Source organism: Microbacterium sp. NPDC028030, from assembly GCF_040637855.1.
In the GTDB taxonomy this organism is placed as follows: domain Bacteria; phylum Actinomycetota; class Actinomycetes; order Actinomycetales; family Microbacteriaceae; genus Microbacterium.
Genome location: NZ_JBEZXF010000001.1, coordinates 782586 through 837277, shown reverse-complemented (window position 1 = coordinate 837277; position 54692 = coordinate 782586). Strand labels below are relative to the sequence as shown.

Here is a 54692-nt window from a genome sequence, read left to right as displayed (position 1 = left end):
TGGTAGCGGTTGCCGTACGGGCCGGAGCCGTAGGGGTTCTCGGCGGGCGAGGTCAGGCGGAAGAAGCAGAGCTGCCCGATCTTCATGCCCGGCCACAGCTTGATGGGCAGCGTCGCGACGTTCGCGAGCTCGAGCGTCACGTGCCCGGTGAACCCGGGGTCGATGAAACCCGCCGTGGAGTGCGTGATCAGGCCGAGGCGGCCGAGCGACGACTTGCCCTCGAGCCGGGCGGCGACATCGTCCGGCAGCGTGACCTGCTCGAAGGTCGCACCGAGAGCGAACTCGCCCGGATGCAGGATGAACGGCTCATCGGGGTCGACCTCGATCAGGCGCGTGAGCTCCGGCTGATCCACCGACGGGTCGATGAAGGGGTACTTGTGGTTGTCGAACAGCCGGAAATAGCGGTCGAGGCGCACATCGATGCTCGACGGCTGGATCATCTCCTGCTCGTGCGGTTCGAGGCCGATCCGGCCGGATGCGAGTTCTGCCCTGATGTCGCGATCGCTGAGAAGCACGGCACCAGCCTAGTCACCATGCACGCGCGCGATGCCCGGAAGGTGCATCTCCTCGCGCATGCGGAGCACCGTGCGCCGCAGCGGCTCGACCATCGAGTGCGGCCAGCGATCGTCGGTGCGGCTGGTCGGCATCGTCACGCTCAGCGCGGCAGCGACCCCGGTCTCCTCGGGCCACGTCACCGGCATCGCGACGCACCGGCATCCGTCGATGAACTCCTCGTCGTCGACGAAGAACCCCACATCCCGCCCCTTCGCGATCACGGCGAGGATGTCGTCGGGATCGGTGATCGTCCGACTCGTCAGCCGCGGGATCACGACCTGACGGAGCCGACGGGAGGCGTCGTCGTCGTCGAGCGTGCTCAGCAGCGCCTTCCCGATCCCCGTGGCGTGCGCATGCAGCCGCATCCCCACGTTCGAGGCCAGCCGCATCGGGTTCGGCGAGGGGCTGATCGCGATGTAGACGTTCTCCACACCGTCGAGCCGCGCCATCTGCACGGTCTCCCCGGTCTGGTCGGTGAGGGCGCGCATGAGGGCGGGGCCGGACTCGAGCAGAAGGCGGTGCCCGTCGTAGCGCTGTCCGATCTGCCATGCCTTGAGACCCAGGGAATAGCGCTTGCTCACCGGGTCGAGCTCGACCCAGCCCGCGGCGACCAGGGTTCGGAGCAGGCCGTGTGCACTCGACCGCGGAAGCCCCAGCGCACTCAGCAGCTCGGGGAAGGTCTGCGCCTCCGTGTCGGCGAGGTGCTCGATGATCTCGAGCGCCCGCCCGGCGGACTTCACGGCACTCGGCGCCTGATCGATGTCTGTCATGTCTCCCCCGCTGGTGAATTGTGCCGGACGCGATCCTGTGTCACACTATCGCGCGTTCAGGTCTGAGACAGTCGATTCACATACGTGAACGCATTGGATACCCCTCGTCAATGGAGATGCCCCGATGTCCACTCAGTCCTCCACGCGGCCCGAACTCGCCGCGATCGTCCGCAAGGTCACGCTCCGGCTGATCCCGATCCTGCTCCTCATGTACATCCTCGCGTTCCTGGACCGCGCCAACCTCGGCTTCGCGAAGGTCGCCTGGCAGGCCGACACCGGCATCTCGGATGCCGCCTACGCCCTCGGAGCCGGGATCTTCTTCCTCGGCTACGCACTCTTCGAGGTGCCGTCGAACCTCATCATGCGCAAGGTCGGCGCGAAGATCTGGCTCGCCCGCATCATGGTCTCGTGGGGCATCGTCTCCGCGCTCATGGTCTTCGCGACCAACGAATGGATCTTCTATGTCCTGCGCGTGCTGCTGGGCATCACCGAGGCCGGATTCTTCCCCGGCGTCATCCTGTTCCTCACCTACTGGATCCCCCTGAAGTTCCGCGCCCGCGTCAACGGCCTCTTCTACTTCGGCGCCCCGCTCGCCTTCATCTTCGGCGGCCCGCTCTCCGGCATGCTGCTCGACCTCGACGGCAAGGTCGGCATCCACGGCTGGCAGCTCATGTTCCTCGTGACCGGCATCCTCACGGTCCTCATCGGCATCGTCGCGTTCTTCTACCTCGACAACGGGCCGAAGGATGCGAAGTGGCTGAGCGACGGCGAGCGCTCGACCCTGCTCGGCGCGCTGGAGGCCGAGGACACGGCCAAGGAGAACCACTCGCCCCGCGGAGCCCTGCGCGCGCTCGGCAACCCGATCGTGCTCTACTTCGCCGCGATCTACCTCACGATCCAGATGAGCGTCTACGGCGTCACCTTCTATCTGCCCACCCAGATCGCCACGATCGTCGGCAAGCCCGTCGGGCTCGAGGTGGGTCTGCTCACCGCCGTGCCGTGGACGTTCGCCCTCATCGTCACATTCGTGCTCTCCCGCCTCGCCGACAGCACCGGTCAGCGGCGCCTGATCGCCACCTGCGCCCTCGCGGCGGCCGGCGTCGGCATCGTCCTGTCGGCCGTCATCCAGGATCCGATCATCGCGCTCGCCGCCCTCAGCATCGGCGCCGCCGGCTTCATCTCCGTGCAGCCCGTGTTCTGGACCCTGCCGACCTCGTTCCTGCTCGGAGCGGCGGCAGCGAGCGGCATCGCCCTCATCAACTCGCTCGGCAGCCTGGGTGGGTTCCTCGCTCCGATCCTGAAGAACTGGGCCGACGCCACGTTCGGCGACAGCGCAGGACTCGTCGTCCTCGCCGCGATCGCCCTGCTCGGCGCCGTGCTCATCGCCCTCAGCCGGGTCGTCAGCCCCGCGGTCCGCGAGACCGACGGCGTCGGACTCGACACGACCATCCCCGCCCGCCAGCGCTGACCCGGTCAGCAGAACCAAGGAGACCGCCCATGCGCGAGCTCGTCCTCACCGAGATCGGACGCCTCGACGTCCGCGACGCACCGACACCGTCCCCCGGGCCCGACGAGGTGCTCATCCGGGTGGCCGCCACCGGGATCTGCGGATCCGACGTGCACGGCTACACGGGCGAGAACGGTCGACGTTTCCCCGGCCAGGTGATGGGGCACGAGTCGAGCGGCACGATCGCCGCCGTCGGCTCGGGTGTGGGCGGGCTCGCGGTCGGGACCCCCGTGACGTTCAACCCGGTCGTCGTGCCGGCGGAGGACGCCGCAGCCTATGCGGGGCGCGAACAGCACCACCCCGGCAAGCACGTGATCGGGGTGGCGGCCGACATCCCCGCCGCGTTCGCCGACTACGTCGTGGTGCCGGCGCGCAACGTCGTGCCGCTCCCCGACGGGTTGCCGATCGAGCTCGGCGCCCTGATCGAGCCGCTCGCCGTGGCCGTGCACGCCGTGCGGCGACTGCCGCAGGAGAGCCTGGGCCGCGTGCTGGTGATCGGCGGCGGACCCATCGGCCAGTCGATCGTGATCGCTCTCCGTGACGCGGGGGCCGGAACCGTGATCGTCAGCGAGATGGATGCCGCGCGCCGCGAGCTCGTGCAGCGCCTCGGCGCCGAGACCATCGACCCGGCGGCAGGTCCCGTGGCCGAGCAGCTCCGCGAACGCGGAGGCCTCGCCGACGCGGCGCTCGACGCGGTCGGGATCACCCCGACGCTCCGCGACGCCCTCACGAGCACCGTGCTCGGCGCACCGATCTGCCTGGTCGGCATGGGGGCGCCGCAGGTGGCGCTGGACGCGTTCCTGGTGAGCACGGAGGAGCGCTCGCTCATCGGCAGCTTCACGTACGGTTCCGAGGACTTCGCCGACGCCACCGAGATCATCGGCGCCGAACCCGACGTCTATCGCGCACTCATCAGCCGCGAGATCGACGTGATCGATGCAGACTCCGCCTTCTCCGCCCTCGCGGCGGGCGACGGCACACCGGGCAAGGTCCTTGTCCGGTTCGACCGAGAGGAACAGACCCGATGACCGGCACCCCGACCATCCGCGAAGTCCGCGCCTACACCGTGCGCGGCGGCGGCGCCGACTACCACGACCAGGGCGCGGAGCACTGGATCGACGACCACATCGCGACGCCGATGAGCGTCTACCCCGAGTACCGGCAGTCCCGGCAGAGCTTCGGCATCAACGTGCTCGGCACCCTCGTGGTCGAGATCGAGGCCAGCGACGGCACGGTCGGCTTCTCGGTCACGACCGCCGGCGAGATCGGCGCATTCATCGTCGAGAAGCACCTCGCCCGATTCCTCGAGGGTCGCGCCGTCACAGACATCGAGCGCATCTGGGATCAGATGTACAAGTCGACCCTCTACTACGGTCGGCGCGGCGTGGTGCTCAACGCCATCAGCGGTGTCGACCTCGCGCTGTACGACCTCCTCGGTCGCATCCGTCAGGTTCCGGTGTTCGAGCTGCTGGGCGGCCCCGTCCGCGACGAGCTGCAGTTCTACGCGACCGGTGCGCGCCCCGACCGTGCGAAGGAGCTGGGGTTCATCGGCGGCAAGATGCCCCTGCACCACGGACCGGCCGAAGGCGAGGAGGGCCTCCGCAAGAACATCGAGCTGCTCGCCGACATGCGTGAGAAGGTCGGCGACGACTTCTGGCTCATGTACGACTGCTGGATGTCGCTCGACGTCGACTACGCCACGAGGCTCGCGCACGCCGCCGCCGACTACGGGCTCAAGTGGCTCGAAGAGGCGCTCATCCCCGACGACTACTGGGGATACGCCGAACTGCGCAAGCGTGCCCCCTCGTCGATGCTCATCACGACGGGAGAGCACGAGGCGACGCGGTGGGGCTTCCGCCAGCTGCTCGAGACCGGAGTCGACCTGATCCAGCCCGATGTGGGCTGGTGCGGCGGCATCACCGAGCTGATCAAGATCTCGGCCCTGGCCGATGCACACGGCACCATGGTCGTCCCGCACGGCTCGTCGGTGTACTCGTATCACTTCGTGGTGACGCGGACCAACAGCCCGTTCGCGGAGTTCCTGATGATGCACCCCACCGCGGAAGAAGTCGTGCCGATGTTCTCGCCGATGCTCGTCGGCGAGCCGGTGCCCGTGAACGGACGCCTCACCGTCCCGGAGACGCCGGGCTTCGGCGTCGAGCTCTCCGACGAGATCGAGAAGCACCGCCCGTACACGCACTGATCGACGCGCGACGTCGATCGCGCTTTGGCTCACGCCCGTGCGGCAGGTAGGCTTGCCTTCACCTGCTCTCGGGCGGGTTCGGGGCTGTAGTTCAATGGTAGAACTTCTGCTTCCCAAGCAGACAGCGCGGGTTCGATTCCCGTCAGCCCCTCCACTTCGTCATCCCGACGGCGCAACCCCCCTCTTCGGGCGTCAGCCGTTCGTCCCACCCGCGTACAGCTCGCCCACCGGGACCGGCACGTCCAGCACGTTGCCGGGCTGAGCGAGCGGGCAGGCCCACGCGGGATCGTAGGCGCACGACGGGTTGTAGGCGAAGTTGAAGTCGAGCACGATCGTGCCCCGCACCGCATCAGAGCCCAGGTCGGCGCCCTTGATCGTGTCGACCAGATAGCGGCCGCCGCCGTAGGTGCCGCCAGGGTGCCCCGCCAGCCCGTCGCGCACCGGGATGAACAGCCCGCCGCCGTACGACATCAGGCGCCACACGTCGAGCGGCCCGGCATCCGGGACCTCGACGCGGCCGACCCGTTCGAACGGCACGACGCCGTCGGTGCCTGTCGCGAACTCGAAACCACCGGGTTCGGCCGTAAGGATCGGCAGCTCGAACCGCCACGCCGGGTCGTACGACGCGATCGGCAGCCCCTCGAACAGCGCCCGATCCGCCGGCAGGAGCGGCGTCGCCGGATGCCGCAGCATCAAGTCGTCGCGCTCGATCCGCCACAGCTCGTGCGCCTCCTCCGGGGACTCCGCCAGACGCACCGCGTCGTACAGGGCGAAGACGCGGCGGCGCCAGTCGACGACCTCGACGGCCGTGCGTGCGTTCGTGGTCGGCATGACGCCAGGCTACCCGTGGCCGTCAGGGCGTGGCCGCACCATCGATCATCTCCGCGTATCCCGCCTCATAGGTCGGATACTCGAGGCCGCCCAGCACCGACCGCAGCAGCGACCCGTCGTACACGTGCCCGGTCGGACCGTCGGAGTCGAGGTCGGGCGGCACGTCCACCCCCGTCCGCGCGGCGATGAACCGCACCACTTCACCCAGCGGCGCAGGACCCTCGTCGACCGCGTGCACCAGGCGAGGCGGGGTCTCCATCCGCAGCAGCACGTCGAGCGTGCGCACCAGGTCCGTCTCGTGGATCCGGTTCGTACGTCGCGCATGATCCACGGCCGCGCCCTCGCGCACCCGCCGGAGCAGGAACTCGCGGCCGGGACCGTAGATGCCCGCCGGTCGCACCACGACCGCGTCGAACAGCTCGATCGCCGCCCGCTCGCCGTCGCGGAGGCCTCGGGAGCGATCGGTCGAAGGCGCAGGGTCGTCACGCTCGGTCAGCGGCCGCGCAGACCCCGCACCATCGAAGACACCGGTCGACGACACGAACACCGTGCGTGCAGGGACCCTCGGCAGGGCTGCGGCGAGATGCGTCAGAGCGGTGCGGTACCCGGCGACCTCTCCGCTCGGCGGCAGGGTGATCACCATCGCATCCACCATCGGCAGGGGCGGGACCTGCGGGAGCGAGAGATCCGCCCTGATGCCGGAGACGCCGTCGGGCAGCGGCCCATCGCTCCGACGCAGCGCGAACACCTCGCCGCCGTCGTCGATCAGGCGCGGGGCGAGACGAGCGGCGAGCTTGCCGGAGCCGACGAGGAGCGTGCGGGGCGGCACGGGGGCGGAGGAGGCGTTCATCCGTCCCAATCTCGCACACGAGCAGCAGCACGCGCGGCCTGGCGCACAGAAGCGCCGCACCCTCCGAGGAGGATGCGGCGCTTCGAGCGATCCGCGCGGTTACTCCGCCGCGGCGATCTTCTTGGCGTCGTCGGTGTTCAGCACGCGGAACAGGATCGCGGCGATCACCGCACCCACGACGGGAGCGACGATGTAGAGCCACAGCGAGCTCCAGGCGAAGTGACCGCTGACCGAGAGGCCCAGCGCCACGGCCGGGTTGAAGCCGCCGCCCGAGATCGAGCCGACCGTCGCCGCGCCGACGAACACGGTCGCACCGATCGCGAGGCCGTAGAACGAGTTGCCCGCGGTGTCCTTCGACGTCGCGGTGTTGAGCACGACCCACACGAGGATCAGCGTGAACAGCGCCTCGACGAGGAAGGCCGGACCGACCTCGATGACCATGGCCTCGGCGCCGACCGGCCAGACCGTCATGCTCACGAGCGCAGCCACCGCTCCACCGACGAACTGCGCGATGAGGTACGCGATGAAGTCGGCGACGCTGAGACCGCCGCGCAGGAACACACCGACCGAGACGGCCGGGTTGAGGTGAGCACCCGAGATGTGCCCCGTGGAGAACACGAGCACCATCAGGGTGAAGCCGATCGCGAGCGGCGTCAGCGGGCTGTCGCTGTTCACCGCCGCGATGATGGCGAGGACGAAGAGGAAGGTGGCGATCGCCTCTGCGAGCGCCTTGCGTGCCGTACCAGTCATGAGAGCCCTTTTCTCTGGGATTCCGTGGTGAGGAGGTCACCCGTTCGCCCCGCGAACCCCGGTCGACGCACCCCCGTTGCGGCACCGAGGATATCGCCGCGCCTCCGACGCCGCCGGACGCCGCGCGGAAAGTCTGTGAATCCGCTGAACCCGTGCGATCGCCGGCCGGAGCAGGGCCGCACCGGTCGATGTCAACCCCGTGGCAGGGCCTCGGGCGCACTCGTAGCCTGCAACGATGACGACCGAGACCGCGCCCCGCGCCGAGACACCGACCCGGCTGCGCAGGGCCATCACCGGCCCCCTCCTCTTCGCCTTCATCCTCGGCGATGTGCTCGGCGCCGGGATCTACGCGCTCATGGGCGTGCTGTCGGCCAAGGTGGGCGGGATGCTGTGGGCCCCTCTGCTGCTGGCGCTGCTGCTCGCACTGCTCACTGCGGGCTCCTACGCCGAACTCGTGACGAAGTACCCGCGCGCCGGGGGCGCCGCCGTCTTCGCGGAGCGGGCCTTCCGCAGCCCCCTCGTGTCGTTCCTGGTGGGATTCAGCATGCTCGCCGCCGGCGTCACGAGCGCCGCGGGTCTCGCGATCGCGTTCTCGGGCGACTACCTGAGCACCTTCGTCGACCTTCCGACCATCCCGGTCGCGATCGTGTTCCTCGCGGTCGTCGCACTGCTGAACGTCCGCGGCATCCGCGAGTCGATGGGCGCGAACCTCGTGATGACGGCGATCGAGCTCAGCGGGCTCGTGATCGTCGTCGTCGTGGTCGCGATCTTCGTCGGCGGTGGCGGTGGCGACGTGTCGCGGGTGACGCAGGCGCCTGAGGGGACGAGCGTCGCCGTCGCAGTGCTCTCGGGTGCGGTCATCGCGTACTACTCCTTCGTCGGCTTCGAGACGTCGGCGAACATGATCGAAGAGGTCAAGGACCCTCGGCGCACCTATCCCCGCGCCCTCTTCGGAGCCCTCTTCACGGCGGGTGCCGTCTACGTGCTGGTCGGCCTGGCGAGTTCGATCACCCTGCCCTCGTCCGAGCTGCAGGAGTCGAGCGGGCCGCTGCTCGCCGTCGTCGAGGCCACGGGTGTCAGCATCCCATCCTGGCTCTTCAGCCTGATCGCCCTCATCGCCGTCGCGAACGGCGCCCTGCTCACGATGATCATGGTCAGCAGGCTCACCTACGGCATGGCCGAGCAGGGCCTGCTGCCGTCCACTCTCGGGCGCGTGCTGCCGAAGCGGAAGACGCCGTGGGTGGCGATCCTCACCACCACCCTCGTCGCGATGGGACTCACCCTCGTCGGCGACCTCGCGACACTCGCCGAGACGGTGGTGCTGCTGCTCCTGATCGTCTTCCTCAGCGTGAACGTGTCGGTGCTGGTGCTGCGGCGCGATCACGTCGAACAGGATCACTTCCGGGTGTGGACCTTCGTCCCCGTGCTCGGCGTCGCGTCCTGCATCCTGCTGCTCACGCAGCAGCGTCCGATCGTCTGGCTCTTCGGCGCGATCCTGCTCGCCGTGGGCGGCGTGCTCTACGTCGTCGCCCGCTGGGGCCGGAAGCATGCCGAGAAGCGGAACAGCCGACCCGACGGCGTCGCCGTCGACAACCAGGAGGGAACCTCATGAACCACACGCCTGCACACTCCCAGGACGACGAGGTCACGAGCGCGGAGAACCGCCACGACCAGCTGACCACGGCTCCGGACGCCACCGAGGCCGACGCGGCCCCCCGCATCGAGGTCAGCGAGCACGACGGCAACACGCGCATCGACATCGCCCCTGAGGCGGCGGTGCGTCCGGGCCCAGGCCCTGGAATGCCCGAGGCCGACCCTGAGGACGCCGACTCCGAGGACTGAGCGCCCTCCCGTCGCGCCGCAGTTCTCACACCGCTGCGGTGCCGACCCGTGCGCGCGTCCGCACGATCGTGGCGAAGCCGCGGGCCGAGAGGATGCTCTCGGTGCGCCGCATGATGTCGTCGCCCGAGACGGCCTCCAGGGTGCCGTCCGCCGGGATGGCCGATGTGGTGGTGGCATCCGTGACGAACTCCACCTCGTAGCCGAGATCGGCCGCGACGCGCGCGGTCGTCTCGCAGCACTGCTCGGTGCGGATGCCGCAGATCACGACGCGGCGGACACCCGCGCCCTGAAGCCGCTCGTGCAGATCGGTCGAGGCGAAGGCGTTGATCGTGGTCTTGGTGACCGCTGCCTCGGACTCACGCGGACCTAGCTCGGAGATCACCCGCACGAACCCCTGCGCGGGGTCGAAGACTCCACCGCTGCCCGGCTCGGAGTGCGTGATCCACACGACGGGGTCACCGACCTCGCGGGCGTGCGCGACGAGCAGGGCGATGTTGTCCAGCACCTCGGGGTTCGCCGTCGCCGCCCAGTCGTCGGCTCGCCGGCGGAAGGACTCCTGTGCGTCGATCACGAGCAGAGCGGTGTCGGTCGATGAGGTCATACGCTCATCGTCGCGGCTGTGCGCCCGCGCGGGCAAGACGCTCCCCTGCCAGGAAGCAGCGGCTTCCCGCCGATCAGGGCGTCCTCATCCCGCGGCCGGCTCGACGCAGACCACCGCGGCATCGGTGATGGCCTTGTGGTACTGCTCGGCCGTGAACGGCAGCCCGAACTCGGGCACCGTCTGCCCGGAGGCGGCCGGAGCCTTGGAGGCGATCGCCGCGAGCTCCCAGGAGAGCTGCTGCGCGAACTGCGCGCCCAGCGTCGAGTCGTTCAACACCACGGCCACCGTGAAGCCGGTCGCGGGGTCGGAGTACGCCGCAGTCGCGTATCCGGGCACCCACCCGTGCTGGCCGATCATCGACCCCACGAGGTAGGCACCTCCGGTGGCCTGATACCAGGACGGCGCTCCTTCGGCGACCGGGAGGGGCGCACCGAAGCGGTCCGGCTCGTCCTCGGTGCGCAGCGCCTGCTTCGCCTCCGCCTGGGCATAGCGGCCAAGGTCGGCGATGGTCGAGACGACACCGGAATCCGTGAAGCCCGTGCTGGACGACAGCGTGGTGATGTCGGTCGGCGCGGCGCAGGAGTACCCGCCCTCGACGCCCGGCATGTAGTACCCGTTCATCGGGTCGTCGCCCGGCGGGGCCGCGGTCGGGCCGGGCAGCGAGGTGCCGGTGAGCTCGAGGGGGTCCGTGACGTACTCCGCGATGAGCTCCGATGCGCTCAGGCCCGATGCGCGCTCGAGAGCGAGACCGAGCAGGAGGTACCCGGAATCCGAGTCGCGGAAGGTGGTGTGCGGAGCAACGCGATCGCGGGCGAGGCCGAAGCCCGCCAGTTCCAGCGGCGCCCACACCCGCTCAGGGGTGTTGAGCCACGCGGGACGCACGCTCGACTCGGAGGAGCCGGCGCCACTGGTCCCGTTGCACAGGTCGAGGAGGGTGATGCCTTCTTCTCGCATACCGCCGACGCCCGAGACGTAGTCAGCGACGTTCGCGTCGAGTTCAACGGTCCCCTCGTCCGCGAGGGCGTAGAGGACGTCGCACGTCATCAGACGGGTCACATCCGCGATCCGGAACGACATGTCGGTGGTCACCTCGCCGCCGTCGCGGCCCTGCGTGCCGAAGGCCGTGACCCAGCTGCCGCTCCACGGCACCCAGACGCCGACGATCGCGCCGGAGGCCCCGGACGCGACGAGCGCATTGTCGACGGCCCCCTGCATCGCGGCGACCGTGTCGTCGGGCAGTGCACCGTCGACCTGCGCGGGTGGTGTGTAGCTGAAGGAGTCGTCGGGGGTGCATCCGGTCAGGATGAGAGCGAACAGCGCCGCACCGGCCGCACTGGCCGCTACGGCGCGCCGACGGCGCGACGAGAGAAGCTGCATGAAGGAACCCCCGAGGATGTGTCTCCCGAGTCTAGAACGCCGATCCTGAAAGACGGCATCGTGTCGGACGCCTCCCCCGTCCGCGTAGGGTGTGAGACGTGCCCCACCTCTTCGATGCCGACGTGATCACCGCTGTCCTCCGCCACATGAACGGCGATCACACCGACGACAATCTCCTCATCGCACGGGCGTTCGGCCCTTCTGCCGCCGAGATCACGGATTCCACCATGACCGGCTTCGACGGCGAGGGCGGGGTGTGGGAGATCACCGCCGACGGCGCGGTCTCCGAGCTGCGCGTCCCGTGGCCCGGCGGCCCGATCGCCGACCGCCCCGCGGTCCGCCGCGAGGTCGTCGCGCTCTACGACGAGGCCTGTGCGCGCCTCGGAGTGGAACCGCGGCCGCACGCCTGACGACATCCGGACTTCCACCTGAGGTAAGGCAAGCCTTACACTGAGTGCATGTCCGAGATCCTCTCCTTCTCCGCCGCCCTGCGCGAGCGCTCGTCCGGATCGCACTCCCGCAGCGAGACCGCCGGCTTCATGTCCGACCTCCTGAAGGGCGAGGGTTCACGCGAGGACTACATCTCGCTCGTCGCCCAGCACTACTTCATCTACGAAGCACTCGAGAGCGCCGGCGACCGCATGCGCCACGACCCGGTCGCCGCGGTGTTCATCAGCGACAAGCTCACCCGCCTGCCCGCGCTCGAAGCCGACCTGGAGTTCCTCCTCGGAGCCGACTGGCGCGCGCAGATCGTGCCGCTGCCGACCACTCGGCGCTATGTCGAGCGCATCAACCAGGTCGGTGCCGCGTGGGCCGGCGGCTTCGTCGCCCACCACTACACCCGCTACCTCGGCGACCTCTCCGGAGGCATCTTCATCGGCCGGGTCATGGCCCGCCGCTTCGGCTTCGAGACCAACGGCATCGGGTTCTACCTGTTCGACGACATCGCCGACCCCGCCGCCTTCAAGGACGTCTACCGCGAGCAGCTCGACGCCGCACCGTGGGACGATGCCGAACGCGAGCGGGTGATCGACGAGGTGCTCCTCGCCTACCGCTTCAACACCGAGCTGTTCGAAGACCTCGACCGCGCACGCGTCGCCGCCTGAGCGGGCTCAGGCCCTGGGAAGTTCCGGGGTCGACGCCGCCAGCCAGGCATCGCGCATGAACCGGCGCACGTCTTCATCCACGCGGATGTCGCGGGGCCGCAGCGCCCGTGAAAGATAGAGCCCTTCCAGCGAGGTCAGCCTGCTCAGGGCCACATACGTCTGCCCCGGTGCGAACGCGCCGGAGCCGAGGTCGATGATCGCGCGCTCGTACGTCTTGCCCTGGGACTTGTGGATCGTGACCGCCCACGCGAGTCGCAGCGGGAACTGGGTGAACTCGGCGACGACGTCGCGGGTGAGCTTCTTGGTGTTCTGGTCGTAGGCGTACCGGAACCGTTCCCAGACGGCCGGCTCGACGTCGACCTCCTCGCCGTCGATGTCGACGCGCACCGCTCCGCCGAGGATGCGCGTCACAGTGCCGATGGTGCCGTTCACCCAGCGAGGCGGCTCGCCGGACATGGCCGTGTCGTTGCGGAGGAACATCACCTGCGCGCCGACCTTGAGCTTGAGCTCCGACTCCGCGGGCAGCGCGGCCTCCCCGCGCCCGAAGTCTCCGCTGACCTCTGCCCGCGCTGTCTGCTCCTTGCCGGGGAGAGCCGCGAGGTGCCGGCTGTTGATGCTGTTCACGATGTCGTTGCGCGTGGCGAGGGTGATCATCGGCACCTCGCCCGGCTCCGGCTCCGGCGGCGTGCGCGCACCCTGCGTGTTCAGGACACCGGCGATCTCGGCGGTCACCCGCCCGTAGCGCACGGCATTGAGCATCGACTTGAAGCCGTCGTCGGACTGGCGGTGGATCTGCACCAGCTCCCTGACGTGCAGCTCTGCGCGGGTGTCGACCTGGAACAGGCCCTCCTGGTCGGAGAGCCCGGAGCCGCCGGCCCACACCTTCGCGTCGAAGAACCAGAACGACCGGTAGTGGTCCTGCACGTACCGCGCCTCGTCGCCCCGCGGCGGCACCGGTGCGAGCTGGTAGGGGTCGCCGAACATGACGACCTGCACGCCGCCGAACGGCTCGCCGCGGCGCCCCCTGGCCTGTCGCAGCGAGCGGTCGATCGCGTCCATCAGATCGGCGTTGACCATCGAGATCTCGTCGATCACGAGCGTCTCGATGGCGTTCAGGATCCGACGGGTCGCATCGTTCTGGTCGATGTCGGCGTCTCCGATCAAACCGATCGGCAGGCGGAACAGCGAGTGGATCGTCTGACCTTCGACGTTCAGGGCGGCGACACCGGTCGGCGCGCAGATCGCGATCTGCTTCTTCGTGTTCCACGCGAAGTACTGCAGCAGCGTCGACTTGCCCGTGCCGGCACGCCCGGTGATGAAGACGTGCTCGCCGGTGTCCTCGATGAGCCGGAACAGTTCTTGCTGCTCCTCGGACAGGGCGGGAAGGGACACGGTACTCACAGGGGCAGCGGACGGATACGGGGCGCCTCCATGCTACGTCCAGGGCCCTGGTGCGGACCGCCGACGCTCGGCGTCCCCTCAGGACCCGCCTTCTAGACTGACGCCATGGAGCGGGCCAGGACGAGCGCGCCCCCGCGTACGCCTCGGCGTGCACGCCTGGGGGTCGATCTGGCGTTGCTCGTCGTCGTCGGCCTGATGCTCGTCGCCGCGATGGGCGCGGGTGGCGCGACGCTGTACCAGCAGTTCTACGGCCCGTCCGCGTTCGTGGTCCGATACCTCGACCTGCTCTCCTCGGGGATGGCCGCCGACGCGCTGCGTGTGCCCGGCGTCGCGATCGATCGCGAGACGCTCGAGAAGGCCGGCATCGCCCCTTCGGCCTCCGAAGCGCTGCTGCGCCGTTCCGCGCTCGCGCCGCTCACCCACGTGAAGGTCGAATCCGAGAAGCCTGCCGAGGGTGGCATCGCCGTGACCGTCAGCTACGAGGCCAGCGGCCATGCCGGGACCAGCACCTTCCTGATCGAGCAGGACGGGTGGGCGGGGGTCACACCGAACTGGCGCTTCACGACCAGTCCGCTCGCCGTCGTGGAGCTCACGGTGCGCGGTGCGGATCAGTTCGCCGTCAACGGGTTCGAGGTCGATCGCCGTCAGGTCTCGGTCGCCGGAGCCGAGGCCGAAGCCCTCGAGCCGCTGCCCCTGCTCGTCTTCACCCCCGGGCTGTACTCGGTGACGGTGGACACGCCCATCGCGACGGCCTCCGGCCACGGCGTGCTCGCCGACACGCCCCTCGCCGTCACTCCGCTCGACGTGCAGACCACGCCGACGGAGGAGTTCATCGAGGTCGTGCAGCAACGGGTCGAGGAGTTCCTCACGAAATGCACCACGCAGGAGGTGCTCCAGCCGACCGCATGTCCGTTCGGACTGCGGGTGACGAACCGCATCACGGCACCGCCCAAGTGGTCCATCGCGAGCCAACCGCAGGTCACGGTCGTCCCCGACGGCGGTCAGTGGCAGATCCCGACGACGGATGCCGTGGCGCATGTCGACGTGGAGATCAAGTCGCTGTTCGACGGATCCGTCTCACCGCTGTCGGAGGACGTCCCGTTCCAGCTCAACGGCAGCATCGTGATCCTTCCCGACGGCTCGGCGTCCATCAGGGTCGGCTCGCCGAGCGAACCCCCGGTCGACTGACCGGTCGAGGTCGGCGCCTCAGCGATCTCAGCGGCCTCCGCGCTCCTCGCGACGCTGATCCTCCGCCGCGAGCCGGGCGAGCTCGGCGTTGTACTCCTCGAGCTCGGCATCCCCGGTGCGATCCGCGTGCCGGTCGCGGCGCTTCTGCAGCTTGGTGTCGCTGCGGCTCCACTGGATCGCCACCGTGATCGCGAGGATGAGGGTCGGGATCTCACCGATCGACCAGGCGATGCCACCACCCACGTACTGGTCTTCGAGGGGACTGGCACCCCAGTCGCGGCCCATGGCCCCGAACCAGTCGGCGACCATGAGGCCCTCCTGCATCATGATGGCGATGCCGAAGAACGCATGCATGGCCATCACCGCGATGAGGGTGATCAGACGCCCGGGGTAGGGCAGTCGATACGGGACGGGGTCCACCCCGATCAGGCTCATCACGAACAGGTATCCCGAGAGCAGGAAGTGGATGACCATCCACTCGTGCCCGAGGTGCTCGAACATCGACCACCGCACGAGGTCGGTGAAGTAGAAGGCCCACAGCGACAGGATGAAGATCGCCGCCGCGACGAACGGATGCGTCACGACCCGCGCGAACGGCGAGTGCACGGCCCACATGATCCACTCGCGCCCGCCTCTGGTGCCGTCGTCGCGCTTGTGGATGGCCCGAAGGGCCAGCGTGATCGGCGCTCCGGAGACCAGCAGCAGCGGGATGGCCATCGACAGCATCATGTGCCCGAGCATGTGGATGCTGAACAGGTACTCCTGGTACGCGTTGATCGGACCGCCCGTGACCCAGACGAGCATCAGCATCCCGAGCACCCAGAACACCGTGCGATGGATCGGCCAGCGGTCGCCGCGCAGTCGGAGTCGTCGGACGCCCACGAGGTAGAAGAACAGTCCGAAGCCTGCAGCCACGAGCCAGAGCACGTCGATGTCCCATGCGGTGAACCAGCGCTCGAGTGTGAGCTCCGGCGGCAGCAGCGAGCCCGTGAGGATCTGCGCGGGGGTCTGCGAGAACGCCGCGGTCTCGCCGGTGGGCGGAGGGGTGCGGGCGAGGGCGGCGGCAGCACCCGAGGCGAGCCCCATCAGGGCGACCTCGCACAGCACGAGGAGCCAGAACCAGCCGGCCGCGCGCGCACCGTGGAGCTTCGGGATGAGGCGGGCGCGGTACCACGCGCCGAGAAGCCCCATCCCGCTCAGCAAGGCCACCTTCGCGAGCACGATCCAGCCGTACGGGGTCGTCCACAGCGCATCCCAGCTGCCGACGGCCACGATCGAGCGGGTGACGCCCGAGACGGCGACCACGGCGAACGCCGCGATGGCGAGGGACGAGTAACGGGCGACGAGCCGCGGGACGTCGACGTCGCCGCGCCCGCGCAGCAGCACGAGCAGCAGCAGACCGCCGAGCCACACCGCGGCTCCGACCGTGTGCAGCAGGATCGAATTGACCGCCATGTTGTGGCCGTCGAGGTCGCCGGCGTGCCCCTGTGTGGCGAGCGGGAGGAACGAGACCGCCGCGAGCACCGCCGTGATGAGCGTCGGGGTCCATGAGCGCCACGCGAACGCGAGTACGGTGATGATCGCGCCGAAGATGGTCGTGATGAGCCAGGACTGCCCCAGTGGCAGCTCGAGCAGGAAGCGGCCGAGCTGCGTGCCGAACTCGCGCTCGATGCTGAGCTTCGGGTTGAAGGCCGCCATGAAGGCGAGGAACCCGGCGAGGCCGGCGGAGACCGTGAAGACCGCGGCGCCGACCGAGGCGATGTTCAGCGCGGCGTCGAACGACCGTTCGCCCGCGCGCAGCCCGAACAGGGCGAGGACGAGCGAGCCGAGCATCACCGCACCCGAGATGTTCATCACGAGCTTGGCCACCGGCGTGCCCCACAGCACGAACGCGCCGGGGTCCTGCAGGAGCGGCGGCTCGGCACCGCCACCGACGAGGAGGGCCAGCACCAGGGCCGCCAGGGCTGCGGCGAGGAGGATGACGACGCCGGCGACTCGATACGCCGAATTCCGACTCGTCGACTCGCTGCGGGAACTCACCCCTCCAGCCTAGGCGCGCCCCGCAGTGAGAACGCACGAAGGCCGCCCCCGCAGCACGGGGGCGGCCTTCGGAAGGTGCAGCCTGATTACTTGACGGCAGCCTTGAGCTTGGAGCCAGCGGTCACCTTGACGCGCTTGCCGGCCGGGATCTTGATCTCGGCGCCGGTCTGCGGGTTGCGACCGGTGCGAGCAGCCGTGTCGACCTGCTCGAAGGAGATCCAACCAGGGATGGAGACCTTGCTGCCCTTGGCAACAGCGTCGGAGACCGTGGCGAACAGCGAGTCGAGGACACCGGAGACGGTGGCCTGGCTCTGGCCGGTGGCGGAAGCGATGCTCGCGACGAGCTCGGTCTTGGTGATGGACTTGTCAGCCATGTCATCCTCCAGCGACGAAGGACCGTCGCATCGTTGTGGGTATCGGAGCGGATGCTCCTGGTCTGTCGACCGCCTTGAATGTATCAACGACCACCCTGATTTCCGCGTCATTTCGCGGGTTTTGGGCAATTACCTGGCGTGTCGCGTCACTTTCGTCACTCCAGTCACAGATTTCGAGGGGGTTTCCTGGCCCGGCGCCGCCTTTCGGAGGATATCTGCACAGCGGAGGGCCCAGTCCCGGAATCCCTCCTCCCATATGCGGATCTCCTCCCGGGCGCGGTCAGTGCGGCCGGTGTACCTCGATCACCGACTGCGCCGTGCGCGCGAACGCCGGTCGCACCCGGTCGTCGCCGTCCAGGTATCCGCCGACCAGCGCGGCGTCTCTGAGCAGGACGAGGGAGGCGGCGACATCCGCCGGGTCCGCCAGTCCGGCACCCTCGGCCACGGACTGCAGTGTGCCGCGGAACCACTCCCGGTGCTCGTCGATGAGGCGACGCACCGGCCCCTCCGCGTCGGGATACTCGGCGGCCGCATTGATGAAGGGGCACCCACGCGTGTGCCGCTCGTGGATGTCGGTGGAGATGCCCTGCACCACGGCGTCGAGCAGGGCGTCGGGGTCGGTGGCGGTCTCCCCCGCCGCGGTGAACATCGCGCGCAGCATCTCGTCCTCGCCGGCGAGATACGCCAGCACGAGGTTCTCCTTGCCCCCGAACTGCTTGTACAGGGTGGCCCTGGTGACGCCCGCCTCCTCGATCACGCGGTCGACCCCGACCGCATGGATGCCCTCCTCGTAGAAGAGGCGGGTGGCGGCGTCGACCAGCCGGGCGCGGGCGGGGCTGGGGCGCTTCGTCGAGGCGTTCTTCGTCGTGGTGTTCATGATCGTCCTCCCTCATCGTGGCATCCGAACCGCGACATCCGATCGACGACTTCAGGAATTCTGGGAATACCTTGTGGTAGATAGAACGTTCGGTCTACTATCAGCTTAACGCACTCCCGGAGCGGGAGGCCGAACAGAGAGAAGAAGATCATGAACACGGCAGCCAAGACCCCCATCGTCCTCATCCACGGGCTCTGGATGACCCCCGCGAGCTGGAACACCTGGGCCGAGCGGTACCGGGCTCAGGGGCACGAGGTCATCGTCACCGGGTGGCCCGGCATCGATGACCGCTCGGTGGAGGACATCCGCCGCGACCCGTCCGCCCTGAAGGGCATCGGCCTGACGCAGATCGTCGACCACTACGAGCGCATCATCCGCGCCCTCCCGGTGAAGCCCATCATCATGGGCCACTCCTTCGGCGGGGTGATCACCCAGATGCTGGCCGACCGCGGCGTCGGGGCCGCCTACGTGGGCGTCGCTCCCGGACAGACGGCAGGGATCACGACCCTCCCCCTGTCGACACTGTGGACGGGCACCCCGATCCTCTCGAACCCGTTCGGGCGCAACGGCGCCAAGCCGCTGTCGAAGCGCCACTTCCACTTCACCTTCGGCAACGACCTCAGCCGCGCCGAGTCCGACCGCCTCTGGGAGGAGTTCGCGGTGAACTCCTACAACCGGGTGTTCTTCGAGGGCGTGACGTCGGCGTTCGACGAGAAGGGCGGCGTGACGCACGTCGACTACGCCCGCGCCGACCGTGCGCCGCTCTACGTCATCACGGGCGAGATCGACCACGTCGTGCCGCCGGCCATCGGACGCGCGGTCGTGGCGAAGTACCGCTCGACCGGGAGTCCCGCGACCGTCGACTACAAGGAGTACCCCGGCCGCACGCACCGGCTGGTGAGCCAGGACGGGTGGCAGGAGATCGCCGACGACGCCCTCGCCTGGGCCGTCGCACACACCCCGGCATCCGTCGCGTGACGCCAGAGCAGGAGCACGGCCCGGGTACGCGAAAAGGGCGAGGATCCGAGGATCCTCGCCCTTTCAGCTGCGACTTACCAGCTCGACTTGGTCACGCCGGGCAGCTCGCCACGGTGTGCCATGTCACGGAAGCGGACACGCGAGATGCCGAACTTCGTGAGGACACCACGGGGGCGGCCGTCGATGACGTCGCGCGAACGCACGCGAGCCGGCGACGCGTTGCGCGGCAGCTTCTGCAGGCCGACGCGTGCGGCCTCGCGGGCCTCGTCGGTGGCGTTCGGGTCGATCAGGGTCTTCTTCAGCTCGGCACGACGCTCGGCGTAGCGCTCGACGATGACCTTGCGCTGCTCGTTGCGCGCGATCTTGCTCTTCTTAGCCATGGATCAACGCTCCTCTCGGAATTCGACGTGCTGACGGATGACCGGGTCGTACTTCTTGAGCACGAGGCGGTCGGGGGTGTTGCGGCGGTTCTTCTTGGTCACGTACGTGTAACCCGTACCTGCCGTCGAACGCAGCTTGATGATCGGACGGACGTCCTGAGCCTTCTTGGCCATTAGAGCTTCACACCCTTCGCCTGGAGGTCCTTGACGACGTTCTCGATGCCGCGGGCATCGATCACCTTGATGCCCTTGGCGGACACGTTGAGGGTGATCTTACGACCGAGCGACGGAACGAAATAGGTCTTCTTCTGCACGTTCGGGTCGAAGCGGCGCTTCGTCCGGCGGTGCGAGTGCGAGACGTTGTGACCGAAACCGGGAACAGCTCCGGTCACCTGGCACACTGCTGCCATGATGATGACTCCTTCTATACCGTGAGGCCGGACGGCCCCACCCAAGATCCCTTGTCTGCACGCGATCCACCCCGCCGATCGCTCGGCCGCAGGAGGGAAAGCATGCGAACTGCGCACAGGAGTGTGCGCAGACAAAGAGTCAGTCTAGCACGGTGCCGGACACCCCGAGAGCCGCCGCCTCCGCCGCACCGCGACCCCACCGGAACGACGAGACAGTGGGGTCGCCGTCGATCCAGAAGCGCCAGGGGAACGCCGCAGTCCCGGCGATGCCGGCCACGCCGACCCGCGGCCCGGTGACCACGTCGCTCCGGCGAGGGCCCAGCCACAGCTCAGCCGTGGCTCCGTGGCGCTCGAGAGCCGTGATCGCATCGATGCCGTCGTGGATCGGATGCCGGAGTCCGACCGCCTGTCCGAGCCGGCCGGGACCGCGGGCCAGGTCTCGGAGCGTCGCACGGCTCAGCGGCGGGGTGGCGTTCCGGCGCCGCGCTGCCGCATCCACGCCCGACACGATCTCACCTGCCCGCAGCAGCACGCCGTCGCCCTGCCCCTCCAGTCCGCATGCCACGTTGATGCAGGAGTGGATGCCGTGGCTCAGGTACACGTACAGATGCCCCGGCTCCCCCCACATCGTGGCGTTACGCGCCGTCCGCCCCATCCGCGCATGCGAGCCAGGGTCGGCACGGTCCCCCGTGCCCTGTCCGTGGTAGGCCTCGACCTCGGTGATGCGCACCCGGACCTCGACCGCCTGTCCGTGCTCGACCACGACGGTTCGCAGCTCCCCACCGAGGAGCGACGGAGCGACCTCGACGGCAGAGCCGGCAACGTCGTCTCTGGTCGCTCGACGCAGTGCTTCCGGCGCGGGCATCTCAGAACCGCGGAGCCGTCTGGCACCAGGACGCGTCGAAGCCGGTCAGGGCCACGATCTCCTTGCCCGACTCCATGTCGATGAGGTGCGTCTCGACGTTCTCGGGGAGCGGCAGCAGCATCCCGTCGTAGGCGTTGTTCGCGAGGTCGGGCGCGACGACCACCGCGGCGTACTGGCCGCTCGGCGACGCGCACGCCTGCAGGATCGAGTCCGTCGAGCCGACCTCGACCAGAGGCGTGGCCGTGCCGTCGTCGTCGACGCGGATGACGGCCTGTCCGACCGGGAGTCCCGCATCGTCGCGCGCGACGACGTGGCGGAGCGTCCCCCCGGGGTACGGCGTGATCGAGGTGGCAGTGCCGTAATCGGGGTCGGATGCCGCGAGCGGCTGCTCAGACCCGTCGGCGAGGTCGAGCTCGACCACCGATCCGTCGAGCCGCTCCACGATCGCCGTGTACGTTCCTCGGGAGATGCCCTGGATCGTCGCCGCGAGCCCGAGGGACTGCACCCCCGCGTCGGTCGAGCGGTCGACGAGCGACAGCGCCCCGTCGAAGTCGATGAACAGCACGGCGGCACTGTCGGGCACGAACTGCCACACGAAGACGCTCGCCTCCGCGCCGGCGACCTCGATGATCTGCGGCGCGTCCTTGCCGCTCAGCGACTGCGTGACCAGCACGCTCGCCCGGCCCTCGTCGTCGCTCAGCTCGCGGTCAGAGTAGCTGTAGCCGACGAGCCCGCCGCGCTCGGACACCTGGATCGCACCGACGTGGCCGTCGCCGGGGAGTGTGAGCTCGCGCTGGTTCTTCCCGTCGCGGTCCATCACGAGCAGTTGAGAGCCGTCTTCGTCGCCGACAGAGACCACCAGCTGCGTCGACGTGGCCCGGAAGTCGTTGATCTTGTCGTTCTCGTAGACCGGCACCGCGTTCTCTCCGCTGAGATCGGTGAGGAAGATCTTGTCCTTGCCCTCGACGTCGCGGCGCAGCAGGAAGATGGAGGATGCCGGCGTGGTGAAGGTCGTCGTCAATGTGGTCGTCGGCCCGCCGCCGGCGCCACTCACGCCCGCGACCCGGATCGTGTACTCGGTCGCGTCGTCGAGCGGTACCGTGAACCGCACGCCCACACCGCGACCGGAGGCATCGACCGTGAACGGCACGGCGGGATCGACAGTGACCTGCTTCGGGTCGATGTCGGCGAGCGCCTGATTCGCAGTCAGGATGACCCGGCTCCCCGACGACTCGATCGCCTGTGCCGCGTCGACCTGCACGTCGCTGATCCGCGGGCCCTGCAGCAGGCTCGCGATGCCGAGCCCGGTACCGACGAGTACCAGGACCCCGAGCACCGCCGCGAGCGTGACGACGAAGCGTCGTGGCGTCACGGAGGTGCGCGTGACCGGTTCGGCGGAGGGGATGCGGGGCGCCGGCTGTTCCGAGTCGACGTCTGGCTGCTCGTCCGCGGCGGGGTCGACGGGGGCCGCGCCCACGAAGACGGGGTCGGTGGCGAGCGGGACAGCCGGAAGCGCCGTCGCCTCGGCGTCCTCTCGCGCCGCAGCCTCGAATGCCGCCATCTTGCGCGCGGCGGCCTCCTGCTCAGCGACCTCACGGTCACCGGCCTCACGGACGGCCGCCTCACGTGCAGCGGCCTCACGTGCAGCCGCCTCACGTGCAGCGGATTCGTCGGCAGTCGCCTCGTCGGCGCCGGCATTCGCCTCGGCACGGGCATCCGACTCGTCGTCACCGTGCGCGGCGAGCCCCGACACCGCGGCCGCGCGCTCGATCCGCTCGGCTTCCTCGCGCTCGGCGGCTTCACGTGCGGCACGCAGCTCCGCACGCGTGCGCGGCACGGCGGGCACCTCGGGGCGCTCGTCGTCAATACTCATAGGGGTCCCCGGGCTCGTCGATCGCGACGACGTCTGTCGGCTCGATGCGGAGCTTGCCGTCGGCATCCGCCCGCACGGTCCCCGTGACCTCGACCCACTGGCCCGTCGCGTAGTCGCCCTTGTCGACGTCGACCGGCAGAGCGGCGGTCTGCGCATCGATCACGCAGTGCGTGATGACCAGGCGCGTGAGGTTCACGTCGTCACCGGAGGAGCCAGGCGTCACGAAGCCCGTGAGGGTCACCGCGGTGCCGTCGTACGCCGCCGTGTTCGTGGATGCCGCGAAGACGCTGGCCCAGTCGCCGACCCCGAACGTCGACGTGTCGGCCACACCGAGTGCGACCGTATCGGCGCCCGCGAACAGCGCGGTCTGCTCCCCCGCGCGCGACATGGCGAGCTGGACCGACAACGATGCCGGCGGAAGCACGAGCGCTGCGGCGACGACACCTGTGGCGATCACACCGCCGGCGACCGCCGCGAGACCGGACAGAGACCGCCGGGCAGAAGGCGTGGGGTGACGCGCGCCGTGATCGTCGTGGTCCCGGTGCTCCGCCGCCTCGGCGACCGGTCCGTGATCGTGCCCGTGGTCGCCCTCCACGCCGAGGGGGAGCGTGCAGGACCAGATCGCGCCGGCGAGGGTCACGACGGCGGCGGCACAGGCGAACCACACCGACTCGGGGCTGATGTAGAGGGTCAGTCGTCCGGTGAGTCCGAGACCCAGCGTCACGACCGAGATGACGGCGGCGAGCCCCACCCCGAGCCAGCGGGTGCCGAGTGCGCGGGCACGCGTCCTGGTCTGCTCAGACAAAGACGTTCACCCCGATCCCGATCGCGAAGGCCGAGGCGAGGACGGTGCCGACGATCCCGACGAGCGTGCGACCGGTGAAGGTCGTGCGCATGAGCGCGAGCATCTTGATGTCGACCAGAGGTCCGACGAGAAGGAACGCGACGATCGCCCCGGAGGAGAACGTCGATGCGAACGACAGCGCGAAGAAGGCGTCGACGTTCGAGCAGATGGCGACGGTCATCGCGAGCACCATCATCGCGACGATCGACAGCACCGGGTTCGACCCGATCGCGAGCAGCATGTCGCGCGGGATCAGCACCTGGACGGCTCCGGCGAGCGCGGAGCCGATCACGAGGGCGGGCATCACCGCGCGCAGCTCGACGAGGAACTGCGTGAGGCTGCGGCGCACCGGCGTACCCGGTTCGTGCGTCACACGGTCGCACGTGTCGACGAACCGCTGTGTGAGCATGCCGTCGGGGTCGGGGTGCCGACTGTAGATCCAGCCGATCAGGTTCGCGATCAGGTATCCGCCCACCAGACGCGCCACCAGGATGCCGCCGTCCCACCCGAACGCCGCGTGCGTGGTGAGGATCACGATCGGGTTCACGATGGGCGCCGCAATCAGGAAGGTCATGGCCTCGGCCGGAGCGAGCCCGCGCATCATGAGTCCGCGGGCGAAGGGCACGTTGCCGCACTCGCACACCGGGATCAGCATGCCCAGCAGCGACAGAACCGCGCGTCGGGCCCAGGCGCGCTTCGGCAGCCAGCGGTGGATCACGTCGGCCGGCAGCCACACCTGCACCACGATCGACAGCAGCACGCCGAGGACCACGAAGGGCAGGGCCTCGATCAGGACGCTCAGCGCGAGGGTCAGGCCGTCCTGCGCGCGGGTCGGCAACGAGGCGGGGAAGAGGGCCGGCAGGAACGCGTCGATCAGGAACAGCGCCGCGATGATGACGGCGCCGAGGCCGAGACCGATCCACGCCGAACGCGGCGAGGCGCTCGGGCGGTGCGTGTGGCCGTGTCGGGTCGCCGTGCCTGCCGAGGGGCTCACGCGTTCGCAGCCCTCTCGGCGTCGCGCTTGTTCGCGCACGGAGTGCACAGTCCGAAGATGTCGACGACGTGGGCGGCTTCCGTGAATCCGTGCAGGGCCGCGGTGCGGTGCGCCCACTGCTCGACGTCCTTGGCCTCGATCTCGACCGTCAAACCGCAGTTGCGGCAGATGAGGTGGTGGTGGTGTCCCTGAGTCGTGCACGCGCGGTACAGCGCCTCACCCTCGGGGCTCTGCAGCGAGTCGGCGTCACCCGAGGCCGCGAGACCTGCGAGTGCGCGGTAGACCGTGGCGAGGCCGATGCCCGTGTTGTCGTCGCGCAGCGAGGCGTGCAGCGACTGGGCGCTGACGAAGCCGCGCGCGTCGGCGAGCGCTTCGCGCACACGTTCGCGCTGCCAGGTGTTCCGCTGAGCCATACGTCGAGTCTAGGCCGCGGGGGTTGGCGAGGGCTGGGAGCTCGGCTCAGGCCGGAACCCGCCGCACCCGAGAACGTACCTTCTGCACGATCCAGCACACGACATAGATCGTGAACGACAGCGTGGTGATGTACGGGCTCACCGGCAACGTCCCCGCCAGGGCGAGCAGGATGCCGCCGACCGCCGAGACGAACCCGAACAGGGCGGCGAGCAGAGGTACCGCGATGGGACCGGCGGTCACGCGCATCGCGGCGGCGGCCGGTGTCACCAGGAGCGCCATCACGAGCAGTGCGCCGATGATGTGCACGCTCACGGCGACGATGAGTCCGAGCAGGACCATGAACAGCAGGCTCACGACGCGGGTCGGGACACCGCGCGCGGCAGCCGACTCGGGGTCGAGCGAGTCGAACCGCAGCGGGTTCCACATGATCAGCAGCCCGAGCAGCACGACGATGCTGATGCCGATGAGCCAACCGAGGTCGGGGCTCGACACCGACACGATCTGACCGGTGAGCAGGCTGAACCGGTTGGCGCTGCGTCCGTCGTAGAGCGAGAGGAACAGGATGCCGAGGCCGAGGCCGAACGGCATCAGCACACCTACTACCGAATTGCGGTCACGGGCCTTGGCGCCGAGGATGCCGATGAGGATCGCGGCCACGAGCGCTCCGCCGAGGGAGCCGGCGACAACGCTGCCGCCGAAGAGGAGCGCAGCAGCGGCTCCGGCGAACGACAGCTCGCTCACGCCGTGCACCGCGAACGCGAGATCGCGCTGCATCACGAAGACGCCGATCAGACCGCCGACGATCCCGAGCACGGCGCCCGCGATGATCGAGTTCGAGAGCAGGGCGACGAGCTCGCCGTAGTCCTGGAACGAGAAGATGTCGCTCCAGTCGACCAGTGGCCTCATGCCGCGCCTCCGTGCTCGTGGCCGCCGTGGTCGTGGTGGGGCTCGGCGTCCGGGACGCCGACGACGACCAGGCGATCTCCTGCGCGCAGCACGAACACCGGAGTGCCGTAGAGGTCGGTGAGCACCCGGGTCTGCAGCACCTCGTCCGGTGTCCCGAGCAGGAAGCGTCCGCCGGCGATGTAGAGGATGCGATCCACACGACCGAGGATCGGATTGATGTCGTGCGTCACGAACAGCACCGCCGCCTCGCGCTCACGGCGCTGACGGTCGATGATGTCGGTCACGGCGAGCTGATTCGCGAGATCGAGGTTCGACAGGGGTTCGTCGCACAGCAGCAGGGTGGGTTCGTCGGCGAGCGCCTGCCCCACGCGCAGTCGCTGCTGCTCACCGCCCGACAGCAGACCCACGCGACGTTCCGCGAAGTGCGAGGCCCCGACCGCCTCGAGGAGACGGTCGACTCTCGCGCGGTCGCCGCGGTGCGGGATGGGAAATCCGAACCGGCTGCCCTGCACCCCCAGAGCGACGAGGTCGCGTGCACGCATGCTCGTGTCGGGGGCGAGCGTGCGCTGCTGCGGGATGTAGCCGATGCGGGGGTTTCCGCGATGCACCGGCTCCCCGGCCACACGGATCGCCCCTGACGAGAGCGGCTGCAGGCCCAGGATGCTCCGCAGCAGAGTGGTCTTGCCCGACCCCGACGGACCGAGCACCGCGATGAACTCCCCCGGCTGCACCGTGAGGTCGAGCCCCGACCACAGTTCGCGGTCGCCGCGGTGCAGGGCCGCGTCGGTGATCTCGAGGACCGGACTCTCGCGCTGTGCAGCGCCGCTCACGACTGGACGGCGGCGGCGAGGCTCTGGATCGCGTCACTCATCCACTCAGAGTACGACGATCCGTCCTCGAGCAGCTCCGTGAAGGCGACGACGGGGATGCCGGCCTCCTTCGCCGCAGCCTCGACGCGTTCGGTCTCGGCCCCGCCGGTCTGGGCGTTGGTCAGCAGCGTGGTGGCCTGTCCGTCTTCGATCACCTTCAGCGCCTCGAGCAGAACGGCGGGCGCGACGTCCGTGCCCTCCTCGACCGATTCCGCGAATCCCTCGGGGGTCACGTCGGTCAGTCCCGCCGCGGCGGCGAGGTAGCCCGGCAGCGGTTCGGTCATGAAGACACCGGTGCCCGCGGCATCCGTCTTGATGGTCTCGAGGTCGGCTTCGAAGCCCTCCAGGTCGGCGACGATGCCGTCGGCGTTCGCGGTGAACTCCTCCGCGCCGTCCGGGTCGAGCTCGGACAGCTCGTCGGCGATCGCCTCGACGACGTGGATCATCGTGTGCGGGTCGAACCAGACGTGCTCGTTGAAGCCCTCGATGTGGTTGTGGCCCTCGTGGCCCTCTTCACCCTCGGCGTGATCGTGATCGTGATCGTGGTCGTGCGCGTCTTCTTCGGGGGCGTCGGTGGCCGACTCCTCCGCGTGATCGTGGTTGGCGTCGTCCTCGTGCCCCTCGTTGCCGGGGAAGTCGTGCGAGTACTCGACGGCCGTGACGACGTGCGGATCCTGCGCATCCTGCAGCAGGGCGTCGATGAACGCGTCGTAGCCGCCGCCGTTCTCGATCACGAGGTCGGCCTTCTGCACGGTGAGCCGGTCGCGGGCGCTCGCCTCGTAGGAGTGCGGGTCCTGGGTGGCGGACGTGATGATCGCTTCGACGTCGACCCGGTCGCCACCGATCTGCGCGGCGATGTCGCCGTACACGTTGGTGCTCGCGACGACGGTGATGGTGCCGTCGTCGCCCTCTCCCGCGGCCGGGGTGGAGCATCCGGCCAGCGTGAGGGCGGCGATGGATGCGAGGGCGAGAGCGAGGACGGGCTTCTTCATGCTCTCACTCTAAACGCTAATGAGAACCATTATCAAATCGATTACCCGACGTCTGCGGTCAGTCCACCAGCAGGGCGGGCTCCTCGAGGATCGACGCCACATCGGCGATGAAGCGGCTCATGCCGTCGCCGTCGATCACTCGGTGGTCGAAGGATCCGGCGACCGTGGTCACCCAGCGGGGACGCACCTCGCCGTCGACCACCCAGGGCTTCTGGCTGATCGTGCCCATCGCCACGATGCCGGCCTCGCCGGGGTTGATGATCGGGGTTCCGGCATCCATCCCGAAGACGCCGATGTTCGTGATCGTGATGGTGCCGCCCTGCTGATCGGCCGGTGAGGTCTTGCCCTCGCGCGCCGTCAGGGTCAAGCGGTTCAGCGCCCGCGCCAGGTCCTTCATGCTCAGGTCCTGCGCGTCCTTGATGTTGGGCACCAGCAGGCCGCGCGGGGTCGCCGCCGCGATGCCGAGGTTCACGTAGTGGCGCACGGCGATCTCGGCGCCGGCATCCGTCTCGATCCAGGCCGCGTTCACCATCGGAGTGCGGCGAGCCGCCCAGATCACGGCGCGCGCCATGATCAGCAGCGGCGAGACGCGGATGTCGGCGTAGTCGGGCGAGGCCTTGAGCCGCTTCACGAGCTCCATCGTGCGGCTCGCGTCGATCTCCTTCCACACGGTCACGTGCGGGGCCGAGTACGCGCTCTGCACCATCGCGGAAGAGGTGGCCTTGCGCACGCCCTTCACCGGGATCGACTCCGTGCGGTCGTCGCCGGCCGCCGACGGACGGGTCGGCGCGAGGCCCCGAGCGAGCCCAGCGGGTGCGCTCTGCGGCGCCGGCACGGTCTCCTCCCGCACGGTCCCCCACTCCGGGGTCTCGATGTTGCGGAAGACGCTGGCCTGCGAGGCGTGCTTGACCACGTCGTCGCGGGTGACCTCCCCATCGGTGCCGGTGGGCGCGACGGTGGTGAGGTCGACGCCGAGGTCGCGGGCGAGCTTGCGGATCGGCGGCTTGGCGATCACGCCGACGGAAGAACGCACAGGACGCTCGGCCGGGCGCTTGCGACGAGAGGTCGCTCCGCCACCCGTGCCGTAGCCGACCAGCACCGAGCCGCCGCCCTCCTCGGGTGCCGGAGCCTCCGCGGTGACGACGACACCCGGGCCCGCATCGTCGCGCGCATCGGTCACGAACGTGATGATGGGCGTGCCCACCTCGACCGTCGCCCCCTCGTCGACGAGGAGCTCGCCCACCACTCCGGCGTGCGGCGACGGCAGCTCGACGAGCGACTTCGCCGTCTCGATCTCGCACACCACGTCGTTGATCGCGACGGTGTCACCTGGGGCGACCTTCCAGGCCACGATCTCGGCCTCGGTCAGACCTTCGCCGACGTCGGGGAGGTTGAAGTTCTGCGTGCTCATGACGAGTCCTTTCGGCCGAGCGGTGGTGTCAGTAGGCCAGCGAGCGGTCGACGGCCTCGAGGATGCGGTCGGCATCCGGGAGGTACGCGCCTTCGAGCTTGGCAGGGGGAAACGGGGTGTCGTAGCCCGAGACGCGCAGCACCGGAGCCTCGAGGGCGTAGAACGCCCGCTCCATCACGGTCGCCGCGATCTCGCCGCCGATGCTGCCGAAGCCCTGCGCCTCCTGCGCGTAGACCATGCGCCCGGTCTTGCGGATCGAGCCGAGGATGGGTTCGTAGTCGACCGGCGACAGCGAGCGCACGTCGACGACCTCGCAGCTCGTACCCTCCGCCTCGGCGAGCGCCGCCGCCTGCAGGAGCGTGGTGACCATGGCGCCGTGCCCGACGAGGGTCACATCCGTCCCGGTGCGCACCACACGAGAAGAGTGCAGCGGGACGGCCGGCGCGTCGAGCTCGACCTCACCCTTCTGCCAGTAGCGGCTCTTCGGCTCCATGAAGATCACCGGGTCGTTCGAGGCGATCGCCTCCTGGATCATCCAGTACGCGTCGTTGGGGGTCGACGGCGAGACGACGCGCAGACCCGGGGTGTGCGCGAAGTACGCTTCGGGGCTCTCCTGATGGTGCTCGACCGCGCCGATGTGCCCGCCGTAGGGGATGCGGATCACGATCGGCATGCTCAGTGCGCCCTCGTGCCGGTTCGTGAGCTTGGCGAGTTGCGTCGTGATCTGGTCGAACGCCGGGAACACGAACCCGTCGAACTGGATCTCGATGACCGGACGGTAGCCGACCATGGCCATGCCGATCGCGGTGCCGACGATCCCGGACTCCGCGAGCGGGGTGTCGAGCACCCGCCGGTCGCCGAAGTCGCGCTGCAGGTGCTCGGTCACCCGGAAGACGCCGCCGAGCTTGCCGATGTCCTCACCCATGAGCAGGACCTTCGGGTCGTCCTCCATCGCCTTGCGCATGCCGGCGTTCAGGGCCTTGCTGAGCGGCATCGTCTCGAGGGTCACTGTGCTCCTCCTTCGAACGACGCCTCATAGCGGGCGCGCCAGGCCTTCTGCTCGTCGATCAGCGGGTGCGGCTCGCTGTACACGTGGTCGAACATCTTGTCTGCGCTGGGCGGTCCGAGTTCGACGGTGCGCGCCCGGAGGTCTTCCGCGGCATCGGCCGCCTCGGCCTCCACGTCGGCGAACAGCTGCGCCGGGGCTCCGCGCCCTTCGAGGAAGGCGCGCATCCGGGCGATCGGGTCGCGCCCCGCCCAGTACTGCTCCTCGTCGGAGCCGCGGTACTTCGTGGGGTCGTCGCTGGTGGTGTGTGCACCGAGCCGGTAGGTCACCGCCTCGATCGCCTGGGGGCCCTTGCCACTGCGGGCCTCGTCGAGGGCGACGCGCGAGACCGCGTAGCTGGCCAGCACGTCGTTGCCGTCGACGCGGACGCTCGGGATGCCGTAGCCGGCACTGCGCTGGACGAGCGGCACCCGCGACTGCGTCGTGACCGGCACCGAGATGGCCCAGTGATTGTTCTGCAGGAAGAACACCGTCGGCGCCTGGTAGCTCGCGGCGAAGACCATCGCCTCGTGCACGTCGCCCTGACTCGACGCCCCGTCGCCGTAGTAGACGATGACGGCTTCGTCGCGGTCGAGGTCGCCCGTGCCGCTGCGGCCGTCGAAGGCGAGCCCCATCCCGTAGCCGGCGGCGTGCAGCACCTGCGACCCCAGCACGAGCGTGTAGAGACGGGTGTTGCCGTTCTTGGGGTCGGTCGGGTCCCACCCGCCGTGCGAGACGCCGCGCATCAGCTTGATGATGTCGACCGGATCGACCCCGCGGATGCGCGTGACGGCGTGTTCCCGGTACGACGGGAAGATCGTGTCCTGCGCGCGGGCGGCACGACCGGAGCCAACCTGCGCCGCCTCCTGTCCGCGGCTCGGCGGCCACAGCGCCAGCTGCCCCTGCCGCTGCAGGTTCGTCGCCTGGGTGTCGATCGCGCGGATGACGACCATGTCTCGGTAGAACTGCTCGAGCTCCGCATCGCCGATCGCCTCGATCAGCGGGAGATACGGCTCGGCGGCGGGGCTGGGCGCGAAGGTCCCGGTCTCGTCCAGAACGCTCACAAGGGGTGTCTCGGAGGTGGTCACGGTCTCACGCTACCCGCGCCCGCATGCCGGGTCACGCATACCTAGGACGCCCACATAACTGCCCGGAAACCGGAGAATTCCGGGCGAAACCGGGCGCGGCGCGGCCGTGACGGCAGGTCAGCGGACGGCCGCGGCGACCTCGAGCACGCGGGCGATGGAGTCTTCTTCGCCGACGGAGATGCGGATGCCGTCGCCGGAGAAAGGCCTCACGATGAGGTCGTTCTGCACGAAGGCGACCGCGACGTCGTCGGTGCGCTCGCCCGTCGGCAGCCAGACGAAGTTCGCCTGAGAGTCCGGCACATCCCAGCCCTGCGCGCGGAGGCCGGCGACGAGACGGGTGCGTCGCTCGACGATCACGCTCACGCGGTCGAGGAGTTCCGCTTCGGCATCGAGGCTCGCGATCGCGGCGTTCTCCGCCGCCGAGGTCACCGAGAGCGGGATGCCGGTGGTCCGCGCCGCGTCCAACACCTTCTCGTGACCGATCGCGTACCCGACCCGCAGCCCGGCCAGACCGTAGGCCTTCGAGAACGTGCGCAGCACCACGACGTTCGGGTGCTGCTCGAACACCCGCTCGGCGAGACCGTCGACCGCATCGGGTGCCGTGACGAACTCGGCGTACGCCTCGTCGAGGATGATCAGGATGTCGTTCGGCACCCGCTCGACGAAGGCGGCGAACTCGGCGCTCGTGATGATCGGGCCGGTCGGGTTGTTCGGGGTGCACAGGATGATCGCGCGGGTGCGCTCCGTCACGGCATCCGCCATCGCGTCGAGGTCATGACGCGACTCGGCGGTGAGGGGGACCTGCACCCCGGTCGCTCCGGCGACGAGCGGCAGGCTCGGGTATGCCTCGAAGGACCGCCAGGCGTAGATCACCTCGTCGCCCACGGACGCCGTCGCGAGGATCAGCTGGTGCAGGATCGACACGCTGCCCGACGCGACGTGCACCTGGTCGGGGTCGACGCCGTAGCGCTCCCCGAGTCGGGCACGCAGTCGAGCGGCGGTGGCATCCGGGTAGCGGTTGATCGGTGTCGTGCGCTGCAGGGCCTCGAGCACCGCGGGCAGCGGATCGAACGGATTCTCGTTGCTCGAGAGCTTGAACGCGTCGGGCCCTGCCTGCTTGCCCTGCCGGTACGGCGCGAGGGCGGCGATCGCGGGGCGGATACGGGGCAGGGTCGGCTCGGTCACGAGGTCGAGTCTACGAGGGGAGCTCACGGCGCGAGTCCGGGTCTCTCTGTCGACATGCGAACGGCGGTGGTACCATTTTGGTATGGCGATGACGGTGCGACTCCCGGAAGAACTCGATGCCCAGCTCGAGGCGATCGCGCGTGCGCGGCACACCTCCAAGCACGCGGTGATCATCGAGGCCGCCGCGCGGTTCGCGAACAGCGAGTCCAAGACGGATCGAGTGCTCTCCCTCGCCGCCGAAGTCACCGAGCGCTACGCCGACACTCTCCGGCGGCTCGAAGACGCCTAACAGATGGCGACCGAGTACATCGAGCCCGAGCAGGCACTCGCTCTGATCGCGAAGCTCGGGCTGCACGTCCGCGATGAGGGGCTGCTCTTCTCTGCACTGGCTCGCCCTGCAGCCGGGATGTTCGGCGTCGACGCCTATCCGACCTTCGAAGAGAAGGCCGCGGCACTGATCAGTTCGGTGGCACAGAATCATGCGTTGTTCGACGGCAACAAGCGCATCTCCCTGTACCTGATGTTCATCTTCATCCGGCTCAACAGGCACGACGTCACCTTCACGAACGACGAGGCGTTCGACTTCGTCCTCGACGTCGCTCAGAGCCGGCTGGACCTGAAGGAGATCGCGCAGGTCCTCGCCACGCATATCCGAGAGACCCCCGGAGGCTGACTCTCGCGGGCGTCCGTGCGACACTGGTCGGACTATGCGCTTCATCATCCGCGTCGTCGTCAACGCCTTCGCTCTGTGGGTCGTCACGCTGATCCCCGCCCTGCAGGTCACGATCACCGCCTTCCCTCCCGGCGAGACCCTGCAGCTCGTGCTGACGCTGCTCGCCGTGGCCGCGATCTTCGCGCTCGTGAACACGATCATCGGCACCGTCGTCAAGATCGTCGCGTTCCCGCTCTACATCATCACGTTCGGGCTCATCGGCTTCCTGATCAACGGCTTCCTGCTGTGGCTGACGGCCTGGATCACGAGCGGCTTCGGTTGGGGCCTCGCGGTCGGCGACTTCTGGTGGGGAGTCCTCGCGGCGCTCATCATCTCGGTGATCAACGGCATCTTCGGCTTCATCCTGCGCCCGCAGAGCAAGAGGTCCCGTCGCGACTGACCTCAGGACGCGGACTCGAGGCGAAGCGGGCTGATCTCCGCCAGGAACAAGAAGTCACGATCGCGTTCCAACAGCGACACGTCACGACGGATCGCGACGGCCGCGATCAGACAGTCGACCATGCTCCGGATCGGATGGCCGTTGAGAGCCGAGGCGCGATAGAGGTCGGAAGCGGTTCGGAAGTCCGTCACCGAACGCAGCGGAACGAGGGGTAATCCGTTCGCGATCGCCTCCACTCTCGCGAGCTCCTGCGGCGTGCGCGCGCCGGCGAGGAGCTCCATGATCACCGGCTCCGTGATCGCGATATCCGCATCATCGACGATCAGCCGTTCCAGCTGGTCGACGACCGGGGCATCGATGCCGCGCAGATACGCGATCCACACCGATGAGTCGACGAGGATCACCGATCTCCCCACGACGACGGCGGATCGTCACGGATCGCCTGGAGATCGCCCGACCACCCCGAGCCCTTGAGCCCCAGAAGGAACTCCTTCGTCAGGGGCGCTCCGACCAGGCGGCGGAGCGCGAGATCGACGGCCTCCTTCTTCGTGGATACCTCGTACCTTCGCATGACCTCGCGGACGAGCTCGTCGTCGATGTCGATATTCGTGCGTGCCATACACCGACGATACACCTCTGATACACCAGTCGCCTCGACCGTCACGGTCATCCCGTCCGCTCCGCGTGGAACTCGGTGCGCTCGACGTCGACCGCTTCGCCGAGTTCGGCCCAGTACGCGTCGAGCGCCTCGGCGCGCGGATCCGGTGACGCATCCACCATCTCCGCGGTCTCGATGTACGTCTCGAGCGCGTGCGCCTCGAGCTTCAGGTCTTCGAGGCCCGCTCGCGGATCGCCGACCCGCGACGCGGTGAAGCTGTCGTCCGACCCCGTGCCCGCCGCCGAACCACCTCCCGCGAGCGCGGAGACGACGTCGTCGGTGTGACGGAGCTGGACGAGCGTCTGGTCGTCGCCGATCGTCGGCTCCTGCGGGCTTCCCGCGGTCAGCTGCATCGTCACCTCGTATTCGCTCTCCATCGCCAGGTGCGCGGCGATCATCCCGCCCTGCGAGTACGCCACCACGTCGACCCGATCGCCGCGCTCCGCCCCCGCGGCCTCGAGCGCATCCAGCGTCGCCTCGTAGGACGCCGACTTCCGCCCCTGATACAGCTCGACGTTCGACTTCATGTCCCACGGCTCCTCCTCGCCTGCGCGCCACGGGGCGGAGTTGCGCGTCCCCGTGACGTACGCCACATAGCGGGGCGCACCGTCGGGCATCGTGTACCTCTCGACGGCCACCTGTGCGTTCGACGACGGGATCCGTCGCAACGCTCCGGCGAGGCTCTGCGGCGCGTCGGGAGCCGACGTCTTCACCGCGGTCACGCGCACCGGGTCGGCCGGTCCGTGCAGCGTCATGCCGGGAAGCAGCTTTCCGGCGCCGGAGGTCACCCCCACCAAGGCCCCCGCCAGGAACAACGGCGGCAGCAGACCCCCGGCGTCGAACTGCTCACCCAACCCGTCGAAACGCCGCTGCTCCCATCCCGCCACCAGATAGTCCGCCATGTCGGCGAGCCTTCCGTCGGCTGCCACGAGTCGGTCGGCACGGGCGCTGGCGGCAGCTGCCGCGGCCGCATCGGTCACGGCGAGCGCTTCGGCCCTGGCGCGCTGCTCGACCACCTCGAACGCGTCGGCCATCAGCATCACCCCCGTGCAGGCGCTGTCGAGTTCGGCGCGGAGCGCCCCGAGGTGCTCGTCGCTCCGCTGCAACGCCGCGACATCGAGGTGCGGGCAGGCGCCCGGTTGCGCTGCGACGGTCCGGAGCGCACGACCGACCGCATCACGAGCCTCCTCGTACTTGGCCGTCAGCGCCCGCATTCCTGCTCCGACGTCGCGCAACTGCCCGGTGTCGACGGCGATGGCCCCTCCGTGATCGATCTCGAGTGCCGTCATCCCCTCCCTCCCCCGCTCGATTCCCACGCACGCACGTTCAGGCTCCCGGACTCGGCACCGGTGTCGTCGCGCATCCGGACGAGCAGAGCCTGCAGCGCGCGGAACCCCTCGGACTGCCAGTCCGCCCCGTCGATGAGTCGCACCAGCGCAGCGCCTGCCTCTTCGACGATCGACAGCGCCGCCATGATCTCGCGATGGATGACGAGGCGGGCCCAGAGGTCGTCGGAAGCGACGATGTGATCTCGTGCGACGGGGTGCATGGCTTCAGGTTCCCGGATCGAGGCGTTCTCTCGCGCGATGCTCCCTACGGATGCGCGCGCGCAGTGCAGAGCCGATGAACCTGTCCACGTGTGCAGAAAAGGCCCGCACTCTCGCGCGCGCTGTGCAGGAACGCCCGAGGCGGGCAGAATGTACCTGTGACGTCCCCGGTTCCCTTCCGTGTGATCTTCGTGTGCACGGGGAACATCTGCCGGTCTCCCATGGCCGAGGTCGTCTTCCGCGACCTGGCGGAGAAGCAGGGCCTCGGCCAGCGCATCGTCTCGCGCAGCGCAGGAACCGGAGACTGGCACCTCGGCGAGCGCGCCGACCACCGCACGATCGACTCGCTCGCACGGCGGGGATACGACGGGTCGCAGCACCGTGCGAAGCAGTTCACCGCGGCGACCTTCGCCGAGAACGACCTCGTGGTCGCCCTCGACCGCACGCATGAGCGCATCCTCCGCGAGTGGGCCCGCGACGAGGACGAAGAGGGCAAGGTCACCCTCCTGCTCGCTTTCGACCCGAACGCGACGACGCACGACGTGCCCGATCCGTACTATGCGGGCGCGGAGATGTTCGATTCGGTGCTCGGTATGATTGAGACCGCGACTCGGGGCCTGTTCCGCCAGCTCGAACCCGCCCTTCGTCTCCCCCGCACGCCCCGGACCTTCGGGGCCCCATCAGGAGGACTCCCCTGACTTTCCAGCCTTCGCTCCCGCCGCAGCCGCTCAGCCCTCTCGACGGTCGCTATCGCGGCGCCGTCACCGGTCTCGCCGACTTCCTCTCCGAGGCGGGCCTGAACCGGGCACGCGTCGAGGTCGAGGTGGAGTGGCTCATCGCCCTCACCGACCGCTCGCTGTTCGAGACCTCGCCGCTGTCCGACGCCGACAAAGAGCGCCTGCGCGCGCTGTACCGCGACTTCGGGCAGGCCGAGATCGACTGGCTCGCCGAGAAGGAAGCGGTCACCCAGCACGATGTGAAGGCCATCGAGTACCTCGTGCGCGACCGCCTCTCCGCGCTGGACCTCGACGCGATCGCCGAGCTCACGCACTTCGCCTGCACGAGCGAGGACATCAACTCCGCGGCCTACGCCCTGACCGTCAAGCGCGCCGTCGAGGAGGTCTGGCTCCCTGCCCTCGACACCGTGATCGCGAAGCTCCGCGAGCTCGCGGTCGAGCACGCCGACGCCGCCATGCTCTCCCGCACGCACGGCCAGCCCGCGACGCCGTCGACGATGGGCAAGGAGCTCGCGGTGTTCGCGTGGCGCCTCGAGCGCGTACGCGCCCAGATCGCGGGATCCGAATACCTCGCCAAGTTCTCCGGGGCGACCGGCACGTGGTCGGCGCACCTCGCAGCCGACCCCGACGCCGACTGGCCGACCATCGCCCGCGAGTACATCGAGGGCCTCGGCCTCGGGTTCAACATCCTCACCACCCAGATCGAATCGCACGACTGGCAGGTCGAGCTGTACGACCGCGTGCGGCACGCCGGCGGCATCCTGCACAACCTCGCCACCGACATCTGGACCTACATCTCGCTCGGCTACTTCGCGCAGATCCCGGTCGCCGGCGCCACCGGTTCTTCGACGATGCCGCACAAGATCAACCCCATCCGGTTCGAGAACGCCGAGGCCAACCTCGAGATCTCGGGCGCGCTGCTCGCCTCGCTCGGCCAGACGCTCGTCACCAGCCGGATGCAGCGCGACCTCACCGACTCCACGACGCAGCGCAACATCGGCGTGGCGTTCGGCCACTCGCTGCTCGCCCTCGACAACCTGCGCCGCGGACTGAACGCGATCTCCCTCTCCCGCGACGTGCTGCTCGCCGACCTCGACGTGAACTGGGAGGTGCTCGCCGAGGCCATCCAGACTGTCATCCGCGCCGAGGTCGTCGCCGGCCGTTCGACGATCACCGACCCGTATGCACTGCTCAAGGAGCTGACGCGCGGGCACCGGGTGGGCGCCACCGACCTCGCCACCTTCGTCGAGCAGCTCGAGATCGGGGACGCCGCCAAGCAGCGCCTGCTGGCATTGACCCCCGCGACATACACCGGCATCGCGGAGCGCCTCGCCCACTAGCGAGACGCCCCGCTCGGGCCGTCAGCGGCGACGGATCGCCTCCGTGAGCACGCGCCCCTCGGCGGCGGCCGGTGCCTCCATGCCCAGGAGGGCGGAGATCGTCGGTGCGATGTCGACGTGCCGCGGGGCTTGCGCGACGTGGTGCGGGCGCACTCCGGAACCGGCGAGCACGAGCACCGTCTGCATGGTGCGCGAAACCCCGTGCACGCCGGACACGCCGTCCGACGGAGCGGCGCCGAGGCTCCATCCCTCGTCCGGCTCGATCACCAGCTCGCCGTACTTCGCCGACATGTGCAGCGCCCGCTGTTCGACCTCGTCGTACACGGCGGAGATGTGCGGCATCGCGGAGACCGCCGCATCGATGGCCGCCGCGGCCGACGGATCACCCACCGCTTCGCCGACGAGATGCAGCGACCCGACGCCGCCCACGACGATCACGGCATCGGTCTCGGGACGCGGCGACTGCCCCGCGGTGAGCAGCTCGGCCTGATAGCCGGCGTCGGAGATCGTCGAGAGCAGGTCGTCGCGCATGCCCTGCGTGAACGTCTCCATGCCGTGATCACCGGTCACTACGAACGCCGTACGGCCGAAGATCCCTGCATCCTTGGTCGCCTGCACGAGGCGGCCGATCTGCGCGTCGACCTCGGCGATCGCCTCCGGCATTCCAGGGGCATCCTTTCCGTCGGCATGACCGAGTGCGTCAAGCCGATCACAGTACACAGCAATGAGGTCCGGGATGCCGGGCATCTGCACGGGCACGCCTGCGCTCATCACGGGGCGCCCCTCGAGCACGGCGACCGCGTCATCGGTGCGCCGTGCGCAGTCCCCGCCCGGCTGCGTGTACAGCCCCTCGGGATCGCCGAACGCGGTTCCGTGGTTCTGCACGATGAACCACTGCGACGAGAGCACCGTTCCGCCCTGTTCCCTGATGGACTCCGCGATGGTCGGCACCGCCAGGTCACGCTGCTGGCCCACGGCCACCCCCGTCGCCGGATCGTAGAAGTAGGCCGCGTTGTCGTGGGTCTCCGGCCAGGCTCCCGTCGCGATCGACGACCAGGACGGGTTCGTGATGGAGGTCATCACTCCGGTCGACTCGCTGATCGCACCGCGCGTCGCGAGCGCGCGGAGGTTCGGCATCGCGTCACCGGCGAGATAGTCGGGGTCGAAGCCGTCCAGGGCGATGAGCACCACGTGATCAGCCAGCGGAGGGCGCCCGGCCTCGTCACCGCCCGCCATCGCGGCCGCAGGTGCCGCACCGACCGCGGCGCCTGCGGCCAGGGTCGCCGTGGCGAGCAGGCCGAAAGCCCCTGCCGCACGCGTCCTGCCCCTCGTCGTGAACCTGCTCATGCTGCCTCTCCTCACGTCGCACGCGCTCGACGCCTCTCGTCGACCGGCTGCGAACGACGGTGTCGGCATCCGGTGCGAAGGATCAAGACACCAGCGGTCCGGTGCAAGAGATCGCCCATGCGGCCACGCCGGTTGAGTGATTCCGGCAGGACTGACGACCTGTCGGTTGATCGGTTTCTTGCGAGCCGAGCCGCCGAGGTGTCGATCCCTCGCATTCCTTCCTGCTGACGGGACATGGCGGGCACCGCCTCGATTGGGTGCTGCAAGAACGCCTACGACGAGGAGGAGCGGACAGTGGAACACACGACACCGAACAGACCCGTGACAGAGACACCCCTGACCAGGCGAGGATTCCTCGGCGTGACGGCTGCGGGCATCGCCCTCGGAGCGGCCGGGGGCTGGGGACCCTGGCCGGGTGGCGAGCTGGCGTCCGCCTCGACGGGGGAGAACTCGGAGGGCTCTCTGCGCTTCGCCGTCCTCACCGACACTCACGCCAACGAGGATGAGACGGCTCGGATGACCAACCTGCGCCGGATCTTCGCCGCGATCGAGGCGGAAGAGCCGCAGTTCGTGCTCCACTGCGGCGACATCACGGACTACGGCAGCGACGATTCGTTCGAGGCTTACCGCGACCTCATCCCCGCGACGCTCTGGAGCCGTCTCCGGCACGTGCCGGGCAACCACGAGATCCGCTGGGACACGAGTGCCCGCCGTCGGTTCCAGCACTGGTTCGGCCCCACGAGCTACGGCTTCGACGCCGGCGGCGTGCATTTCATGGCGCTCGATCCGACGCAGCTGCTGCAGGAGCCCGGCCTCTTCGCCGACGACCTCGCGGCTCTGAAGGAGGAGCTCAGCGAGGTGAAGGACCGGCCGTCGATCCTGTTCCTGCACTACCCGCTCGGTGGCGCCAACTACTACGTGAACGACACGGATGCGCTGCTGCGCACGATCGCGCCGTTCCCGGTGCGCGGCATCTTCGCCGGACACCGCCACCTCAATGAAGTGGATCGCTTCAACGGCCTCACGCAGGTGACCGCGAACGCCGCCCGGCCGGGTCCGTTCTACCTCCGCGTCACCGAACGGCGCGGTGGACAGGGACGAGCGCTGCACGTCGAGCACGTGACCCTCGGCGCGACCGACGCCGACAGCCCGACGGTGGAGTCGCTCGCAGAGATCCCGCTGGAGGCACCGTCGAAGACCGCACAGGCGATCCGCATCAGCCCACGACCCGGCGACACCGAGATCGCCCTCACCGCGGTCCCGAGCCGGACCGCCGTCTCGGCGGAGGCACGCCTGCACCCGCAGGCCGTGTTCGGCGCGCGGGACGAGACCGCGTGGACCCCCCTCGTGGCCCGCGGCCGTTCCTGGCACGGAGCCGTCGACCGCACCGGGGTCGCCGCCGGCGCACACCGCATCCAGGTGCGCGCCGTCGACGCCTCGGGCATGCGCCGAGAAGAGTGGACGGAGGTCGAGCTCCCCGGTTCGACGCGCGCTCGCCTCGCGTGGGAGCTCGACATCGGTGGCCGACTCCAGGGAGCGCTGGCGGTCAGCGGTACGACAGTGGTCGCATGCTCCACGTCGGGTCGTGTCACAGCGGTCGATGCGTCGAGACGGGGCAGGGTCAGACCCCTCTGGACCGCCGACGCCGGAGCCGTGCACCGGGGCGCCGCGTTCACGCCCGACGGCAGCCGAGTCGTCGTGCCCGGCGCGGACGGCAACCTGCGGGCGCTCGACGCGCGCTCCGGTCATGCGGTGTGGACCAGCCGCTTCGACAAGCCCGTCCTCACCACGCCGCTCGTGGCCGGGACCGATGACGACGACGGCCGCATCCTCGTCTCCGCCGAAGACACGCTGCGGTGCCTCGACCTGGACGGCGTGACCCTGTGGGAGGCTCCGGTACCGGTGCGCACCGCGGGCCGTGCGGCCTGTGACGGCGACCGCGTGTACGTCGGAGCCGGCGACGGACGCGGGTATGCCTACGACCTGCGCACCGGCGCCGTACTCTGGTCGGTCCTCACGACCGACCGTCCCGACCGGTACCGACAGCTCATCTACGGCCCGTGGGACGACTGGGTCGAGGTGCTCCCGACAGGCGCCGTGGTCTTCAGCACCGTCGTCGACGCCATCGCCGTCGACCCGCACACCGGGGAGGAGATCTGGCGCTCACCCGGAAGCTACATCTTCGCCCCGAGCCTGCCGCTTGCCGACGGCGGGCTGATGCTCACCTCCGAGTGGGGCGTGGTCACCGTCGTCGACCAGGCAACGGGAGCCACGCGGTGGAGCGCCCAGGCGGTCCCGCGTGTCGTCAACGCCGGCCCGGTCATCGATCGGCGCACGGGTGCGGCGTGGTTGGTGTCGGTCGGAGGGCTGCTCGCCGAGGTGCGTCCCTCCGACGGGGTCGTGAGGGTCGATCGGCAGCTGTTCACCGCGAACACGTTCTCGACACCGGTGATGGCAGCCGACAAGCTCGTCGTCGCAGCGCAGGACGGTGTCCTGCGCGCCTTCACCGTGTGAGCGGCGCGGTCATGGTGCGCGGCTCCACCGCAGCGACTTCGCGGAGGAGACCCGCGCGCTTGACCGACCGCAACGCGACCGCCACATCGGCGTGCTGGAGACCGGGGAGTCCGCCGATCGTCGCGGAGATGAACTCGTACAGCGCGGCATCCGAAGCGAGCGCCACCTCGCCGCACAGATTCCGGTCGCCCGTGGTGGCCGAGATCATCAGCATGGACGGGTGCTGCGCCAGCATCTCGCCCGCCCGACCGAGCTGCGTCGGATTCACGCTCAACGAGATGAAGGCGTTCACGGCCAAGCCGACCGTCTCGGGGTCGACGACGGCCCGCATGCGCAGAGCTCCCGATCCGAGCATCGCCTCTGCACGACGCCGCACGGTGACGGCACTCGCGTCGCAACGGTCAGCCAACTGCTGCCAGCCGAGGCGTCCGTCGCTCGCGAGCGCATCGGCGATCCGCTGGTCGAGGGCGTCCAGCCGAACCGGCTCGCCGGGCAGGGGATCCCGCCACGGATCGAGCCGCTGCGAGCGCAGCTGCGACGCGATCTCCTCGGACAGCAGCGCAGGCAGCCAGCTGTGCGGCGTGGCGAAGCGGCGCACGACCTGGTTGCTCCAGACTGCCAGCACACCGTCGAGCGAGGGCAGCTGCTCGAGCGTGATGGCGAGCAGGTGATCGTTGGATGTGTAGTTGATCTCGGCGATGCAGTCGACACTTCCCGTGACGAGCTTGACCGAGCCGCACTCCGGCCAGGCGGCCAGCCGCTGCGCCGACCGGTTGCCGTCGCCGGGGCGGCATCGCAGCCGCACGAACAGAGAGCGCGAGCGCGCGGTGGCCTCACCGTCGAGCACGCCGATCACGCGGACGGCGCCCTCGCGGATCAGCCGAGCCACCCGGCGTGACGCCGTCGCCTCGGAGGTGAACACCGCATCGCTGATCTGGGCGTTGGTGGCGCGCGGGTTGGCCAGCAGCGCCCCGATGATGCGGCGGTCGAGATCATCCACGGATCGTACGATACCTTCACTCTGACCGTTCCAGAAGATGATTCTTTGCACCGAGGCGAGTGATCTCACTAGAATCGCTCGTTTCGCGGGAGGATCGCATCACTGCCGTGGCACCGCCGCCTCGGCGTTTCTCCCCCCGGCGCGCTGCGCCACGACCCGAGGAGTGTTGACGTGACCCGTATGTCAGCGCCGCGCATCGCGGCCCCCCTTGCGGCCCTCGCCGCACTGTCCCTGCTCGCCGGCTGTTCCGCTGCCGACGACTCGCCGGAGGCCGAGGACCAGAGCATCGTGTTCTGGACCCCGCAGACGACTCCCGAGCGGCTCGCTGCACAGGAGGAGGTCGCCGCCGCCTTCACCGAGAAGACAGGCATCGAGGTCGAGGTCGTGCCGATGGCCGGCGCGGATCAGGATCAGGCGCTCGTGACAGGTGCCGCGAGCGGGGATGTGCCCGACGTGATCCTGCACGCCTCGACGCAGACCGGGGCGTGGAGTTCGCAGGGCCTCCTCGACACTCAGGCCGCGACCGCCGCGGTCGACGCGCTCGGCCCCGACACGTTCAACGCGAACGCGCTCGAAGCGGTCACGATCGACGGGCAGATCTCCGCGGTTCCCAGCGACGGCTGGTCGCACGTGATCGCCTACCGCACCGACCTCCTCGAGCAGGCAGGGGTCGATGTGCCCACCTCGGTCGAAGAGCTCGCCGACGCAGCGACCACGGTCAAGGAGGAACTCGGCATCACCGGGCTGGCCTTCGGCACGCAAGCAGGCACCGCATCGGCCACCGAGGGCATCCAGTCCCTGTTCCAGAGCGCCGGATGCGAACTCGTGACCGACGGCGAGGTCACCATCGACTCCGACGCGTGCACCGAGGCCGCCGAGCAGTTCCTGGCCCTGCGCAACTCGTCGACCGCGGGAGACTTCGACGTCACCAGCGCACGCGCCGCCTACATGAACGGCGACGCGGCGATGCTCCTCTTCTCCACCCACATCCTCGACGAGCTGGCCGGACTCGACCCCGCCACCCCCGCCACCTGCCCCGACTGCGCGGCGACGCCGACCTTCCTCGCCGACAACACCGGCTTCATCACCGTGCTCGGCGAGGAGCCGCGACAGTATGGCGCCGTGCTCGGCTACGGCATCCCGACGGGAGCGAACACGGCGGCCGCGCAGCAGTACATCGAGTACGTGCTGGACGAGGGTTATGCCGACACTCTGGGCGTCGCCACCGAGGGGCGGGTGCCGCTGCGCAACGGGACGGCCGACGACCCCGAGGCATTCGCCGCCGCGTGGGGTGAGCTGGGCATCGGACCGGCCCACGACCGCACCTCGGCCGAGATCTACGGCGACGAGTTCGTGGACGGCATGAGCGAGGGCATCAACTCGATCTACCTGTGGGGCATGGGCACGGACGACGCCACGCTCGCCGGTCTGGTGTTCAGCCAGGGCGTGCTCGCCAACCAGATCGAGCAGCTCTACAACGGCTCCTCCCCCGCCGACGTGACCGCCGCCATGAAGGCGGCCGTCGAGGAGGTCCAGGCGGGCCTGTGAGCACGGCACCTCTCCGTCACCGTCGGGAGCGGCACACCCGCCGCTCCCGACGGGACGACCGCAACGGACTCCTGCTCACCGCCCCGACGTTCCTCGTCATCCTGCTCGCGTCGGTCATCCCGCTCCTGCTCGTGATCGTCTTCGCGTTCAGCGAGGTCCGGCTCGTCGACATCCCGCGCCTCGGCACCGAGCCGATCGACTGGACGCTCGACAACTTCCGGCGCGCGATAGAGAACCCCGCTTTCTGGCGCGCTCTGGGCACCACGCTCCTGTACTCCACGCTGACGATGATCGGCTCGGTCGGCGTCGGCCTGGTGCTGGCCCTCGCGCTGCGGAGTCCGTTCCGAGGTCGAGGGATCGTGCGTGCACTCCTGCTCGTCCCGTACGTGCTCCCGCTGATCGCCGCCGTCACCATCTGGCAGACCATGCTCAACCCGCAGTACGGCATCGTGAACGCCTTCGGCCGTCAGGTCCTGGGATGGGATCAGGCGATCGGCTTCCTCAACACCTCATCGACCGAGGTCTTCGGGGTTCCGGTGCCGCTGTCGTTGCTGGTGGTCGTGGCGTTCGAGATCTGGACCTCCGCCCCGCTCGCATTCCTGTTCATCACCGCGCGGCTGCAGGGCGTCTCTCCCAGCATCGAGGAAGCGGCCGCGCTCGACGGCGCGAACCGCATGCAGATCCTCTGGCGCATCGTCATGCCTCAGCTCAAGGGCGTCATCCTGCTGCTGTGCCTGCTGCGGTTCATCTGGACGTTCCAGAGCTTCAGCGAGGTCTATCTTCTCACCGAGGGCGCCGGAGGGACTCAGCTCATGGCGCTCAAGGTCTACACCGAGCTGGTCACCCGCGCCGACATCGGCAGCGCCTCCGCCTACGGACTGCTCATGTCGGTGGTGCTGATCGTGCTGCTCACCGTCTACGTCCTCGCCGCCCGCAGAAAGGTCGACACCGAATGACCCGCCGTCGCTCGCCGCTGCGTCCGCGCCCCGCCGCGATCGTGGGCCGGACGATCCTCATCGCCGTCGCCCTCCTGTTCGCGATCGGTCCTGTGCTGTACGGATTCCTCCTGTCGGTGCGTCCGTACTCCTCGATCGTCCAGGCGCCGCTCGATCTGCTCCCCGCCCTCGACGAGCTCGACTTCTCGGGGTACACCACGGCGATGCTCGACCCGGAGCAGGGCGGCTTCGGCCTGGGACGCTTCGTGCTCAACTCCCTCCTCGTGGGACTCGGCACCGTGGTCCTGTCGATCCTCGTCTCGATCCTCGGGGCGTATGCCGCCGCCCGACTGCGCTACCGCGGTCGGCGCGGGATGAACGCGATCATCCTCGCGGTCTACCTGTTCCCCGGGATCGTGCTCTCGGTGCCGCTCTTCGTGCTCCTCGCCAGGGCGGGCCTCACTGGTTCGCTCATCGGGTTGTTCCTCGTCTACGTCGCGACCACGGTTCCGGTGTCGATCTACATGCTGCGCAACTACTTCCAGGCGCTGCCGGAGAGCGTCGAGGAGGCAGCGATCGTCGATGGGGCCTCGCTCCCGCAGATGCTGCGCAGCGTCGTGCTGCCGATCGCGCTCCCGGGGGTCGTCGCGACCTCGATCTACGTGTTCATGATCGCCTGGAACGAGTACTTCTACGCCCTGCTCTTCCTCGTGCGCGACCGCGCGCAGTGGACGGCGCCGCTCGGCATCTCGCAGCTGGCCGACTTCAATGTCCCGGTGACCGTGCTGCTGTCCGGATCCATCGCGGTGACCGTCCCCATCGTCATCCTCTTCTTCCTCGCGCAGCGCTACCTCGTCGAGGGACTGACGGCAGGAGCCGAGAAATGAGCACGTCAGCGGGACCCCAGCGCATCGTCATCATCGGCGCGGGCGGCCGGGGTCGCGACGCCTACGGGCGATGGGCGATCGAGCACCCCGACCGCGCACGGATCGTGGCGGTGGCCGACCCGGCCCCGGATCGGCGTGAGGCGCTGGCCGCCGCGGCCGGAGGCGCGCGCACCTACGAGGACTGGCGGGGCGCGATCGCCGACCTCGGGCTGCTCCAGGCCGATGCCGTCGTGATCGCCGTGCCTGATGCCCTTCATGTCGATGTCGCGATCGCCGTCGCCGACGCAGGGCTGCCCTTCCTGCTCGAGAAGCCCGCCGCGCCGAGCGTCGATGAACTCCGCCGACTCGCACAGCACGCCCGTCGCACCTCGTCGGCCCTCGCCATCGGCCACGTGCTGCGCTTCACGCCGTTCTGGCGTTCGGTGAAGCGCATCCTCGACTCCGGCGCCATCGGACGCATGATCACCCTCGAGGTTCGCGAGAACGTCGGCTACTGGCACTTCGCGCACTCCTACGTGCGGGGCAATTGGCGGAACAGCGCGACCTCGGGCCCGATGGCTCTGACGAAGACGTCGCACGACCTCGACATCATCCGCTGGCTCGTCGGCGCAGCGCCGGAGACGGTCTACAGCATCGGGGAGCTGAGCTGGTTCCGCGCCGAGAACGCTCCCGCGGGCGCACCGGAGTTCTGCGTGCAGGGCTGTCCCGTCGCCGACAGCTGCCCCTTCTTCGCCCCGCGCTACTACGTCGACGCACTCGCGGGGGTCACGGGCCACCCCGTGCATCTGCTGGGCGACGACATCTCCCCCGCCGGCCGCATGCGCGCGCTGCGCGAGGGCGACTACGGTCGCTGCGTCTTCCGCAGCGACAACGACGTGGCAGACCATCAACAGACCACGATGCGCTTCCCCCGAGGCGTGACCGCAACGCTCACGGCCTCGGCCTTCACCGCCGAGAACACCCGCAACGTGACGATCACGGGTTCGGCCGGCCAGCTGTCGGGGCACATGGAGAGTGGAGAGATCGTCGTGGATCTGTTCTCACCGGACGGTCGAATGCCGGACGGGCTGCCCCTGGAGGCTCGGGAAGTCGCCCCCAAGTCGGTCCTGGCGCACGAGCGTCACACCCTGCGGGTGGCTCTGCCCAACCCCGATCTCGGCGATCACGCGGGCCACGGCGGTGGGGACGCCGGCCTGATGGCCGAGTTCGTCGAAGCGGTGCGGCTCGACATGGTCGGCACGGGCGAACTCTCCTTCGAGACGGCACTCGACAGCCATCTCATGGCGTTCGCTGCGGAGGAATCACGACGAACGGGTGAGCCCATCGACTTCGCCTCCTGGGCACAGCGGATGGCACTGCCGCTCGATGAGGGGATCCGCCGGTGACGGAGCATCCGGAGTCGGTGGTGCTCGCCCTGCTGGAGCGGGTGGGCGCGGAGACGTCGCACGTGCGCGTGGAGGTGCTGCCGCCGGAGGGGACGCACGCCGCGGTCGCAGGGTACGAGGCCGAGAACGGCGTGCTCACGCTGCGCGGCACGGACGTGCCGTCGACAGCAAGCGCGTTCGCCCGGTACCTGCACGGTCAGGGGCGTCGCATCACATGGGAGGCGCCGCGACTGGACCTTCCCTGGGAGCGGTGGCCCGATGCGCCTCGAACCGAGCTGCGCACGCCCTTCGCCGTTAGATACCACCTGAACGTCGTCACGCACGGATACTCCACGGCCTATTGGGATGAGGACCGATGGGAGCGGGAGCTCGACTGGATGGCGCTGCACGGGGTCACGCATCCTCTGCTGCTCACCGGCTACGAATCCGTCCTGGCGGAGACGCTGCGCCGAGCCGGCGCGGATGCGACCGCTGTGCGCGCGTGGGTCGGCAGCGCCGCACACCTGCCGTGGATGTCGATGGGCGGGATGCACGACTTCGGCGGTCCGTTGCCTGAGCGCTGGGACGACCGGAGGATCGCGCTCGCACGTCGCATCCTGACGCGCGCACGCGAGCTGGGGATGACGCCCGTGCTGCCCCTTCCCGGAGGTCACGTCCCGCGCTCGGTCGCCGGTCCCGACGCGCTGGAGATCGATTGGCAGGGCTGGCGCACACCACTGCTGGATCCCGCCTCCGCCGACTTCGCCCGCTTCATGAGGCTCTTCCTCGACACGCAGGAGGAATTGCTGGGACACCCGGGCTCCGAGCCCGTGTTCGCCGTCGATCCCTTCATCGAATCGCTGCCGCCGTCCGGTGACCTCGCCGACCTCGCCGCTGCCGGTGCAGGGGTGCACGACGCCGTCACCGCCGTGCATCCGCGGGCGACCTGGCTTCTGCAGGGGTGGCCGTTCCACTACCACCGCGCATTCTGGACGGACGAACGCGTGGACGCGTATCTGTCTCGCGTCCCGCACGACCGGCTCCTGCTGATCGATCTCTGGGGCGAGCACGCGCCGATGTGGCGCAGGGGCATGCACGGGCGCCGATGGATCTGGACGGCCGTGCACAACTTCGGCGGCCGTTTCGCACTCTTCGGGGACCTTCGCGGTCTCGCACGCGACGTGGCGGAGCTGATCGAGACGGCGCCCGACCGCCTGGAGGGCATCGGGCTCGCACCCGAGGCGATCGAGAACAACACCGTGTTCTACGAGGCCGCCTCCGATCTGGTCTGGGGACCGCTGGACATCGACGCCTGGCTCGCCGACTTCGCGGTCCAGCGGTACGGCGTCGCCGACGACTCGGCTGTCGAAGCATGGCGACTGCTCGGCACCACGCTGTACGGACCAGGTCGCACCCGATCGATCCCCTCACCGGTGATCGCGCGGCCATGGAGCGCGCGCGCCCCGTTCGCGACGCAGCGTCTCGCCGGAGAGGCCCTGCCTGCCGAACCCCCTCGCATGTCGGCCAACATCGACGCCGAGAACGATCCCGCGGTGCTGGGCGACCTCCCCGCGATCACGCACGCCGCGCAGCTGCTGCTCTCCCTCGCCGATCGCGCGCTCTCCCGTGAGTCGCTGGAGAAGGACGTGGTCGAGCTGACCGGGCACGTTCTCGCGCAGGGCACCCGCTACCGCATCCGCGGCGCGCTCGAGGCGTTCACTGCGGGAGACGCGCCAGAGCTGCGCCGCCACGGCGCCGCTCTGGAGGATGATCTGCTGGCCCTCGATCGGCTGGCTGCGACGCGCGCAGACTCCCGAGCATCCTCCTGGATCGATCAGGCGCGCGCGTGGGGTGACACCCCGGCGGAGCGCGATGCGATGGAGCGGGACGCGCGCAGCCTGATCTCGGTCTGGGGTCATCAGAGCAGCGGGCTGCACGACTACTCGGGTCGGCATTGGTCTGGTCTGATCCGAGATCTCTACGTTCCGCGCTGGGACGCATGGATCCGGTGGCTGGCGGAATCGGCGGAGCGGGGCACGATCCCGGACGAGTCGGTGCTGCATCGCCGCATCATCGAGATCGAGGAGCGCTGGCGCGCGGGCATCGGCTCCGACGACGTCTCGTCCGAGGATCCCCTCGACGTCGCGGCCGGGATCCTCGCTACGCGCGCATCTCCCCGGAGTGCGACTCCGGACGGTCGCGTGGCATGAAGGCGGCCGCGACCAGGGTGAGCACGGCGGTCGCTGCGACGGCGACGAACACCCACACCGACGCGTGGATGATCGTGTCCGGGTCGTCGGTCCCTGCGCCCTGCGCGATGACGACGTTCGAGATCGCCCCGAACACGGCGACACCGACGGCGCTCCCGGCGGAGCGCGCGAACGCGTTCATGCCGGTCACGGCCCCTCGTTCGCCCCATTCGACCGAGGACTGGGCGGCGATGAGCGTCGGAGCAGCGGTCCACCCGAGCCCGAACCCGAGGACGAAGGCGATGCCCGCGATCATGAGCGGGTGCGGCCATGACGCCACCGCCGCCAGGGTGATCGCGGCGACCGTGGTGATGCTCATCCCGATCATGGTGGTGCGTCGGAAGCCGATCCTCAGATACAGCCGCCCGACGTTCGCGGCCGCGATCGGCCACCCCAGGGTCAATGCCGCGACCGCGAGCCCTGAGAGCAACGGCGCGATGCCGAGCGAGCCCTCGAGATAGGCGGGCGCGAAACTGGTGACGCCGATCATGAGCGCGCCGACCCCGAGCGACACGACCGTGGTGGTCAGGATCAGCGGCCTGGCGACGAGGCGGAGGTCGACGATGGGCTCCTCGACGCGGCGCTCGACGACGGCGAACAGCGCAAGGGCGACGATCCCGATCCCGAAGCAGAGTGCGCTCTGCACGGAGAGCCATGCCCAGGCGTTGCCGCCCTCGAGCATGCCGAGGATGAGTCCGGTCAGCCCGATCGTCAGCAGCACGGCGCCCGCGTAGTCGATCCGATGCCGACTCGTCTGCTTCTGCTCCTTGTACTTGAGCTGCAGCATCCACGCCGCGATGAGACACAGGGGGATGTTCACCCAGAAGATCCACCGCCAGGCGTCGAGCTGTGCGAACACCCCGCCGAGTGCCGGTCCGACGACCGACGAGATCGCCCACACGCTCGCGATGTATCCCTGCACCTTGGCACGCTCGGCGACCGTGTAGATGTCGCCGACGATCGTCATCGCCATCGGCGCGACGGCCCCGGCACCGAGCCCTTGGATGATGCGGAACACGATCAGCGCCGGCATGCTCCACGCGAAGCCGCAGAGCACGGAACCCAGGAGGAACAGGGCGATGCCGAGGAGGATGATCGGTTTGCGCCCGACCGTGTCGGCGAACCGGGAGTAGATCGGAACACTCACCGCCTGGGCGAGCAGGTACACCGAGAACAGCCAGGGGAACTGCTGATAGCTGCCGAGATCGCGGACGATGCTCGGCACGGCTGTCGCGAGGATGGTGGCATCGATGGCGATGAGCCCGGTGGCGAGCATCAGCGCCCCGAGGATGGGCCCTCGCGCCGACCGGAATCCGATGGAGGCGCGGTCGACGGAGGCAGTCACCTCAGGGACAAGCGTGCGCGGCGCACGGGTATTCCGGTCACGAGGACGCGGTGCGGCCGGGTTCCTCGCCCTCGGCGTCACCCTCGGGCTCCGGGTCGTACAGCACCGGACGATCGACGGTCTTGGTGACGTCGGAGGGATCGACGGCGAGGATGAGCATCGCCAGGATCAGCAGCGTGACGATGAAGGCGCCGCCTCCGACGACGAGGCCGAGCGCGACGGGGGTGAGACCGTCGTAGGTGCCGTTCGCGATCGCCGTGTTCACGCGGGAGGTGAAGGCTCCGGTCGAGACCAGTGTGACCACCGCGGCGAAGACACCGCAGCCCAAGGCGATGAGCAGGAGGTGCAGAGGGCGCAGGATGTCCCGACGGGTGGGCTTCTCGTCGCTCATCGCTCTCCTCCGTGCACCGAGGGGGCGGCGCTTCCCGTCGATTCGTCGGCCGCGGCGGCGGCATCCACCTTCTTGGGAGTGAGCCCGGCGATGCCGAGGAAGACCGCGACGATCGCCGCATAGCCGCCGAACATCCCGACGCCCAGGATGATGCCGGACAGGATGAAGGTGCCGGCCTTGTCGATCGTGTACTCCTGTACGAACCCGGACGGGATCAGCAGCAGCACGATTCCGAGCAGGACGCCCAGCGCACCGACGGTGATCGCGTCACGCGCCAGCGGGTCACCGGTGCGGCGTGCACGGATTCCGGCGAGCAGCTCGATCCCTCCGCTGAGGATGGCCCAGCTCGAGACCACGATGAAGAACATGTCGTCCGAGCGCAGCGCGGGGATGCCGCTCACCCCTCCCGCGACGATGCCGAGCACGGCGAGCAGGATGGCGGACCATCGCGACCCTGCGGGGAGCACCAGCCACGCCGCGAGCAGATGCACCAGCGCGGTGACGAACGCGAAGCCGCTGAAGACCGCGAGGCCGATGGGCGCCGAGTGGTCCGACGAGAACGTGATCATCAGCGCAGCGACGGCGGCGAACAGTGCGCGCAGCAATTGCACGTGGCGCAGGGTGAATGCGCGAGCAGGGGCAGCCATGACGGTCCAGAGTCCTCCGGGGTGTTCCCCCCAGTCTACGCGGGGCCGCGGAGCCGCGACGCCGCGAGCACGGCGGCGGAGGATTCGTGAAGCCCGGCGGATCTCCCCAGATCGATTGCCGGGCTTCACGACATACGCAGCAAGGGGGGCATCACTGCGTCAGGCCGCAGATCGCAGGGTCGGGCACCCGCCCACGAAGACGGCCAAGTGACCCCACATGCCCACCCGGTCCCCTGAGGTACGCGCGTGCGGTCGTATGCTCACTTTAGGGCGGTGGTCTTCACATACCGGACGGGGGCTGTGATGAGTTACGAATATGACGAACGCAGGTCCGGATCCGACGGTTTCGCGGCTGCCCTGCGCGACGCGGTCAACGCAAGGGACGTGACGCTGTCGTGGCTGCAGCAGCAGCTCAACGCACGAGGCAACCGGGTCTCCATGGCCACGCTGAGCTATTGGCGTTCGGGGGCCCGACGCCCCGAGGGCGCGCAGTCCCTTGCCGCACTCGCCGACCTCGAGGAACTGCTCGGCCTTGACGCCGGCGCACTGCGACGGCACCTCGGACCCACCAACCGCACAGGGCCTCTGGGCCCGAACCGCTTCCCGATGGACGAGGAGGAGCTGGAACGCGCGGTCATGCTCGCGTTCGACGCGATGGGTGCGTCGTACCCCGACACGTCGCGCGAGTTGACCACCCACTCGGTGACCGATGTGGACGCGCAGGGCAACGTCGCGTACAGCATCACGCGCAGCATCGTGCAGTCGACCATCGGCACGATAACGGCGATACCCTTCCTCGAGATCACCCCGGGGGTCAGCACCCCTCCGCCCCTGCTCGACGCCGTGTCCGGCGGGCGCATCGCCGCGCGCTACTCGCACCCCGATGGCGAGGTGCACGGCATCCTGTTCGAACTCGACGTCCCGCTCACCGCCCCCGACACGGCGATGGTCGAATGGTCCGTCGAGTACCCGTCCGACTACCCGCCGATGCGCGACACGGGTCATGCCCTGGCACAGAAGTGCCGCGAGCTGCTGGTGTGGACGCGCTTCCATCCTGACGCCGTCCCCGATTGGTGCGAGGAGCACGTCGAGACACCGGACGGGGTCACCATCAGTCCGGTGCCGCTCACCAGGGGCACGTCCGTGCATCTGGTGCGCAGAGCCTTCGGTCCTGGGGCACTCGGTCTGCACTGGGGCTACGGACCGCGTGAGGATCAGCCCGGCTGATCTCCCGTCGCGACCGGACGACCCGGCGTGTTCGACCACTGACTCCACGAGCCGGGGAACACCTTGGCGTCGATGCCGACCTCGTGCAGGATCAGTGCCGTATGCGCGGCCGTGACACCCGATCCGCAGTACGCGGCGACCGGGGTTCCGGGGTTCACGCCGACCTCGGCGAAGGTCGCGAGCACGGTGTCGCGGTCGAGGATGCCGCCCTCCGCGTCGAGGTGCCGCAGCGTCGGCAGGTTGCGCGCACCGGGGATGTGACCGGCGATCGGATCGAGCGGCTCGGTGTCGCCGCGGTAGCGCTCCGGCGCGCGCACGTCGAGGAGCACTCCCGACGCGGGGAACGCCGCCGCCTCATCGATCGACAGGGCGTCGCGGCCGATCTCGTCGAGCACGACATCGCCGGGCTCGGGGATCACGTCGTCCGTCGCGACCGCGAACCCCGCGGCGCGCCAGGCCCGGATGCCCCCGGCGAGCACGCGGACATCGACACCACCCTGCCGGAGCAGCCACCACGCTCGCGCAGCCGAGATGCCCTTGGAGTCGTCGTACGCCACGACGGTGTCTCCGGCCCGGACACCCCACCGGCGGGCCGCGGCCTGGAGCGTCGCGGTCGACGGCAGCGGATGCCGCCCCTCGGCGGGCGCACCGTGGGTGGAGAGCTCGGCGTCGAGCGAGGCGAACACCGCGCCGGGAATGTGGCCAGAGAGGTAGTCGCCGTGCCCGGCCTCCGGACGATCCAGCCGCCAGCGCACGTCGATCACGCGCACGGGCGTGCCCTGCTCCCGGAGGTCGTTCAGCTCTGCGGCACTCACGAAGTCGCTCATCCTGCGAGGCTACCGAGTCGGCGGCGGCATCCGGCTCGCGGGCGTCTTCTCCCGTCATGCGCCACCACTATGCTCGATCCGGCAACGTCGAGAAAGGCCAACGATGCCCTCTCGTCTCCGCTGGATGCGCTTCCGCCCGCAGGAGGCCGCGCTCATCGCGATCACCGCGGTGTGGGGCGGCACGTTCCTGCTTGTGCACTGGGCGATGGAGCACTCCGGACCGTGGTTCTTCGTCGGCATCCGCTTCCTCGTCGCAGGTCTCCTCAGCGTGCTGATCTTCCGTCGCACGCTGCGCGGCATGCGGTGGCGCGACATCGGGGCGGGTGTCGCGATCGGCGTGATGATCTACCTCGGCTACGGTCTGCAGACGCTGGGGCTGCAGACGATCGACAGCAGCACGTCGGCGTTCATCACCGCGATGTACGTGCCGCTCGTCCCCCTCGCGCAGTGGGCGGTCTTCCGCACCCGCCCGCCCGCCATGGCCTTCGTCG

General features: G+C 69.3%; 58 protein-coding genes and 1 tRNA gene (2 of these 59 cut by a window edge). 23 read left to right on the top strand and 36 right to left on the bottom strand.

What is annotated here, in order from left to right:
- Both dcd and AB0E56_RS04160 read right to left on the bottom strand, forming a co-directional pair.
- On the bottom strand, window positions 1-515 hold the 5' portion of the coding sequence (gene dcd, locus AB0E56_RS04165) for a dCTP deaminase (protein WP_183151245.1). Its footprint begins 91 nt before the window's first position; only the first 515 of its 606 coding nucleotides appear in the window; it begins with the start codon at window positions 513-515; its stop codon lies beyond the left edge, outside the window.
- A gap of 9 nt (window positions 516-524) precedes the next feature.
- Window positions 525-1325, bottom strand: a complete 801-nt coding sequence (locus AB0E56_RS04160; RefSeq protein ID WP_359796873.1) for an IclR family transcriptional regulator — start codon at window positions 1323-1325, stop codon at window positions 525-527.
- Between the two features lie 124 nt (window positions 1326-1449).
- Here AB0E56_RS04160 and AB0E56_RS04155 point away from each other — a divergent pair, with 124 nt between their 5' ends.
- The 4 genes from AB0E56_RS04155 (at window position 1450) to AB0E56_RS04140 (ending at window position 5189) form a co-directional block, all read left to right on the top strand.
- Complete coding sequence (locus tag AB0E56_RS04155; protein ID WP_359796872.1) at window positions 1450-2793, top strand: MFS transporter; 1344 nt, start codon at window positions 1450-1452, stop codon at window positions 2791-2793.
- Window positions 2794-2822: 29 nt separating this feature from the next.
- Window positions 2823-3860 carry an alcohol dehydrogenase catalytic domain-containing protein gene (locus tag AB0E56_RS04150; RefSeq protein WP_359796871.1) on the top strand — a complete coding sequence of 346 codons (1038 nt, stop codon included), beginning with the start codon at window positions 2823-2825 and terminating at the stop codon, window positions 3858-3860.
- Window positions 3857-5035 (top strand): L-rhamnonate dehydratase, encoded by a 1179-nt coding sequence (gene rhmD, locus AB0E56_RS04145; RefSeq protein ID WP_359796869.1) that lies wholly within the window; start codon window positions 3857-3859, stop codon window positions 5033-5035. Before AB0E56_RS04150 ends, rhmD begins: the two co-directional genes overlap by 4 nt.
- A gap of 80 nt (window positions 5036-5115) precedes the next feature.
- Window positions 5116-5189, top strand: a tRNA-Gly gene (locus AB0E56_RS04140).
- Window positions 5190-5227: 38 nt separating this feature from the next.
- Here AB0E56_RS04140 and AB0E56_RS04135 read toward each other — a convergent pair.
- The 3 genes from AB0E56_RS04135 to AB0E56_RS04125 form a co-directional block, all read right to left on the bottom strand.
- Window positions 5228-5866 (bottom strand): DUF1684 domain-containing protein, encoded by a 639-nt coding sequence (locus AB0E56_RS04135; protein WP_359796867.1) that lies wholly within the window; start codon window positions 5864-5866, stop codon window positions 5228-5230.
- Between the two features lie 22 nt (window positions 5867-5888).
- Window positions 5889-6716, bottom strand: a complete 828-nt coding sequence (locus AB0E56_RS04130) for a sugar nucleotide-binding protein (RefSeq protein ID WP_359796866.1) — start codon at window positions 6714-6716, stop codon at window positions 5889-5891.
- Between the two features lie 99 nt (window positions 6717-6815).
- Entirely contained in the window at window positions 6816-7466 is a 651-nt protein-coding gene (locus AB0E56_RS04125) for an aquaporin (protein ID WP_359796864.1), read from the bottom strand.
- A 235-nt stretch (window positions 7467-7701) separates the two neighbouring features.
- Here AB0E56_RS04125 and AB0E56_RS04120 point away from each other — a divergent pair, with 235 nt between their 5' ends.
- Both AB0E56_RS04120 and AB0E56_RS04115 read left to right on the top strand, forming a co-directional pair.
- Window positions 7702-9078 (top strand): APC family permease, encoded by a 1377-nt coding sequence (locus AB0E56_RS04120; protein ID WP_359796863.1) that lies wholly within the window; start codon window positions 7702-7704, stop codon window positions 9076-9078.
- Entirely contained in the window at window positions 9075-9308 is a 234-nt protein-coding gene (locus AB0E56_RS04115; RefSeq protein WP_359796862.1) for a multidrug transporter, read from the top strand. The genes AB0E56_RS04120 and AB0E56_RS04115 overlap by 4 nt, the downstream gene beginning before the upstream one ends.
- A 25-nt stretch (window positions 9309-9333) precedes the next feature.
- Here AB0E56_RS04115 and AB0E56_RS04110 read toward each other — a convergent pair whose 3' ends face one another.
- The gene (locus AB0E56_RS04110; RefSeq protein WP_359796860.1) at window positions 9334-9909 is read right to left on the bottom strand and encodes a cysteine hydrolase family protein; all 576 of its coding nucleotides are present in this window, start codon (window positions 9907-9909) and stop codon (window positions 9334-9336) included.
- Between the two features lie 84 nt (window positions 9910-9993).
- Complete coding sequence (locus AB0E56_RS04105; protein WP_359796858.1) at window positions 9994-11286, bottom strand: serine hydrolase domain-containing protein; 1293 nt, start codon at window positions 11284-11286, stop codon at window positions 9994-9996.
- A 98-nt stretch (window positions 11287-11384) separates the two neighbouring features.
- On the opposite strand from AB0E56_RS04105, the gene AB0E56_RS04100 reads away from it, so the two are divergent.
- Both AB0E56_RS04100 and AB0E56_RS04095 read left to right on the top strand, forming a co-directional pair.
- Window positions 11385-11696 (top strand): DUF2470 domain-containing protein, encoded by a 312-nt coding sequence (locus AB0E56_RS04100; protein ID WP_183151262.1) that lies wholly within the window; start codon window positions 11385-11387, stop codon window positions 11694-11696.
- A gap of 48 nt (window positions 11697-11744) precedes the next feature.
- Complete coding sequence (locus AB0E56_RS04095) at window positions 11745-12392, top strand: biliverdin-producing heme oxygenase (protein ID WP_359796856.1); 648 nt, start codon at window positions 11745-11747, stop codon at window positions 12390-12392.
- A 6-nt stretch (window positions 12393-12398) separates the two neighbouring features.
- Here the strand turns inward: AB0E56_RS04095 and AB0E56_RS04090 are convergent, their stop codons facing one another.
- Window positions 12399-13784 carry an AAA family ATPase gene (locus AB0E56_RS04090; protein ID WP_359798258.1) on the bottom strand — a complete coding sequence of 462 codons (1386 nt, stop codon included), beginning with the start codon at window positions 13782-13784 and terminating at the stop codon, window positions 12399-12401.
- Between the two features lie 114 nt (window positions 13785-13898).
- Between AB0E56_RS04090 and AB0E56_RS04085 the strand changes: the two genes are divergently transcribed.
- Window positions 13899-14981, top strand: a complete 1083-nt coding sequence (locus AB0E56_RS04085) for a hypothetical protein (RefSeq protein ID WP_359796854.1) — start codon at window positions 13899-13901, stop codon at window positions 14979-14981.
- Window positions 14982-15008: 27 nt separating this feature from the next.
- Here AB0E56_RS04085 and AB0E56_RS04080 read toward each other — a convergent pair whose 3' ends face one another.
- The 3 genes from AB0E56_RS04080 to AB0E56_RS04070 all read right to left on the bottom strand — a co-directional run bounded on the left by AB0E56_RS04080 (window position 15009) and on the right by AB0E56_RS04070 (window position 18272).
- A complete protein-coding gene (locus AB0E56_RS04080; protein ID WP_359796852.1) occupies window positions 15009-17021 on the bottom strand; it encodes a cytochrome c oxidase assembly protein in 2013 nt (670 codons plus the stop codon).
- An 86-nt stretch (window positions 17022-17107) separates the two neighbouring features.
- On the bottom strand, window positions 17108-17395 hold the full coding sequence (locus AB0E56_RS04075) for an HU family DNA-binding protein (protein ID WP_017203554.1): 288 nt from the start codon (window positions 17393-17395) through the stop codon (window positions 17108-17110).
- 280 nt (window positions 17396-17675) lie between these two features.
- Window positions 17676-18272, bottom strand: a complete 597-nt coding sequence (locus tag AB0E56_RS04070; protein WP_359796850.1) for a TetR/AcrR family transcriptional regulator — start codon at window positions 18270-18272, stop codon at window positions 17676-17678.
- Window positions 18273-18422: 150 nt separating this feature from the next.
- On the opposite strand from AB0E56_RS04070, the gene AB0E56_RS04065 reads away from it, so the two are divergent.
- On the top strand, window positions 18423-19250 hold the full coding sequence (locus tag AB0E56_RS04065) for an alpha/beta hydrolase (protein ID WP_359796848.1): 828 nt from the start codon (window positions 18423-18425) through the stop codon (window positions 19248-19250).
- A 74-nt stretch (window positions 19251-19324) separates the two neighbouring features.
- On the opposite strand, the gene rpsN is transcribed toward AB0E56_RS04065, so the two are convergent.
- The 15 genes from rpsN to AB0E56_RS03990 all read right to left on the bottom strand — a co-directional run bounded on the left by rpsN (window position 19325) and on the right by AB0E56_RS03990 (window position 32526).
- Window positions 19325-19630 carry a 30S ribosomal protein S14 gene (rpsN, locus tag AB0E56_RS04060; protein WP_017203557.1) on the bottom strand — a complete coding sequence of 102 codons (306 nt, stop codon included), beginning with the start codon at window positions 19628-19630 and terminating at the stop codon, window positions 19325-19327.
- 3 nt (window positions 19631-19633) lie between these two features.
- The gene (gene rpmG / locus AB0E56_RS04055; RefSeq protein ID WP_017203558.1) at window positions 19634-19804 is read right to left on the bottom strand and encodes a 50S ribosomal protein L33; all 171 of its coding nucleotides are present in this window, start codon (window positions 19802-19804) and stop codon (window positions 19634-19636) included.
- Entirely contained in the window at window positions 19804-20040 is a 237-nt protein-coding gene (gene rpmB / locus AB0E56_RS04050) for a 50S ribosomal protein L28 (protein ID WP_025102729.1), read from the bottom strand. Before rpmB ends, rpmG begins: the two co-directional genes overlap by 1 nt.
- A 139-nt stretch (window positions 20041-20179) precedes the next feature.
- Window positions 20180-20905: a DNA-3-methyladenine glycosylase gene (locus AB0E56_RS04045; RefSeq protein WP_359796845.1), complete on the bottom strand. Its 726-nt coding sequence runs from the start codon at window positions 20903-20905 to the stop codon at window positions 20180-20182.
- A gap of 1 nt (window position 20906) precedes the next feature.
- Window positions 20907-22778, bottom strand: coding sequence for a hypothetical protein (locus AB0E56_RS04040; RefSeq protein ID WP_359796844.1), 1872 nt, complete (start codon window positions 22776-22778; stop codon window positions 20907-20909).
- Complete coding sequence (locus tag AB0E56_RS04035) at window positions 22768-23583, bottom strand: TIGR03943 family protein (RefSeq protein ID WP_359796843.1); 816 nt, start codon at window positions 23581-23583, stop codon at window positions 22768-22770. The genes AB0E56_RS04040 and AB0E56_RS04035 overlap by 11 nt, the downstream gene beginning before the upstream one ends.
- A complete protein-coding gene (locus tag AB0E56_RS04030) occupies window positions 23576-24616 on the bottom strand; it encodes a permease (RefSeq protein ID WP_359796841.1) in 1041 nt (346 codons plus the stop codon). Before AB0E56_RS04030 ends, AB0E56_RS04035 begins: the two co-directional genes overlap by 8 nt.
- Window positions 24613-25029 (bottom strand): transcriptional repressor, encoded by a 417-nt coding sequence (locus AB0E56_RS04025; protein ID WP_183151267.1) that lies wholly within the window; start codon window positions 25027-25029, stop codon window positions 24613-24615. Before AB0E56_RS04025 ends, AB0E56_RS04030 begins: the two co-directional genes overlap by 4 nt.
- 46 nt (window positions 25030-25075) lie before the next feature.
- Window positions 25076-25936, bottom strand: a complete 861-nt coding sequence (locus tag AB0E56_RS04020) for a metal ABC transporter permease (RefSeq protein ID WP_359796840.1) — start codon at window positions 25934-25936, stop codon at window positions 25076-25078.
- Window positions 25933-26766 (bottom strand): metal ABC transporter ATP-binding protein, encoded by an 834-nt coding sequence (locus tag AB0E56_RS04015; RefSeq protein WP_359796838.1) that lies wholly within the window; start codon window positions 26764-26766, stop codon window positions 25933-25935. Before AB0E56_RS04015 ends, AB0E56_RS04020 begins: the two co-directional genes overlap by 4 nt.
- Complete coding sequence (locus tag AB0E56_RS04010) at window positions 26763-27797, bottom strand: zinc ABC transporter substrate-binding protein (RefSeq protein WP_359796837.1); 1035 nt, start codon at window positions 27795-27797, stop codon at window positions 26763-26765. Before AB0E56_RS04010 ends, AB0E56_RS04015 begins: the two co-directional genes overlap by 4 nt.
- Before the next feature lie 58 nt (window positions 27798-27855).
- Complete coding sequence (locus AB0E56_RS04005) at window positions 27856-29208, bottom strand: dihydrolipoamide acetyltransferase family protein (protein ID WP_359796836.1); 1353 nt, start codon at window positions 29206-29208, stop codon at window positions 27856-27858.
- A gap of 28 nt (window positions 29209-29236) precedes the next feature.
- Window positions 29237-30202, bottom strand: coding sequence for an alpha-ketoacid dehydrogenase subunit beta (locus AB0E56_RS04000; RefSeq protein ID WP_183152906.1), 966 nt, complete (start codon window positions 30200-30202; stop codon window positions 29237-29239).
- A gap of 11 nt (window positions 30203-30213) precedes the next feature.
- Entirely contained in the window at window positions 30214-31341 is a 1128-nt protein-coding gene (locus AB0E56_RS03995) for a thiamine pyrophosphate-dependent dehydrogenase E1 component subunit alpha (protein ID WP_359796835.1), read from the bottom strand.
- A 117-nt stretch (window positions 31342-31458) separates the two neighbouring features.
- A complete protein-coding gene (locus AB0E56_RS03990) occupies window positions 31459-32526 on the bottom strand; it encodes a histidinol-phosphate transaminase (protein WP_359796832.1) in 1068 nt (355 codons plus the stop codon).
- 82 nt (window positions 32527-32608) lie between these two features.
- On the opposite strand from AB0E56_RS03990, the gene AB0E56_RS03985 reads away from it, so the two are divergent.
- From AB0E56_RS03985 to AB0E56_RS03975, 3 genes are read left to right on the top strand one after another with little or no spacing between them, the layout of a single operon-like run.
- Window positions 32609-32815, top strand: coding sequence for a ribbon-helix-helix protein, CopG family (locus tag AB0E56_RS03985; protein ID WP_183151271.1), 207 nt, complete (start codon window positions 32609-32611; stop codon window positions 32813-32815).
- Window positions 32816-32818: 3 nt separating this feature from the next.
- Window positions 32819-33199 carry a type II toxin-antitoxin system death-on-curing family toxin gene (locus AB0E56_RS03980; RefSeq protein WP_359796830.1) on the top strand — a complete coding sequence of 127 codons (381 nt, stop codon included), beginning with the start codon at window positions 32819-32821 and terminating at the stop codon, window positions 33197-33199.
- A gap of 34 nt (window positions 33200-33233) precedes the next feature.
- Window positions 33234-33638 (top strand): phage holin family protein, encoded by a 405-nt coding sequence (locus AB0E56_RS03975; RefSeq protein WP_359796828.1) that lies wholly within the window; start codon window positions 33234-33236, stop codon window positions 33636-33638.
- Between the two features lie 2 nt (window positions 33639-33640).
- Here the strand turns inward: AB0E56_RS03975 and AB0E56_RS03970 are convergent, their stop codons facing one another.
- From AB0E56_RS03970 to AB0E56_RS03955, 4 genes are read right to left on the bottom strand one after another with little or no spacing between them, the layout of a single operon-like run.
- Complete coding sequence (locus AB0E56_RS03970) at window positions 33641-34042, bottom strand: PIN domain nuclease (RefSeq protein WP_359796826.1); 402 nt, start codon at window positions 34040-34042, stop codon at window positions 33641-33643.
- On the bottom strand, window positions 34039-34257 hold the full coding sequence (locus tag AB0E56_RS03965) for a type II toxin-antitoxin system VapB family antitoxin (RefSeq protein WP_359796825.1): 219 nt from the start codon (window positions 34255-34257) through the stop codon (window positions 34039-34041). Before AB0E56_RS03965 ends, AB0E56_RS03970 begins: the two co-directional genes overlap by 4 nt.
- A 47-nt stretch (window positions 34258-34304) precedes the next feature.
- A complete protein-coding gene (locus tag AB0E56_RS03960; protein WP_359796823.1) occupies window positions 34305-35585 on the bottom strand; it encodes a hypothetical protein in 1281 nt (426 codons plus the stop codon).
- Window positions 35582-35845, bottom strand: coding sequence for a hypothetical protein (locus AB0E56_RS03955; protein ID WP_359796822.1), 264 nt, complete (start codon window positions 35843-35845; stop codon window positions 35582-35584). The genes AB0E56_RS03960 and AB0E56_RS03955 overlap by 4 nt, the downstream gene beginning before the upstream one ends.
- A gap of 156 nt (window positions 35846-36001) precedes the next feature.
- Here AB0E56_RS03955 and AB0E56_RS03950 point away from each other — a divergent pair, with 156 nt between their 5' ends.
- Both AB0E56_RS03950 and purB read left to right on the top strand, forming a co-directional pair.
- Window positions 36002-36541 carry a low molecular weight protein-tyrosine-phosphatase gene (locus tag AB0E56_RS03950; RefSeq protein WP_359796821.1) on the top strand — a complete coding sequence of 180 codons (540 nt, stop codon included), beginning with the start codon at window positions 36002-36004 and terminating at the stop codon, window positions 36539-36541.
- Window positions 36538-37920: an adenylosuccinate lyase gene (gene purB / locus AB0E56_RS03945; protein WP_359798257.1), complete on the top strand. Its 1383-nt coding sequence runs from the start codon at window positions 36538-36540 to the stop codon at window positions 37918-37920. Before AB0E56_RS03950 ends, purB begins: the two co-directional genes overlap by 4 nt.
- Before the next feature lie 21 nt (window positions 37921-37941).
- Here purB and AB0E56_RS03940 read toward each other — a convergent pair whose 3' ends face one another.
- Window positions 37942-39267 carry an alkaline phosphatase family protein gene (locus AB0E56_RS03940; RefSeq protein WP_359796819.1) on the bottom strand — a complete coding sequence of 442 codons (1326 nt, stop codon included), beginning with the start codon at window positions 39265-39267 and terminating at the stop codon, window positions 37942-37944.
- 321 nt (window positions 39268-39588) lie between these two features.
- Between AB0E56_RS03940 and AB0E56_RS03935 the strand changes: the two genes are divergently transcribed.
- Window positions 39589-41781: a PQQ-binding-like beta-propeller repeat protein gene (locus AB0E56_RS03935; RefSeq protein WP_359796818.1), complete on the top strand. Its 2193-nt coding sequence runs from the start codon at window positions 39589-39591 to the stop codon at window positions 41779-41781.
- Here the strand turns inward: AB0E56_RS03935 and AB0E56_RS03930 are convergent.
- Window positions 41771-42781 carry an Lrp/AsnC family transcriptional regulator gene (locus tag AB0E56_RS03930; protein WP_359796817.1) on the bottom strand — a complete coding sequence of 337 codons (1011 nt, stop codon included), beginning with the start codon at window positions 42779-42781 and terminating at the stop codon, window positions 41771-41773. The genes AB0E56_RS03935 and AB0E56_RS03930 overlap by 11 nt on opposite strands.
- Before the next feature lie 180 nt (window positions 42782-42961).
- Between AB0E56_RS03930 and AB0E56_RS03925 the strand changes: the two genes are divergently transcribed.
- The 5 genes from AB0E56_RS03925 to AB0E56_RS03905 are packed head-to-tail and all read left to right on the top strand — an operon-like array spanning window position 42962 to window position 49725.
- The gene (locus tag AB0E56_RS03925; protein ID WP_359798255.1) at window positions 42962-44329 is read left to right on the top strand and encodes an extracellular solute-binding protein; all 1368 of its coding nucleotides are present in this window, start codon (window positions 42962-42964) and stop codon (window positions 44327-44329) included.
- Window positions 44326-45285 carry a sugar ABC transporter permease gene (locus AB0E56_RS03920; protein ID WP_359796815.1) on the top strand — a complete coding sequence of 320 codons (960 nt, stop codon included), beginning with the start codon at window positions 44326-44328 and terminating at the stop codon, window positions 45283-45285. The genes AB0E56_RS03925 and AB0E56_RS03920 overlap by 4 nt, the downstream gene beginning before the upstream one ends.
- Window positions 45282-46151, top strand: a complete 870-nt coding sequence (locus AB0E56_RS03915) for a carbohydrate ABC transporter permease (protein WP_359796813.1) — start codon at window positions 45282-45284, stop codon at window positions 46149-46151. The genes AB0E56_RS03920 and AB0E56_RS03915 overlap by 4 nt, the downstream gene beginning before the upstream one ends.
- Window positions 46148-47536: a Gfo/Idh/MocA family oxidoreductase gene (locus AB0E56_RS03910; RefSeq protein WP_359796811.1), complete on the top strand. Its 1389-nt coding sequence runs from the start codon at window positions 46148-46150 to the stop codon at window positions 47534-47536. Before AB0E56_RS03915 ends, AB0E56_RS03910 begins: the two co-directional genes overlap by 4 nt.
- On the top strand, window positions 47533-49725 hold the full coding sequence (locus tag AB0E56_RS03905; protein ID WP_359796810.1) for an alpha-N-acetylglucosaminidase TIM-barrel domain-containing protein: 2193 nt from the start codon (window positions 47533-47535) through the stop codon (window positions 49723-49725). The genes AB0E56_RS03910 and AB0E56_RS03905 overlap by 4 nt, the downstream gene beginning before the upstream one ends.
- Here the strand turns inward: AB0E56_RS03905 and AB0E56_RS03900 are convergent.
- Genes AB0E56_RS03900 through AB0E56_RS03890 form a run of 3 tightly spaced genes read right to left on the bottom strand, consistent with a single transcriptional unit; the run spans window position 49676 to window position 52147 of the window.
- Window positions 49676-51109, bottom strand: coding sequence for an MFS transporter (locus AB0E56_RS03900; protein WP_359796808.1), 1434 nt, complete (start codon window positions 51107-51109; stop codon window positions 49676-49678). The genes AB0E56_RS03905 and AB0E56_RS03900 overlap by 50 nt on opposite strands.
- 37 nt (window positions 51110-51146) lie before the next feature.
- A complete protein-coding gene (locus tag AB0E56_RS03895) occupies window positions 51147-51500 on the bottom strand; it encodes a hypothetical protein (RefSeq protein ID WP_359796806.1) in 354 nt (117 codons plus the stop codon).
- The gene (locus AB0E56_RS03890; protein ID WP_359796805.1) at window positions 51497-52147 is read right to left on the bottom strand and encodes an acyl-CoA synthetase; all 651 of its coding nucleotides are present in this window, start codon (window positions 52145-52147) and stop codon (window positions 51497-51499) included. The genes AB0E56_RS03895 and AB0E56_RS03890 overlap by 4 nt, the downstream gene beginning before the upstream one ends.
- 303 nt (window positions 52148-52450) lie before the next feature.
- On the opposite strand from AB0E56_RS03890, the gene AB0E56_RS03885 reads away from it, so the two are divergent.
- Window positions 52451-53374 (top strand): hypothetical protein, encoded by a 924-nt coding sequence (locus AB0E56_RS03885; RefSeq protein ID WP_359796803.1) that lies wholly within the window; start codon window positions 52451-52453, stop codon window positions 53372-53374.
- Here the strand turns inward: AB0E56_RS03885 and AB0E56_RS03880 are convergent.
- A complete protein-coding gene (locus tag AB0E56_RS03880) occupies window positions 53362-54201 on the bottom strand; it encodes a sulfurtransferase (RefSeq protein WP_359796801.1) in 840 nt (279 codons plus the stop codon). The genes AB0E56_RS03885 and AB0E56_RS03880 overlap by 13 nt on opposite strands.
- 103 nt (window positions 54202-54304) lie before the next feature.
- On the opposite strand from AB0E56_RS03880, the gene AB0E56_RS03875 reads away from it, so the two are divergent.
- On the top strand, window positions 54305-54692 hold the beginning of the coding sequence (locus tag AB0E56_RS03875; protein ID WP_359796800.1) for a DMT family transporter. The gene runs 506 nt beyond the window's last position; the window shows 388 of its 894 coding nt (coding positions 1-388); the start codon lies at window positions 54305-54307; its stop codon lies beyond the right edge, outside the window.

Bases quoted from the DNA above. Each gene is read 5' to 3' on its own strand.
- AB0E56_RS04160 (WP_359796873.1), bottom strand. From the start codon at position 1,325: ATGACAGACATCGATCAGGCGCCGAGTGCCGTGAAGTCCGCCGGGCGG.
- AB0E56_RS04155 (WP_359796872.1), top strand. From the start codon at position 1,450: ATGTCCACTCAGTCCTCCACGCGGCCCGAACTCGCCGCGATCGTCCGC.
- AB0E56_RS04150 (WP_359796871.1), top strand. From the start codon at position 2,823: ATGCGCGAGCTCGTCCTCACCGAGATCGGACGCCTCGACGTCCGCGAC.
- rhmD (WP_359796869.1), top strand. From the start codon at position 3,857: ATGACCGGCACCCCGACCATCCGCGAAGTCCGCGCCTACACCGTGCGC.
- AB0E56_RS04135 (WP_359796867.1), bottom strand. From the start codon at position 5,866: ATGCCGACCACGAACGCACGCACGGCCGTCGAGGTCGTCGACTGGCGC.
- AB0E56_RS04130 (WP_359796866.1), bottom strand. From the start codon at position 6,716: ATGAACGCCTCCTCCGCCCCCGTGCCGCCCCGCACGCTCCTCGTCGGC.
- AB0E56_RS04125 (WP_359796864.1), bottom strand. From the start codon at position 7,466: ATGACTGGTACGGCACGCAAGGCGCTCGCAGAGGCGATCGCCACCTTC.
- AB0E56_RS04120 (WP_359796863.1), top strand. From the start codon at position 7,702: ATGACGACCGAGACCGCGCCCCGCGCCGAGACACCGACCCGGCTGCGC.
- AB0E56_RS04115 (WP_359796862.1), top strand. From the start codon at position 9,075: ATGAACCACACGCCTGCACACTCCCAGGACGACGAGGTCACGAGCGCG.
- AB0E56_RS04110 (WP_359796860.1), bottom strand. From the start codon at position 9,909: ATGACCTCATCGACCGACACCGCTCTGCTCGTGATCGACGCACAGGAG.
- AB0E56_RS04105 (WP_359796858.1), bottom strand. From the start codon at position 11,286: ATGCAGCTTCTCTCGTCGCGCCGTCGGCGCGCCGTAGCGGCCAGTGCG.
- AB0E56_RS04095 (WP_359796856.1), top strand. From the start codon at position 11,745: ATGTCCGAGATCCTCTCCTTCTCCGCCGCCCTGCGCGAGCGCTCGTCC.
- AB0E56_RS04085 (WP_359796854.1), top strand. From the start codon at position 13,899: ATGGAGCGGGCCAGGACGAGCGCGCCCCCGCGTACGCCTCGGCGTGCA.
- AB0E56_RS04075 (WP_017203554.1), bottom strand. From the start codon at position 17,395: ATGGCTGACAAGTCCATCACCAAGACCGAGCTCGTCGCGAGCATCGCT.
- AB0E56_RS04070 (WP_359796850.1), bottom strand. From the start codon at position 18,272: ATGAACACCACGACGAAGAACGCCTCGACGAAGCGCCCCAGCCCCGCC.
- AB0E56_RS04065 (WP_359796848.1), top strand. From the start codon at position 18,423: ATGAACACGGCAGCCAAGACCCCCATCGTCCTCATCCACGGGCTCTGG.
- rpsN (WP_017203557.1), bottom strand. From the start codon at position 19,630: ATGGCTAAGAAGAGCAAGATCGCGCGCAACGAGCAGCGCAAGGTCATC.
- rpmG (WP_017203558.1), bottom strand. From the start codon at position 19,804: ATGGCCAAGAAGGCTCAGGACGTCCGTCCGATCATCAAGCTGCGTTCG.
- rpmB (WP_025102729.1), bottom strand. From the start codon at position 20,040: ATGGCAGCAGTGTGCCAGGTGACCGGAGCTGTTCCCGGTTTCGGTCAC.
- AB0E56_RS04045 (WP_359796845.1), bottom strand. From the start codon at position 20,905: ATGCCCGCGCCGGAAGCACTGCGTCGAGCGACCAGAGACGACGTTGCC.
- AB0E56_RS04040 (WP_359796844.1), bottom strand. From the start codon at position 22,778: ATGAGTATTGACGACGAGCGCCCCGAGGTGCCCGCCGTGCCGCGCACG.
- AB0E56_RS04025 (WP_183151267.1), bottom strand. From the start codon at position 25,029: ATGGCTCAGCGGAACACCTGGCAGCGCGAACGTGTGCGCGAAGCGCTC.
- AB0E56_RS04020 (WP_359796840.1), bottom strand. From the start codon at position 25,936: ATGAGGCCACTGGTCGACTGGAGCGACATCTTCTCGTTCCAGGACTAC.
- AB0E56_RS04010 (WP_359796837.1), bottom strand. From the start codon at position 27,797: ATGAAGAAGCCCGTCCTCGCTCTCGCCCTCGCATCCATCGCCGCCCTC.
- AB0E56_RS04005 (WP_359796836.1), bottom strand. From the start codon at position 29,208: ATGAGCACGCAGAACTTCAACCTCCCCGACGTCGGCGAAGGTCTGACC.
- AB0E56_RS04000 (WP_183152906.1), bottom strand. From the start codon at position 30,202: ATGCCGCTCAGCAAGGCCCTGAACGCCGGCATGCGCAAGGCGATGGAG.
- AB0E56_RS03985 (WP_183151271.1), top strand. From the start codon at position 32,609: ATGGCGATGACGGTGCGACTCCCGGAAGAACTCGATGCCCAGCTCGAG.
- AB0E56_RS03980 (WP_359796830.1), top strand. From the start codon at position 32,819: ATGGCGACCGAGTACATCGAGCCCGAGCAGGCACTCGCTCTGATCGCG.
- AB0E56_RS03975 (WP_359796828.1), top strand. From the start codon at position 33,234: ATGCGCTTCATCATCCGCGTCGTCGTCAACGCCTTCGCTCTGTGGGTC.
- AB0E56_RS03965 (WP_359796825.1), bottom strand. From the start codon at position 34,257: ATGGCACGCACGAATATCGACATCGACGACGAGCTCGTCCGCGAGGTC.
- AB0E56_RS03960 (WP_359796823.1), bottom strand. From the start codon at position 35,585: ATGACGGCACTCGAGATCGATCACGGAGGGGCCATCGCCGTCGACACC.
- AB0E56_RS03955 (WP_359796822.1), bottom strand. From the start codon at position 35,845: ATGCACCCCGTCGCACGAGATCACATCGTCGCTTCCGACGACCTCTGG.
- AB0E56_RS03940 (WP_359796819.1), bottom strand. From the start codon at position 39,267: ATGAGCAGGTTCACGACGAGGGGCAGGACGCGTGCGGCAGGGGCTTTC.
- AB0E56_RS03925 (WP_359798255.1), top strand. From the start codon at position 42,962: ATGTCAGCGCCGCGCATCGCGGCCCCCCTTGCGGCCCTCGCCGCACTG.
- AB0E56_RS03915 (WP_359796813.1), top strand. From the start codon at position 45,282: ATGACCCGCCGTCGCTCGCCGCTGCGTCCGCGCCCCGCCGCGATCGTG.
- AB0E56_RS03910 (WP_359796811.1), top strand. From the start codon at position 46,148: ATGAGCACGTCAGCGGGACCCCAGCGCATCGTCATCATCGGCGCGGGC.
- AB0E56_RS03895 (WP_359796806.1), bottom strand. From the start codon at position 51,500: ATGAGCGACGAGAAGCCCACCCGTCGGGACATCCTGCGCCCTCTGCAC.
- AB0E56_RS03890 (WP_359796805.1), bottom strand. From the start codon at position 52,147: ATGGCTGCCCCTGCTCGCGCATTCACCCTGCGCCACGTGCAATTGCTG.
- AB0E56_RS03885 (WP_359796803.1), top strand. From the start codon at position 52,451: ATGAGTTACGAATATGACGAACGCAGGTCCGGATCCGACGGTTTCGCG.
- AB0E56_RS03880 (WP_359796801.1), bottom strand. From the start codon at position 54,201: ATGAGCGACTTCGTGAGTGCCGCAGAGCTGAACGACCTCCGGGAGCAG.